This is a genomic window from Streptomyces sp. NPDC087859 (assembly GCF_044742595.1).
Taxonomy (GTDB): Bacteria; Actinomycetota; Actinomycetes; order Streptomycetales; family Streptomycetaceae; genus Streptomyces; species Streptomyces canus_F.
On record NZ_JBIUUU010000003.1, the window covers coordinates 501,184 to 558,428 of the forward strand.

48 protein-coding genes (1 of these 48 running past the window's edge) are annotated in these 57,245 nt (G+C 71.1%); 15 read left to right on the forward strand and 33 right to left on the reverse strand.

Features of this window, described 5'->3' with window-relative positions; all coding sequences use genetic code 11:
- The 3 genes in view from ACIOHP_RS09665 to ACIOHP_RS09675 are tightly spaced (at most 11 nt apart) and all read left to right on the forward strand, a layout consistent with a single transcriptional unit that may run on beyond the window.
- Window positions 1-878, forward strand: partial view of an ammonium transporter gene (locus ACIOHP_RS09665; protein ID WP_401885055.1) — the 3' portion only. The gene continues 445 nt to the left of window position 1, outside the view; 878 of the gene's 1,323 nt are visible here — the last part of the coding sequence; the start codon falls outside the window, past its left edge; its stop codon occupies window positions 876-878.
- Window positions 875-1,213, forward strand: a complete 339-nt coding sequence (locus tag ACIOHP_RS09670) for a P-II family nitrogen regulator (RefSeq protein ID WP_171146372.1) — start codon at window positions 875-877, stop codon at window positions 1,211-1,213. The genes ACIOHP_RS09665 and ACIOHP_RS09670 overlap by 4 nt, the downstream gene beginning before the upstream one ends.
- An 11-nt stretch (window positions 1,214-1,224) precedes the next feature.
- Complete coding sequence (locus ACIOHP_RS09675; protein ID WP_401885058.1) at window positions 1,225-1,590, forward strand: hypothetical protein; 366 nt, start codon at window positions 1,225-1,227, stop codon at window positions 1,588-1,590.
- Here ACIOHP_RS09675 and ACIOHP_RS09680 read toward each other — a convergent pair.
- The 8 genes from ACIOHP_RS09680 to ACIOHP_RS09715 form a co-directional block, all read right to left on the reverse strand.
- On the reverse strand, window positions 1,490-2,521 hold the full coding sequence (locus ACIOHP_RS09680) for a WxL protein peptidoglycan domain-containing protein (RefSeq protein WP_401885062.1): 1,032 nt from the start codon (window positions 2,519-2,521) through the stop codon (window positions 1,490-1,492). The genes ACIOHP_RS09675 and ACIOHP_RS09680 overlap by 101 nt on opposite strands.
- A 54-nt stretch (window positions 2,522-2,575) precedes the next feature.
- Complete coding sequence (locus ACIOHP_RS09685) at window positions 2,576-3,907, reverse strand: beta-xylosidase (protein WP_401885064.1); 1,332 nt, start codon at window positions 3,905-3,907, stop codon at window positions 2,576-2,578.
- Window positions 3,908-4,094: 187 nt separating this feature from the next.
- Window positions 4,095-4,568, reverse strand: a complete 474-nt coding sequence (locus tag ACIOHP_RS09690; RefSeq protein WP_401885068.1) for a hypothetical protein — start codon at window positions 4,566-4,568, stop codon at window positions 4,095-4,097.
- Window positions 4,569-4,941: 373 nt separating this feature from the next.
- Window positions 4,942-5,295 carry a cytidine deaminase gene (locus ACIOHP_RS09695; protein WP_361540617.1) on the reverse strand — a complete coding sequence of 118 codons (354 nt, stop codon included), beginning with the start codon at window positions 5,293-5,295 and terminating at the stop codon, window positions 4,942-4,944.
- A gap of 23 nt (window positions 5,296-5,318) precedes the next feature.
- Window positions 5,319-5,678, reverse strand: coding sequence for an MmcQ/YjbR family DNA-binding protein (locus tag ACIOHP_RS09700; RefSeq protein ID WP_401885071.1), 360 nt, complete (start codon window positions 5,676-5,678; stop codon window positions 5,319-5,321).
- Window positions 5,675-6,973, reverse strand: coding sequence for a hemolysin family protein (locus ACIOHP_RS09705; RefSeq protein WP_361540623.1), 1,299 nt, complete (start codon window positions 6,971-6,973; stop codon window positions 5,675-5,677). The genes ACIOHP_RS09700 and ACIOHP_RS09705 overlap by 4 nt, the downstream gene beginning before the upstream one ends.
- A complete protein-coding gene (ybeY, locus tag ACIOHP_RS09710) occupies window positions 6,970-7,467 on the reverse strand; it encodes an rRNA maturation RNase YbeY (protein WP_046262733.1) in 498 nt (165 codons plus the stop codon). The genes ACIOHP_RS09705 and ybeY overlap by 4 nt, the downstream gene beginning before the upstream one ends.
- Before the next feature lie 13 nt (window positions 7,468-7,480).
- Entirely contained in the window at window positions 7,481-8,539 is a 1,059-nt protein-coding gene (locus ACIOHP_RS09715) for a PhoH family protein (protein WP_401885076.1), read from the reverse strand.
- Between the two features lie 276 nt (window positions 8,540-8,815).
- On the opposite strand from ACIOHP_RS09715, the gene ACIOHP_RS09720 reads away from it, so the two are divergent.
- On the forward strand, window positions 8,816-9,529 hold the full coding sequence (locus ACIOHP_RS09720) for an FAD binding domain-containing protein (protein WP_401885079.1): 714 nt from the start codon (window positions 8,816-8,818) through the stop codon (window positions 9,527-9,529).
- A 17-nt stretch (window positions 9,530-9,546) separates the two neighbouring features.
- Here ACIOHP_RS09720 and ACIOHP_RS09725 read toward each other — a convergent pair whose 3' ends face one another.
- The 3 genes from ACIOHP_RS09725 to ACIOHP_RS09735 form a co-directional block, all read right to left on the reverse strand.
- Window positions 9,547-10,680, reverse strand: coding sequence for a carbohydrate kinase family protein (locus tag ACIOHP_RS09725; RefSeq protein ID WP_401885082.1), 1,134 nt, complete (start codon window positions 10,678-10,680; stop codon window positions 9,547-9,549).
- A gap of 247 nt (window positions 10,681-10,927) precedes the next feature.
- Window positions 10,928-12,217: a glucarate dehydratase family protein gene (locus ACIOHP_RS09730; protein WP_401885085.1), complete on the reverse strand. Its 1,290-nt coding sequence runs from the start codon at window positions 12,215-12,217 to the stop codon at window positions 10,928-10,930.
- Window positions 12,214-13,155, reverse strand: a complete 942-nt coding sequence (locus ACIOHP_RS09735) for a 5-dehydro-4-deoxyglucarate dehydratase (protein WP_401885089.1) — start codon at window positions 13,153-13,155, stop codon at window positions 12,214-12,216. Before ACIOHP_RS09735 ends, ACIOHP_RS09730 begins: the two co-directional genes overlap by 4 nt.
- A 104-nt stretch (window positions 13,156-13,259) precedes the next feature.
- Between ACIOHP_RS09735 and ACIOHP_RS09740 the strand changes: the two genes are divergently transcribed.
- A complete protein-coding gene (locus ACIOHP_RS09740; RefSeq protein ID WP_401885091.1) occupies window positions 13,260-14,045 on the forward strand; it encodes an IclR family transcriptional regulator in 786 nt (261 codons plus the stop codon).
- A 176-nt stretch (window positions 14,046-14,221) separates the two neighbouring features.
- The gene (locus tag ACIOHP_RS09745; protein WP_361540642.1) at window positions 14,222-15,433 is read left to right on the forward strand and encodes an MFS transporter; all 1,212 of its coding nucleotides are present in this window, start codon (window positions 14,222-14,224) and stop codon (window positions 15,431-15,433) included.
- Between the two features lie 17 nt (window positions 15,434-15,450).
- On the opposite strand, the gene ACIOHP_RS09750 is transcribed toward ACIOHP_RS09745, so the two are convergent.
- Genes ACIOHP_RS09750 through ACIOHP_RS09770 form a run of 5 tightly spaced genes read right to left on the reverse strand, consistent with a single transcriptional unit; the run spans window position 15,451 to window position 21,509 of the window.
- Complete coding sequence (locus ACIOHP_RS09750) at window positions 15,451-16,443, reverse strand: adenosine deaminase (RefSeq protein ID WP_361540645.1); 993 nt, start codon at window positions 16,441-16,443, stop codon at window positions 15,451-15,453.
- Between the two features lie 20 nt (window positions 16,444-16,463).
- Window positions 16,464-17,369, reverse strand: coding sequence for a ribonuclease Z (locus tag ACIOHP_RS09755; RefSeq protein WP_401885096.1), 906 nt, complete (start codon window positions 17,367-17,369; stop codon window positions 16,464-16,466).
- A gap of 6 nt (window positions 17,370-17,375) precedes the next feature.
- Window positions 17,376-17,729: a histidine triad nucleotide-binding protein gene (locus ACIOHP_RS09760; protein WP_401885098.1), complete on the reverse strand. Its 354-nt coding sequence runs from the start codon at window positions 17,727-17,729 to the stop codon at window positions 17,376-17,378.
- Between the two features lie 47 nt (window positions 17,730-17,776).
- Window positions 17,777-20,974: a S41 family peptidase gene (locus ACIOHP_RS09765; protein ID WP_401885100.1), complete on the reverse strand. Its 3,198-nt coding sequence runs from the start codon at window positions 20,972-20,974 to the stop codon at window positions 17,777-17,779.
- A 46-nt stretch (window positions 20,975-21,020) separates the two neighbouring features.
- Complete coding sequence (locus tag ACIOHP_RS09770; protein WP_266892546.1) at window positions 21,021-21,509, reverse strand: hypothetical protein; 489 nt, start codon at window positions 21,507-21,509, stop codon at window positions 21,021-21,023.
- 147 nt (window positions 21,510-21,656) lie between these two features.
- Here ACIOHP_RS09770 and ACIOHP_RS09775 point away from each other — a divergent pair, with 147 nt between their 5' ends.
- Window positions 21,657-23,285: a hypothetical protein gene (locus tag ACIOHP_RS09775; protein WP_401885104.1), complete on the forward strand. Its 1,629-nt coding sequence runs from the start codon at window positions 21,657-21,659 to the stop codon at window positions 23,283-23,285.
- 9 nt (window positions 23,286-23,294) lie between these two features.
- On the forward strand, window positions 23,295-23,717 hold the full coding sequence (locus tag ACIOHP_RS09780; protein WP_401885108.1) for a hypothetical protein: 423 nt from the start codon (window positions 23,295-23,297) through the stop codon (window positions 23,715-23,717).
- Here ACIOHP_RS09780 and ACIOHP_RS09785 read toward each other — a convergent pair.
- The 5 genes from ACIOHP_RS09785 to hrcA all read right to left on the reverse strand — a co-directional run bounded on the left by ACIOHP_RS09785 (window position 23,659) and on the right by hrcA (window position 28,200).
- The gene (locus tag ACIOHP_RS09785) at window positions 23,659-24,051 is read right to left on the reverse strand and encodes a VOC family protein (protein WP_361478168.1); all 393 of its coding nucleotides are present in this window, start codon (window positions 24,049-24,051) and stop codon (window positions 23,659-23,661) included. The two genes, ACIOHP_RS09780 and ACIOHP_RS09785, sit on opposite strands and share 59 nt — an antisense overlap.
- Window positions 24,052-24,068: 17 nt before the next feature.
- Entirely contained in the window at window positions 24,069-24,809 is a 741-nt protein-coding gene (locus tag ACIOHP_RS09790; protein WP_401885114.1) for a 16S rRNA (uracil(1498)-N(3))-methyltransferase, read from the reverse strand.
- Window positions 24,806-25,891 carry a nitronate monooxygenase gene (locus ACIOHP_RS09795; RefSeq protein ID WP_401885118.1) on the reverse strand — a complete coding sequence of 362 codons (1,086 nt, stop codon included), beginning with the start codon at window positions 25,889-25,891 and terminating at the stop codon, window positions 24,806-24,808. The genes ACIOHP_RS09790 and ACIOHP_RS09795 overlap by 4 nt, the downstream gene beginning before the upstream one ends.
- Before the next feature lie 155 nt (window positions 25,892-26,046).
- Window positions 26,047-27,183: a molecular chaperone DnaJ gene (dnaJ, locus tag ACIOHP_RS09800; RefSeq protein ID WP_046262750.1), complete on the reverse strand. Its 1,137-nt coding sequence runs from the start codon at window positions 27,181-27,183 to the stop codon at window positions 26,047-26,049.
- Window positions 27,184-28,200: a heat-inducible transcriptional repressor HrcA gene (hrcA, locus tag ACIOHP_RS09805; protein ID WP_266892532.1), complete on the reverse strand. Its 1,017-nt coding sequence runs from the start codon at window positions 28,198-28,200 to the stop codon at window positions 27,184-27,186.
- A 150-nt stretch (window positions 28,201-28,350) separates the two neighbouring features.
- Between hrcA and ACIOHP_RS09810 the strand changes: the two genes are divergently transcribed.
- Entirely contained in the window at window positions 28,351-29,082 is a 732-nt protein-coding gene (locus ACIOHP_RS09810) for an MBL fold metallo-hydrolase (protein WP_401885126.1), read from the forward strand.
- 31 nt (window positions 29,083-29,113) lie between these two features.
- On the forward strand, window positions 29,114-29,917 hold the full coding sequence (locus ACIOHP_RS09815) for a DUF3097 domain-containing protein (protein ID WP_401885132.1): 804 nt from the start codon (window positions 29,114-29,116) through the stop codon (window positions 29,915-29,917).
- A 105-nt stretch (window positions 29,918-30,022) separates the two neighbouring features.
- Here ACIOHP_RS09815 and hemW read toward each other — a convergent pair whose 3' ends face one another.
- Window positions 30,023-31,255, reverse strand: coding sequence for a radical SAM family heme chaperone HemW (gene hemW / locus ACIOHP_RS09820; protein WP_401885137.1), 1,233 nt, complete (start codon window positions 31,253-31,255; stop codon window positions 30,023-30,025).
- 36 nt (window positions 31,256-31,291) lie between these two features.
- The gene (locus ACIOHP_RS09825; protein ID WP_401885141.1) at window positions 31,292-33,220 is read right to left on the reverse strand and encodes a SpoIIE family protein phosphatase; all 1,929 of its coding nucleotides are present in this window, start codon (window positions 33,218-33,220) and stop codon (window positions 31,292-31,294) included.
- A gap of 102 nt (window positions 33,221-33,322) precedes the next feature.
- Here ACIOHP_RS09825 and ACIOHP_RS09830 point away from each other — a divergent pair, with 102 nt between their 5' ends.
- Both ACIOHP_RS09830 and ACIOHP_RS09835 read left to right on the forward strand, forming a co-directional pair.
- Window positions 33,323-37,498 (forward strand): HAMP domain-containing protein, encoded by a 4,176-nt coding sequence (locus ACIOHP_RS09830; RefSeq protein WP_401885147.1) that lies wholly within the window; start codon window positions 33,323-33,325, stop codon window positions 37,496-37,498.
- A gap of 12 nt (window positions 37,499-37,510) precedes the next feature.
- On the forward strand, window positions 37,511-38,074 hold the full coding sequence (locus ACIOHP_RS09835) for a response regulator (RefSeq protein WP_361540685.1): 564 nt from the start codon (window positions 37,511-37,513) through the stop codon (window positions 38,072-38,074).
- Between the two features lie 5 nt (window positions 38,075-38,079).
- Here ACIOHP_RS09835 and ACIOHP_RS09840 read toward each other — a convergent pair whose 3' ends face one another.
- Together ACIOHP_RS09840 and lepA are read right to left on the reverse strand one after the other, a co-directional pair.
- Window positions 38,080-39,954: an AMP-dependent synthetase/ligase gene (locus tag ACIOHP_RS09840; protein ID WP_401885154.1), complete on the reverse strand. Its 1,875-nt coding sequence runs from the start codon at window positions 39,952-39,954 to the stop codon at window positions 38,080-38,082.
- A 231-nt stretch (window positions 39,955-40,185) separates the two neighbouring features.
- Complete coding sequence (gene lepA / locus ACIOHP_RS09845) at window positions 40,186-42,054, reverse strand: translation elongation factor 4 (protein WP_046262757.1); 1,869 nt, start codon at window positions 42,052-42,054, stop codon at window positions 40,186-40,188.
- A gap of 222 nt (window positions 42,055-42,276) precedes the next feature.
- Here lepA and rpsT point away from each other — a divergent pair, with 222 nt between their 5' ends.
- Complete coding sequence (gene rpsT / locus ACIOHP_RS09850) at window positions 42,277-42,543, forward strand: 30S ribosomal protein S20 (RefSeq protein WP_093909403.1); 267 nt, start codon at window positions 42,277-42,279, stop codon at window positions 42,541-42,543.
- Between the two features lie 407 nt (window positions 42,544-42,950).
- On the opposite strand, the gene holA is transcribed toward rpsT, so the two are convergent.
- The 8 genes from holA to leuS all read right to left on the reverse strand — a co-directional run bounded on the left by holA (window position 42,951) and on the right by leuS (window position 53,822).
- Entirely contained in the window at window positions 42,951-43,940 is a 990-nt protein-coding gene (gene holA / locus ACIOHP_RS09855; protein ID WP_361540693.1) for a DNA polymerase III subunit delta, read from the reverse strand.
- Window positions 43,941-44,013: 73 nt separating this feature from the next.
- A complete protein-coding gene (locus ACIOHP_RS09860) occupies window positions 44,014-44,259 on the reverse strand; it encodes a hypothetical protein (protein WP_351679045.1) in 246 nt (81 codons plus the stop codon).
- A gap of 88 nt (window positions 44,260-44,347) precedes the next feature.
- Entirely contained in the window at window positions 44,348-45,178 is an 831-nt protein-coding gene (locus ACIOHP_RS09865) for an arylamine N-acetyltransferase (protein ID WP_401885164.1), read from the reverse strand.
- A 4-nt stretch (window positions 45,179-45,182) separates the two neighbouring features.
- Window positions 45,183-47,954: a ComEC/Rec2 family competence protein gene (locus tag ACIOHP_RS09870; protein WP_401885167.1), complete on the reverse strand. Its 2,772-nt coding sequence runs from the start codon at window positions 47,952-47,954 to the stop codon at window positions 45,183-45,185.
- Window positions 47,951-49,006, reverse strand: coding sequence for a helix-hairpin-helix domain-containing protein (locus ACIOHP_RS09875; protein WP_401885170.1), 1,056 nt, complete (start codon window positions 49,004-49,006; stop codon window positions 47,951-47,953). The genes ACIOHP_RS09870 and ACIOHP_RS09875 overlap by 4 nt, the downstream gene beginning before the upstream one ends.
- Window positions 49,007-49,160: 154 nt before the next feature.
- A complete protein-coding gene (locus tag ACIOHP_RS09880; protein WP_307030749.1) occupies window positions 49,161-50,006 on the reverse strand; it encodes a DegV family protein in 846 nt (281 codons plus the stop codon).
- Between the two features lie 72 nt (window positions 50,007-50,078).
- Window positions 50,079-50,810, reverse strand: coding sequence for a hypothetical protein (locus tag ACIOHP_RS09885; RefSeq protein WP_401885173.1), 732 nt, complete (start codon window positions 50,808-50,810; stop codon window positions 50,079-50,081).
- A gap of 138 nt (window positions 50,811-50,948) precedes the next feature.
- A complete protein-coding gene (gene leuS / locus ACIOHP_RS09890; RefSeq protein WP_401885175.1) occupies window positions 50,949-53,822 on the reverse strand; it encodes a leucine--tRNA ligase in 2,874 nt (957 codons plus the stop codon).
- 449 nt (window positions 53,823-54,271) lie between these two features.
- Here leuS and ACIOHP_RS09895 point away from each other — a divergent pair, with 449 nt between their 5' ends.
- Window positions 54,272-55,558, forward strand: coding sequence for a cytochrome b/b6 domain-containing protein (locus tag ACIOHP_RS09895; RefSeq protein WP_401885178.1), 1,287 nt, complete (start codon window positions 54,272-54,274; stop codon window positions 55,556-55,558).
- Window positions 55,555-57,168, forward strand: coding sequence for an NADH-ubiquinone oxidoreductase-F iron-sulfur binding region domain-containing protein (locus ACIOHP_RS09900; protein ID WP_401885180.1), 1,614 nt, complete (start codon window positions 55,555-55,557; stop codon window positions 57,166-57,168). The genes ACIOHP_RS09895 and ACIOHP_RS09900 overlap by 4 nt, the downstream gene beginning before the upstream one ends.
- Window positions 57,169-57,245 lie beyond the last annotated feature (77 nt).

The window sequence follows — 57,245 nt, forward strand, 5'->3', positions numbered from 1 at the left end:
TTCCCGTCGCCCACTGGGTCTGGGGCCCGGGCGGCTGGATCCTCGACAGGCTCGGCGCCCTCGACTTCGCGGGCGGTCTCCCCGTCGAGATCACCTCCGGTGCCTCCGGTCTGGCCCTGTGCCTGGTCCTGGGCCCGCGTCTCGGCTTCAAGAAGGACGCGATGCGTCCGCACAACCTGCCCATGGTCATGCTGGGCGCGGGTCTCCTCTGGTTCGGCTGGTTCGGCTTCAACGCCGGCTCGGCGCTGGGCGCCAACGGACTGGCCGCGGCCGCCTTCCTCAACACGCTCGCGGCGGGCTGCACGGGCCTGCTGGGCTGGCTGTTCGTGGAGCAGAAGCGCGACGGCCACCCCACCACCCTGGGCTCGGCCTCCGGCGCGGTCGCCGGTCTCGTCGCGATCACCCCGTCCTGCGGCTCGGTCTCCCTGCTCGGCGCGCTGGTCATCGGCCTGGCGGCCGGTGTCGTCTGCTCGTACGCCGTGGGCTGGAAGTTCAGGCTGAACTACGACGACTCCCTCGACGTCGTCGGCGTCCACCTGGTCGGCGGCGTCATCGGCACCCTTCTCATCGGCGTCTTCGCCGTCGAGTCGATGACCGGCGGCACCGAGGGCCTCCTCTACGGCGGCGGCCTCGCCCAGCTCGGCAAGCAGCTGGTGGCCGTGGTCGCCGTGGGGACGTACGCCTTCGTGGTGACGTACGGCATCGCCAAGCTGATCGACAGGACGCTGGGCCTGCGGGCGGGCGAGGAGCAGGAGCACACCGGTCTCGACCTTACGGTGCACGCCGAGACGGCATACGATCACGGCGTCCTGGGCCATGGTGCCCCGGTCAGCGCCTCCGTCGTTCCCTCCGCTCAGAAGGTCAAGCCCCAGGCATGAAGCTCATCACCGCGATCGTCAAGCCGTACCGCCTCGACGAGGTCAAGACGGCGCTCCAGGAGCTCGGCGTGCACGGGCTGACCGTGACCGAGGCCAGTGGTTACGGCCGTCAGCGCGGCCACACCGAGGTGTACCGCGGCGCCGAGTACCAGGTCGACCTGGTGCCCAAGGTCCGTATCGAGGTCGTCGTCGACGACGCCGACTCCGAGGCCGTGATCGACGCGATCGTGAAGGCCGCGCACACCGGCAAGATCGGCGACGGCAAGGTGTGGGCCCTGCCGGTCGACACCGTCGTACGGGTGCGGACGGGCGAGCGCGGCCCGGACGCGCTCTGAGCCAGGGCGTCGTGGAAGGCGAGTGGTACGTCCTCGTCGAGACCGATTACGGCGTCACCGATCACGCGTGGACCCTGAAGGAGAAGATCCACGTGGGCGGGCACGAGCAGGCTGTGGCCCATGCGCGGGAGGTCTGCCTGTCCTACCGGCACCGCGAAGGGTACGGCCGCAACGTGTTCCGGCTCTCGGAGACGAGCTGGATGGTGGACGTCACCTTCTCCACCTGGAGCACGGACCCGGAGGGGCCCCGGGCCCTCTCGATCGAGCACTTCCGGGTCACCGTCGCGGAGCTGGTGACGACACGCGAACCGGTTCCCGCCGAACCGCCCGATCCCCCGCAGAAGGGCCGCCTGCGCCGCGCCCTCGGCGGCGGCTAGTCCCGGTCCGTGCCCGTCGCGCCCTGACCAGCAGGACGACGCCCACGGCCACGACCACCAGCAGCACCACCGCCACCAGCCACGGCAGCGCGAAGAAGGAGGCACCCGCCGACTCGCGGGTGTCCTTGGCGCTCGCCGTCAGTGTCACGTCACCCCAGTCCAGCTGCGGCGCGCCCTTCCACGGCTCGCTCAGCCGTACCCGCTGGCCGGGCAGCAGCTCGGAGGGGATCCTCGTCAGGTCGCGGGCGAGCAGCGTACGGCCGAAAAGGCCCGTCGCCCGCAGCTCCACCTTCGGGTTCAGGGTGAGATTGCCGGTGTTGTGGAGGGTGTACGAGACCGTCGCCGCGCTGTCGCCGAAGCCGGGCACGAGCGGCTGGTGGTGGGTGACGCGGACGTCCTCGACGGAGATCGCGGGCAGGGTGGGCCCGCCGACCCGGAGGTAGAGGCGGGCGGCGACGGCCCGCTGCACACCGAGCGCGACGGAACCCTCCCCGCGGTCGACGCGCTCGTCGAGTGCCACGATCGCGCCGGGATGGTCGCCGGGTTCGGCGCCGTCGGGCACCTTCAGCGTGAAGGGGACGGTGACCTTGCCGTGCCCCGGGACCTTGATCCGGGACTTCGCGGGCTTCGCCCACACACCCACGCCGCGCATCTTCTCTTTCATGGTGCGTACGGCGAACCCGCCGTCGCGCGCGGTGTTGTAGGCGTCGGCGGAGTACAGCCGGAACGTCATGGGCTCGGCCGTCTTGTTGACGACGACCACCTTGTCCTCGATGGTCTGCCCGGGATCGGCGGAGAGGTAGAAGTACGGCCGCTCGGCCACCGACCCGGACACGGGGTAGACGGACCAGCTCCCATTGTCGGCGGCGTGCGAGGGCGTGGCGAGGGCGGTGAGCAGCAGGCTCAGGAGCAGGACGTACAGCTTGCGCATGGGTGCGGACCCCCACGGGACGAGGTGGACGGGCGGGTGCGGACGCCCGTACGGTCAGCTGAGCGTGAGGGTGAGAACGCCGGAGTACGAGCCCGGAGGCGTGAACGCCGGTACGTTCAGGGAGAGTTCGGCGTTGGCGGTGAACTCGCCGCCGGTCGCGGTGTCGGCGGGCGCCGACGCGAGGGTCGCTCCGGACGAGCCGACCTTGCCCGCCGAACCAGCCTGGCAGGTGCTGGGGCTGCCCGCCTTGGTGTCGCAGGCGGGGGTCCAGTTCAGCTGGTCGGCACCGATGGTGACACCGGGGCCGGTGAAGGCGGTGACCTTGCCGGTCAGGGACCAGCCCGCGGTACCGCCGCGGAAGTCCTTGACGGTCACGGCGTTGAGGGCACCGGTGGAGGCGCCGCCCGCGCCGTACTCGACCGCCGACAGCGAGACGGTGTCCCCGGCCTGGGTCATGGACAGGACTCCGCCGCGCACCGTGGTGGTGAGTTTCTGGGCGTTGTCCGGGACGGGTGTGTCGTCGATGACGGTGTAGGCGACCGGTCCGGCGCCCAGGGCGGAGTCCCAGCTGCTCCCTTCGTAGGCCACGATGCCGGTCGTGGTCTTGTCGTTGACGACCAGCGAGCCGCTGATGGCACCGCTCGCGTCCGCCGTCACGGTCGCCGTGTCCCCGGTCTGGCTGGAACCGGCGCGTCCGGCGAGGGTGACGGTGGCGCCCGGGGTGAAGTGGCTGCCGGTGACGGTGACACCGGCACCGGGGTTGCCGGAGCTCGAACCGAGCGCGATGGCCCGGGTGTTGGGTCCGGGGGCATCGCTCGCGGTGAGGGTCACGGAGCCCGGGGCGGGCGGGGTGATGACGGTGCAGGGGGTGTCCAGCTCCAGCAGATAGCTGGTGTGGATGTTGTAGTCACCGGGCGAGAGCGTGATGGTGCCCGTGGCGGTGACCGTGAAGCTGCCGGTCATGCTGAACGACGGGAACGCGGCGTTGCCCGGTACCGGATTGTTCTTCTTCGGTCCGGCGACCGTCACGTTCCCGCTCTGCGCCCCGCTCAGGACGGCCTTGCCGGACGGCGTCATGATGTCGGCCGGCAGGTCGATGGCGGTGGGGTTGCTCGCGGCGGGCTTGACCACCGTGTACGTCACGTCGACGGTGTCGCCGACGTAGGGGGTGGTGTCGCTCACCGTGATGATCGCGGTGGTGGTGCCCTCGATCGGCGGGAGTCCCGAGATGGCGGGCGGGACGCAGCGGGTGGCGAAGTCGACGTTGTCGGCGGCCTGGGCCGGACCGGCCAGCGCGCCGCCCGTGGTGACCGCGAGGGCGGTGGCGCCGAGCAGCGCGGCGAGACGGCGTCTTCGACTTCTGGGTCTGGGCGCTTGGGATCTCATGTCTGGTTGCCCCCTCTGAGGGATGCGGGCGCGGCGGCTCTTCTGCGCCGACAGGGGGCATTGATGTGTGGATCGCGTGAGAAGTCAATGGATATGAGCCGGTGAACTGATGGAGCGTCAGTTCACCGTGTCGCGAGGTGAACTGACGCTCCACACAAGCAGGTTGGGCCGGTTCGGTTGCAGATTCTCAGTCGAACACGAACGGTCCGGGCGACTGGGGCCCGGTCGCCGTGCAGGTGACGGTGATCCCGAGGACGACGATCTGCAGCGAACCGCCGTACGCCTCCAGACTGTCGCCCGAGGCCACAGTGCCATTGAGCGGACCGACGGTGACGGCATCACCGGCGGCGAGCGCGGGGTTCTCCGTGCCGCTGAAGGTGGCGGTGCCGCCACTCGCGTTCACCAGGGTGAGGGTGGAGGTGATGGAGTCCTCGGCCAGCGCGATCGGCGCGGTGATCGCGGAGGTGACGGTGATGGTTGCGGACGTGCCGTCCTGGGTGGCGGCGAGCGTGGCCTCGCCACTGCCGAAGGCGCCGCAGTCGGCGGTGATCGTGGCCGTGTCCGGGGTCACGGCCACGGCGGTGGGCGCGAACGCGAGCCCGGTGACCGCGAGGGCCCCGACGGCCAGTGCCGCACCCGTACTGAATCGTTTGCCTCTCATGGGGTTCCGACTCCCTTCCCATATAGGGAAATTGCCATGTGGGGATGGATGGGAGAACAACCCGAACGGCCCGCCTGCGGCGCGTGGTGCGGAACGCTCCGCGTGGGGGGTGGCGGGATCCAGATCTGACGGACCGTCGGAACTACAGATTCCATTGATGCGCGAGAGACTGAAAACAGCAAGGTTCAATTTCAGCCGACACCCCAGGCTTCCCAGCCCGCCCGTGTCTTTCAGCCCGTCCGGCGTGTGAGGACGAGGCCCTTCGGGCCGATGGGGGTCCAGGGGGCGGAGCCCCCTGGGGGCGGGGTCGAAGGGGCGGCAGCCCCTGGAGGACGGGACGGGTGGGGGCGGCGGGGGCGAAACCCTCTGGGCCTCAGCCCGCCGACACTGTCAGCCGCACGACCCCATCCGGCCCCGCCAGCAGCACCGGCGTCCCCGGCCCACCCAGATCCCGTACGGCGGCCAGATCCTCCGCCAGAACGCCGTCGGCATCCGTCACCACCGCCGCCGCCTCCAACGACTTCGCCCCGGACGCCACAGCCATCGCCACCGCGGTCCGCAACGCACTCAACCGCAACGAGTCGAGCCCCACCGTCCCCGCCACATACGTACGCCCCGTCTCGTCCCGTACAGCCGCCCCCTCGGGCACACCGTTACGCGCCCGCGCGGAACGGGCCAGGGTGACGATCTTGCGGTCCTCGGGGTCGAGCGCGCTGCTGTCAGTCATGGAGCGAGCATAAACATCACGGATCAGCCCCGGTCCAGGCGGAGCCGCTCCGCCCGCGGCAGCCCGGCCACCACCAGGTCGTACGAGTCCTCGATGAGCTCCCGCACCAGCCGGTCCGGCAGCTCCCCGTCGACCCGCACCGTGTTCCAGTGCCGCTTGTTCATGTGGTACCCGGGCGCGATCAACCCCTCGTGCTCACCCCGGAGACGGATCGCGTCCTCCGGGTCGCACTTGAGGTTGACCTTCAGAGGACTGGCGCCGATCCAGCTCAGCGCGAACATCTTGCCCAGCACCTTGAAGACCGAGATCTCCGGCGCGAAGGGGAAGTCCTCCACAGCCGCGTTGAAGGAGAGACAGAAGGTACGCAGCTCCTGTGGGGTCACTCCGACTCGTCCTCCTCCTTCGGCGGCTCCACCGGCTCCACCAGCACGGTCACGATCTTGTTCCGCCGCCCGGCCGCCGCCTCCGCCGTCAACCGCAGCGCCCGCCCGTCCGGCAGCTCCACCACGGAGGACGCCCCGGCGATCGGCACCCGCCCCAGCGCCTTCGCCAGCAGCCCGCCGACGGTCTCCACGTCCTCGTCGTCGTACTCGTCGAGGTCGTACAGCTCCCCCAGATCGGTGATGTCCAGGCGCGCGGTGACCCGGTAGCGGTCCTCGCCCAGCTCCTCCACCGGTGGGAGTTCACGGTCGTACTCGTCGGTGATCTCGCCGACGATCTCCTCGAGGATGTCCTCGATCGTGACGATGCCGGCCGTGCCGCCGTACTCGTCGATGACGACGGCGACGTGGTTGCGGTCCCGCTGCATCTCACGGAGCAGGTCACCGGCGTTCTTGGTGTCGGGCACGAAGGCGGCGGGCCGCATGGCGGTCGACACCAGCTCGCTCTCCGCGTCCCGGCTGATGTGCGTCTTGCGGACCAGGTCCTTCAGATACACGATCCCGACGATGTCGTCCTCGCTCTCACCGCTGACCGGTATCCGCGAGAAACCGGACCGCAGCGCGAGGGTGAGGGCCTGACGGATCGTCTTGTACCGCTCGATCACCACGAGATCGGTCCGCGGCACCATCACCTCCCGCACGAGCGTGTCGCCGAGCTCGAAGACCGAGTGCACCATCCGGCGCTCGTCGTCCTCGATCAGCGACTCCGCCTCCGCGAGGTCGACCAGCGCGCGCAGCTCCGCCTCGGAGGCGAAGGGACCGCGCCGGAAGCCCTTGCCGGGAGTGAGCGCGTTGCCGATGAGGATCAGCAGGCTCGGGATCGGACCCATGATCCGGGCGAGCGGCAGCAGGACGTACGCCGCCGCCGTGGACGTGTTCAGCGGGTGCTGACGGCCGATGGTGCGCGGGGAGACACCGACGGCGACGTACGACACCAGGACCATCACCCCGATGGCCACCAGCAGGGCCTCGGTCGTGCCGCCGAACTCCTGGAGGCAGGCGTACGTGACCAGGGCGGCCGCCGCCATCTCGCAGGCGACCCGGACCAGCAGCGCCACGTTGAGATAGCGGGTCGGATCCGCGGCGACCTGGGCGAGCTTGGCGCTGCCGCGGCGGCCGGAGCGTACGGCCTCCTCGGCACGGAAGCTGGACATGCGCGCGATGCCCGCCTCCGCGCAGGCGGCGAGCCACGCGACGACGACCAGGGCGATCGCACCGGAGACGAGGGGAAGGCTCATGACACGGTCGGGGCCGGGGACGGGCCGGTGTGGCCCTTCTCCGCGCGCCAGCCGTCCACAATGGCGGCCTGGAGGCCGAACATCTCGGCCTTCTCGTCCGGCTCCTCGTGGTCGTAGCCGAGCAGGTGCAGCACCCCGTGGACGGTGAGGAGCTGGAGCTCCTCGTCCATGGAGTGCTGCGTCTCGGCTTCCTCGCCCTGCTTCTTGGCGACCTCGGGACACAGCACGATGTCGCCGAGGAGGCCCTGCGGGGGCTCGTCGTCGTCCTTCGACGGCGGACGGAGCTCGTCCATCGGGAAGGACATGACGTCCGTCGGCCCCGGCAGGTCCATCCACTGGATGTGCAACTGCTCCATGGCGTCGGCGTCCACGACGATCACCGAGAGCTCGGAGAGCGGGTGGATGCGCATCCGCGCGAGTGCGTAGCGGGCGATGTCGAGGATCGCCTGCTCGTCGACCTCGGTTCCGGACTCGTTGTTGACGTCGATCGACATGGTGCTGGGTCGTCTACTTCCGCTTGTTACGGCCGCCCTTGTGGGTGCCGTTCTCCGTACCGTTCTGGCTGTCGTACTTCTCGTACGCGTCGACGATACGGCCGACCAGCTTGTGCCGTACGACGTCCTGCGACGACAGGCGGGAGAAGTGGACGTCGTCGAGGCCCTCCAGGATGTCCTGGACCTGACGCAGACCCGACTTGGTGCCGTTGGGCAGGTCGACCTGGGTCACGTCACCCGTGATCACGATCTTCGACTCGAAGCCGAGACGGGTGAGGAACATCTTCATCTGCTCGGGCGAGGTGTTCTGGGCCTCGTCCAGGATGATGAAGGCGTCGTTGAGCGTACGACCACGCATGTAGGCCAGCGGCGCGACCTCGATGGTCCCGGCGGCCATGAGCCTCGGGATCGAGTCCGGGTCCAGCATGTCGTGCAGCGCGTCGTACAGCGGGCGCAGGTACGGGTCGATCTTCTCGTAGAGCGTGCCGGGCAGGAATCCCAGCCGCTCCCCCGCCTCCACCGCCGGGCGGGTCAGGATGATGCGGTTGACCTGCTTGGACTGCAGGGCCTGCACCGCCTTGGCCATGGCGAGGTAGGTCTTGCCGGTGCCGGCGGGGCCGATGCCGAAGACGATCGTGTGCTTGTCGATCGCGTCGACGTACCGCTTCTGGTTCAGGGTCTTGGGGCGGATCGTGCGGCCGCGCGAGGAGAGGATGTTCTGGGTGAGGACCTCGGCCGGGGTCTCCGGGCCGTCCCCCTCGCCGCTGTCACTGGCTCTGAGCATCGCGATAGAGCGTTCCACTGCGTCCTCCGTCATCGGCTGTCCGGTGCGGAGCACCAGCATCATCTCGTCGAACAGGCGCTGGATGAGGGCGACTTCGGCGGGGACGCCGACCGCGCTGACCTCATTGCCCCGGACATGGATGTCGGCCGCCGGGAAGGCCTTCTCGATCACACGCAGGAGGGAGTCGCCGGACCCCAGCACCGTCACCATGGGGTGCTGGGCGGGGACGGTGAACTGTGCTCTCGCCTGCCCCTGCGCGGGTGTGTGAGCTGTGGGTGTCTGAGTCATGGGCCGGCTCTGTAGGCCTTGCTCGTCCTCCTCGAAACGACTCGCCCGCCACATGGGCGGCCTGGCGATTTCAAGGGTACGCCGCTGGGCTGACAACCCCGTAGGCCTTTTCGGGCGCGGCCGCCTCCGCGGCACCGGCCGGTGAGAGCGCCCTGAGTGCAGCGGTGAGCCCTGCATGCTCCCCCCGCGTGGATGGGCAGAATCCGCCCCGTCCGTGCCACACGTGTTCGGGGCGGCGTCGATCATCGCCGTACGTCCGGGGAAAGCAGGTCGGCCGTGTTCTTGCGTCTGCCCACGTCCGTGTCCGAGGCACAGCGGTGTCTGTCCGAGGGAGCGATACCCGTCGGCGGTGCCACGCTCCAGTGGGCCGTCTGGCAACGGGACGGCTTCCCGGAGCAGGCGATGTCACTGCGCGAAGTACCGGAGGCCAATGTGCTCGGCACCGAGGAGCTGGGGGCGGCGGTGCTGCTGTCCCGGGTCGACGACCGGGTCCCGGAGGTGCTGCGCGGGGCTGCCTCGCGGGTGGGCACCGGGGCGGTGCGCCGGGCCGCGACGGTCGGCGGGAACATCGTCGGCAGCACCCTGCGCTGCCTTCTGCCCGCGGCGCTCGTCCTGGACGCCCGCGCCACGGTGCTGGACGCGGAGGGCGCCTACGAGACCGACCTGACCGAGCTCACCGCGAAGCGTCCGGTGCTGCTGAACCTGCGCTGGCGCACCCCGCTGGCCAGCAGTCACCGCAAGCTGCCCGACGAGCCGGGCGGCGCACCGCCGCTCGTCGTCGCGGTCGCGGTGACGGACGGGACGGAGGGACACGTCCTGCGGGTCGCCGTCCGGGACGGCTACGACGTGCTCTGCGAGAGCGTGGAGCACGGCACGGGAACCGGCCCGGCCCTCGACTCCCTGGCGCGCACACCCATCGGCGCACTGCCGACCGGCGCGTGGGACGTGGTCCGCGAAGAGGTGACCGCCGTCCTCGACCGCGTCGCCTGAAGGGCCCGCCCGGGGCGTCAGGCCGAGCGGCGGAAGCCGATGGTCGGCACCGCCCGCCGCAACGGCCACGGCCTGGTCTGCTCCGTCGGCACCAGGTCCGCCAGGAACCCGTAGCGCCGCAGGGCCGTCGGGTCCTGTCCCTCGACGGACTGGACCTTGCGCCACCAGGCCCCGATCTCGGACCACCCCGGCGCCGACAGCGACCCGCCGAACTCCTGCACCGACAGCGCGGCCGTGAGCCCCGCGAAGGCCAGCCGGTCGGCCAGCGGCCAGCCCGCCAGCGTGCCGGTGACGAAACCGGCCACGAAGACATCACCGGCACCGGTGGGGTCGAGGGCCTCCACGGCGATGGCGGGGACCTCGGCGGTCTCCCCCGTGCGCCGGTCCACCGCGTACGCGCCGTCCGCGCCGAGGGTCACCACGGCCAGCGGCACATGTGCGGTGAGAGCGTGGGCAGCCTCGCGGGGGCAGGAGGCGCCGGTGTACCGCATGGCCTCCTCCGCGTTCGGCAGGAACGCCTCGCAGTGCTCCAGGTCGGCCAGACCCGCCAGGTCCCACGCACCGGTCTCGTCCCAGCCGACGTCGGCGAAGATACGGGTGCCCTCGCTCGCGGCCTGGGTGATCCAGGGAGCCCGCTTGCCCGGCACCAGCGAGGCCACGGCCGCACGCGCGCGGGGCGGGCAGTCGGGGGCCGCTTCCTCGGGGGGCGGTTCGTGACCGTGGGAGACCATCGTGCGCTCGCCCTCGTACGCCATCGAGACGGTGACCGGGGAGTGCCAGCCGGTGACCGTGCGGGACGGTGAGAGGTCGATGCCCTCACCCTGCTCCAGGGCGTCCCAGCAGTACTCGCCGTAGTGATCGGAGCCGAAGGCGGCCGCAAGGGACGTTTTCAGCCCCAGCCGGGCCAGCGCGGTGGCCATGTTGGCGACACCGCCGGGGCTCGACCCCATCCCGCGCGCCCAGGACTCGGTCCCGCGCACCGGGGCGGAGTCGAGCCCGGTGAAGATGATGTCGAGGAAGACGGGGCCGGTCAGATACACGTCCCAGGGCGGATCGTCCGGTGCGCGCAGGGCGGCCAGCGGGTCGACCCGGGCCTGACAGTGGCCGGTCTCTCCGGTGTCGTACGACGGTCCCTTCCCGGACACGATCACGGTGCGCTCCCTGACGTGGTGCCGATCAGGCCAGTCTGCACCACACCACTGACAACCGGCCGCCGCTCACGCCCGACCCGCCCGTGAGTCGCCTCGGGGCGGGGGAGGCGTGGGGGAGTTCGAGGACGCGGCCCTTTCGGGGCCGACGGGAGTCCGGGGGCGGAGCCCCCAGGGACCGGGGTCGAAGGGGCAGCGCCCCTGGAGGATGGGACGGGTGAGGGCGGCGGGGGCGGGAAAAGGCCCGGCGCTACCAGCGAGGCACGCTCGGCGTCACCCACCCCGGCTCGGCGACCCGCATGGCCGCCGCGTCGTCCCGCTCCCGCAGCGCCCCGTCGTCGTCGAGCCACCGCTGATGCAGGAACTCCAGCCTCTCCCGGTCCAGTTCGACCCCGAGACCCGGCGCGTCCGAGACAGCGACCTTGCCGCCGTCGAAGGTCAGCCGCGAGGTGAGAACGTCCTCCGACTGCCAGGGATAGTGGGAGTCGCACGCGTGGTGGAGGTTGGGCACGGTGGCCGCCACATGCGTCATCGCCGCCAGCGAGATCCCCAGATGGGTGTTGGAGTGCATGGACACCCCGACCCCGAACGTCCGGCAGATCGCGGCGAGTCGCTGGGTGTTCCGCAAGCCGCCCCAGTAGTGGTGATCCGACAGCACCACCTGAACGGCATCGCGAGTGAACGCCTCCTTGATCTCCGCGAAAGTCGTCACGCACATGTTGGTGGCGAGCGGCACATCGGTCCCGGCGGACACCTCGGCCATGGCCGGCGTGCCGAGGGCCGGGTCCTCCAGGTACTCGAGGACGTCCCCGAGCTCCTCGGCGACCTTCAGTGACGTCTCCACGGACCAGGCCCCGTTGGGGTCGAGCCGCAGCGGATGCCCGGGAAAGGCCTCCGCCAGCGCCCGAACGGCCGCGATCTCCTCGTCCGGCGGAAAGACCCCGCCCTTCAGCTTGAACGACGTGAACCCGTACCGCTCCTTGAACAGCCGCGCCTGCTCCACGACCCCGGCCGGATCCACGGCCGCCCCCCAGTCGTCCTTCTCGCAGGCCACGCCCGAGGGATGGTCGGCCCACCGGTAGAACAGGTACGCGCTGTACTCGACCGCGTCCCGCACCTTCCCTCCGAGCAGCGCGTGCACCGGCAGCCCGAGCGCCTTGCCGAGCGCGTCGAGACAGGCGACCTCGAACCCGGAGACGACGGACAGCCGCAGCTTGTCGGCGGTCTGGACACCGCGCAGCCCGCCGACGTCGACCTGCCCGGAGACCCGGGAGGAGTCGACCGAGACTTCCTCGGCGACCGTGAACAGCCCGTTCAGGTCGGACACCTGCCGCCCCACCAGCTTCGCGGCGAAGGGCCGCGCCAGCTCCAGGTACTTGGTGTCGCCGTACGTCTCACCGATCCCGGTCACCCCGTCCGCGGTCTCCACCTCCACGATCAGCCGCGGGGTGTACGGCTGGTGCACGCCCTGCGTGTTGAGCAGCGGCGGGTCGGCGACGAGGATCGGCGTCAGCCGTACGTCCGTGATGGTGAGGTTCACAGAGCGGCTCCCACGAGGTCGAGGCCGGTGGCGAGGAGGGACGTGAGGTCGGCCAGGTCGGCGGCCGACGGATCGGTCAGGGGCGCGCGTACGGGGCCCACGGGAAGGCCCCGCAGCCGGGCCGCGGCCTTCACCAGGGATACGGCGTATCCGGGGACGCGGTCGCGGAGTTCGACGAGCGGGACGTAGAAGTCGCGCAGCAGCTTCTCCACCGTGCCCTCGTCTCCGGCCTTCAGTGCGCCGAAGAAGGCGTCGGCGATCTCCGGGGCGAAGGCGTGGACGGCGGAGGAGTAGGCGGGGACGCCGACGGTGGCGTAGGCGCGGGCCTGGATCTCGGCGGTGGCGGCGCCGTTGAAGAAGAGGAAGCCCTCGGGGGCGGCGAGGGTGAGGCGCTGCAGGCGGTCGAGGTCGCTGTGGCCGTCCTTGAGGCCGATGACGGTGGGGATGTCGGCCAGCCGCTTGAACGCCTCCACGCCGAACGTGACCTGTCCGCGCTGGTAGGCGATGAGGGGCAGCCGGGTCCGCGCGGCGATCTCCTCCACCTGCCGGACGAGCCCCTCCTGCGGGGCGGCGACCAGGTAGTGCGGGAGCACCAGCAGCGCGTCGGCGCCGGCTTCCTCGGCGATACGGGCGAAGCGGACGGCCTGCGCCCAGCCGTAGCCGATCCCGGCGACGACGGGCACCCGGCCGGCGGACTCCTGGACGGTCGCCGACACCACGGTCCGGTACTCGTCCTCGTCCAGCGAGAAGAACTCCCCGGTGCCGCAGGCGGGGAAGACGGCGCCGGGTGCGGTGGCGATCCGGTCGGCGACATGGGTGCGGAAGCCGTCCGGGTCGAGGGAGCCGTCGGCGTGGAAGCTGGTCAGTGGGAACGACAGGACGCCGCCCGCCATGCCCTCCCCCAGCCGCCGCACGACATCGCCCGTATCGAGACTCACCCTCACTCATCTCCCTATGTAGACGTCATCCACGTATGAAGATGGACATTAGATACGCGGACCGCGACCGTCAATGGCGCGAACACGCCGATTACGATCGGTGCATGTCGGAGACAGGGGGCGTGCGCGAGGTGAAGTCGGCCGCGCGGACGGTCGAACTGCTGGAAGTGCTGGCCGCGCGCGGGGACCGCCCGGCGCGGTTGCAGGAGCTGGCGGACAAGCTGGAGGTGCCGCGCAGCTCGATGTACGCGCTGTTGCAGACCCTGATCTCCCGTGGCTGGGTCCGCACCGACGTCACCGGTTCGCTCTACGGCATCGGCATCCACGCCCTGCTGACCGGCACGAGCTACCTCGACTCCGACCCGCGCGTCCGGGTCGTACGCCCGTATCTCGACGAGGCGTCCCAGGCGCTCGGCGAGACCATCCACATGGGCCGCCTCGACGGCCGGGACGTGGCGTACCTGGCGACCCGCGAGTCCCACGAGTACCTGCGCACGATCAGCCGTGTCGGCCGCCGCCTCCCCGCCCACGTCGGCGCCCTGGGCAAGGCCCTCCTGGCCGAACACCCCGACGACGAGCTGCCGGAGGGCCCGTACGAGGCCCTGACCCCCAACTCCCACACCACGCGCGACGCCCTGACGGCCGACCTCTGCGAGATCCGCTCCCGCGGCCACTCCGTCGACCGCGAGGAGGGCGTCCTCGGCATCATCGGCTTCGGCTTCGCCCTGCGCTACGACTCTCCGGCCCAGGACGCGATCAGCTGCTCGGTCCCGGTGGCCCGGCTGACCCCGGCGCACGAGGAGCAGATCATCGCGGTGATGCGGGAGATCAGGGCCAAGATCGAGGCGACGGTGCCGGCGGCGGGCGGGGCCGCTGTTCACTGGCGTTGAGGCGCTCGTTTACCCGGCATTCCCCACCCGAAACACAACGTGCCCCAGATCACACCCCCCACTCTTCTTCTGAAACCGCGTGCTTGATACAAATTGCCCGCGCGTTCCTGTCCGTCGACGGTCGTCGCCCCATCCCCTTTTTTGAGCCGCTTCTTTCGCATGCCCAGGGAACGCCCGTGTTCGCCCCCCGCACCATCGCCTGGCCCCTCGTCGCCCTTTTCACGGCCGGGTACCTCGCCCCGTACCTCCTCCCGACCACCGTCGGCAGACTGGACTCGGGTCTTCCGCTGACCGCCACTCAGGCGGGCGCCGTCGGCAGTGCGTTGCTGCTGAGTTCGGCGTCCGCGGGGTTCCTGCTGGCGTCGAAGGTGGACCGGATCGGCGCCCGGAGGCTGGCGCGGATCGGACTGGCCCTCGCGGTGGCCGGCTACGGCTGGGCCGCGCTCAGCGGCAGCGTCGCGGCCGTCGTCACCGGCGCGATGATCGGCGGGTTCGGATCCGGAACGGCCACCACGGTCGCCGCCACCGGGATCGCCGCCCAGCGCGATCCCCACCGCACGACCACACTCGGTCTGCTCGGCGTCTCCGCCCTGGCGGGCGCCGTCTACCTGACCGTCCCGCACCTGGGACCGGGCCACGGCCAGCCCCTGGCCGCGATCGCCCTCACCGCTCTCGCGGTCTGGCCCCTGACGAACCGTCTCCCGCTGGATACGGCCGCCACCCCGCAGACCCGCCGGACAAGGACCCCCCTCCCCCACTTCCGGGCCGGCCTGCTCCTCGCCGCCACCCTCCCCTGCTGGTCCCTGGCCCAGAACGCCCTCTGGGGCGTCAGCGGCCACATCGGCCTCACCCAGGCCCACCTGACGGAGGCCACGGTCGGCGCCGTCTTCGCCGTGGCGCTCGGCGCGGGCCTGCTCGGCGTCATCGGCGCGGGCACCCTCGGCCCCCGCCTCGGCCACGCCCTGCCCATCGGCGCGGGCACGGCCCTGATCGCCGCCTGCATCGCCCTCAGCGCCTCCGCGACCGACCTCGCGACCTTCGCGACGGGCGAGATCGCCTGGAACACGCTCTACCCGATCGTCCTGTCGTACGTCATAGGCCTCGCCGCCTCCCTGGACCCACGCGGCAGATGGGCGGTCCTGGTCGGCTCGGCGTCGTCGCTGGGCACGGCGGCGGGCCCCCTGGCCGGCAGCCTGCTGGCGGCCCAGGCGGGCTTCCCAGCCATGGGCCTGGTCCTGGCAGCAGGGCTGCTGCTGATCGCCGTACCGATGACGGCGACAGCGCTCAGGGCGGGCAACCGCACGATGCCGGTCGTCGAGATCACCGTCGACACCCCGACCGTCCCCACCCAACGCGCGTACGACACAGCAGCCGTAGCGCCCCGCTAGGAGCGGCCGGCAGACGGCTACGAGAACTCGTACGCCTCTACTTCTGCGAGATACCGCGCCCGCCGCTCCTCGTCATGCTCCAGGAAGGACGCGACAAAGGAGTTCCGGGCAAGCTCCCGCAACCGCTCCTCGCCAAGGCCCAGCGCCGAGCGCACCGCATCGAAGTTGTCCCCGGCGTACCCCCCGAAGTACGCCGGGTCATCGGAGTTCACCGTGCACAGCAACCCCGCGTCCAGCATCGCCGGAAGCGGATGATCCGCCAGCACGTCAACCGTCCGCAGCCGCACGTTCGACAACGGGCACAGCGTCAGCGGCACACGATCCCGTACCAACCGCGAGACCAGCTCGGGGTCCTCCATGCACCGCAGCCCGTGATCGATCCGCTCCACGCCGAGCACATCAAGGGCCTGCGTGATGTACTCCGGCGGCCCTTCCTCCCCCGCGTGGGCGACGCGCCGCAGACCGAGGGCCGCAGCCGCCTCGTACACCTCGCGGAACTTGACCGGCGGATGCCCGACCTCGGCGGAGTCGAGCCCGACACCGACGATCCGGTCGAGATACGGCTTCGCGGCGTGCAGCGTCTCCAGGGCCGACTCGGCGGACTCGTCCCGCAGGAAACACAGGATCAGCTGCGTGGAGACACCGTGGTTCGCCTCGCTGCTGCCGAGCGCCCGCCACAGTCCGTCGACGACCGTGCCCATGCCCACACCGCGTGCGATGTGCGCCTGCGGGTCGAAGAAGATCTCCGCGTGCCGCACCCCCTGCGCGGCGGCACGGGCGAGATACGCGTTCGCGAGGTCCTCGAAGTCCCGCTCGGTGCGCAGCACGGCCATGAGCTCGTAGTACAGGTTCAGGAAGGACTGGAGGTCCTCGAACTGGTACGCCTTGCGGAGCTCGTCCGTGTCCGCGTACGGCAGCTCGACGCCGTTGCGGGCGGCCAGCTCAAACGCCAGCTCGGGCTCCAGCGTGCCTTCGATGTGGAGGTGCAGTTCAGCTTTGGGGAGGGGCATCGAAGCATCGTACGGGTGGTTTACCGCCGTTTCGGAACCGGCACCCGTAGAAGATCGTGTGCGACCGTCAGCTCGCCCTCGAAGCCCGCCGCCCGCGCCTGCCGTTCGAACTCGTCGGGGTCGCCGTAGCGCTGGCTGAAGTGCGTGAGCACGAGATGCCGTACGCCGGCGTCCCGCGCCACCGTGGCCGCCTGCCCGGCGGTCAGGTGGCCGTGGTCGACCGCCAGGTCGATGTCCTCGTCCAGGAACGTCGACTCGATGACGAGCATGTCGCACCCCTCGGCCAGCGCGTACACGCCGTCGCACAGCCGGGTGTCCATGACGAACGCGAACCGCTGCCCGCGCCGCACCTCGCTGACGTCCTCGAGGAAGACCCCGCCGACCGAGCCCTCCCGCTGGATCCGGCCGACGTCCGGGCCCTTGATGCCGTGCGCGGCGAGGCGGTCGGGCAGCATGCGGCGGCCGTCGGGTTCGACGACGCGGTAGCCGTACGACTCGACGGGGTGGGAGAGCTTGCGGGTCTCCAGCTCGTAGGAAGAACCCGTGGCCAGCGGCCCGTCCGCACTCACCGGCGCCTCGGTGATCCCGACGGTCTCCCGGTACGCCGTGGAGTACCGAAGCCGGTCGAAGAAGCGCTGGCCGGACTTCGGGTAGTGGGCCGTGATGGGGTGCGGGACCTTGTCGAGGTTGATGCGCTGGATGACTCCGGCGAGCCCCAGCGAATGATCGCCGTGGAAGTGCGTGACGCAGATCCGGTTCAGGTCGTGCGCGGCGACACCGGCCCGCAGCATCTGGCGCTGGGTGCCCTCGCCCGGGTCGAAGAGGATGCCCTCGCCGTCCCAGCGCAGGAGGTAGCCGTTGTGGTTGCGGTGCCGGGTGGGAACCTGGCTGGCGGTGCCGAGGACCACCAATTCACGTACGGACACGGTGGTTTATCCGGGCGGCCACTGGAGGCCGCGACCGCCCAGGACGTGCGCGTGGGCGTGGAAGACGGTCTGGCCGGCACCGGCACCGGTGTTGAAGACGATGCGGTAGCTCTCCAGCTTGTCCTCGTCGGCGACGGACTGCGCTTCGCCGAGGAGGTCGGCGGCGATGGCCGGTTCGGCGGCGGCGAGGGTCGCGGCGTTCTCGTAGTGCACCTTGGGGATCACCAGGACGTGCGTGGGGGCCTGGGGGTTGATGTCCCGGAAGGCGACGGTGGTGTCCGTCTCACGGACGATCGTCGCCGGGATGTGCCCTGCGACGATCTTGCAGAACAGGCAGTCGTCCTGCGGTTCCCCTGGCATGTGGTGTCCCTTCGGGTCGCGGGTGTGGGGGCATCGTATCGATCAGGTCAGGGAAGCGACGGAGGCACCTTGGCCGGAGTCCGTTCCAGGGCCTCCAGCGCGATGCGTACCGCCTCGTCCAGCTGTACGTCCTTGCCCGCGCCGTGGTCCTGCGGGCGCTGGACCACCTCGACGTCCGGGTCCACGCCGTGGTTCTCCACGCCCCACTCGTAACCCTCCAGCCAGAACGCGTACTTGGGCTGGGTGATCAGGGTGCCGTCGACGAGCCGGTACCGGCTGTCGATCCCGATGACGCCGCCCCAGGTCCGCGTGCCGACCACCGGACCGATCCCGAGCGCCTTGATCGCCGCGTTGACGATGTCGCCGTCGGAGCCCGAGAACTCGTTCGCCACGGCGACCACCGGACCCCTCGGCGCGTCCTGGGGATAGCTGTACGGCCGCAGTCCGCGCGGCAGGGCCCAGCCGACGATCCGCCGGGCCAGCTTCTCGACGACGAGCTGGGAGGTGTGACCGCCGCGGTTCTCCCGGACGTCGACGACCAGCCCCTCGCGGGCCACCTCGACCCGCAGGTCACGGTGGATCTGCGCCCAGCCGGGAGCCTGCATGTCGGGGACGTGGAGGTAGCCGAGCCGGCCGCCGGACCGCTCGTGGACGTACGCCCGCCGGTCCGCGACCCACGCGTGGTAGCGCAGCGGTTCCTCGTCCGCGATCGGTACGACGACGGCGTGCCGCACGTCACCGCCGCCGGACGGCGAGACGGTCAGCTCGACCGGCTTGCCCGCCGTGCCGACGAGGAGCGGGCCCGGACCGGTGACCGGGTCGACCGGACGCCCGCCGACCGCGACGACCGCGTCACCCGCGCGCACCGCGACACCGGGCGCGGCGAGCGGGGAGCGGGCGTCGGGGTCGGAGGTCTCGGTCGGCAGGATGCGGTCGATACGCCAGCTGCCGTCCTGGTGACGGGAGATGTCGGCGCCGAGGAGCCCTTGGCGGGGGCCGCCGCCGTAGCCGCCGCGCGGCATGACGTAGGCGTGCGAGGTGCCGAGCTCGCCCTGCACCTCCCAGAGGAGGTCGACGAGGTCGTCATGGGTGGCGACCCGGTCCACCACCGGGCGGTAGCGGTCCAGGACGCCGGACCAGTCGACACCGCTCATGTCGGGGCGCCAGAAGTGGTCCCGCATGATGCGGCCGGTCTCCTCGTACATCTGCCGCCACTCGGCCGACGGGTCGACGGTCTGCCGGATCCGGGCGAGGTCGACGGTGATGTTGGTGTCGCTGTCCTCGTCGCCCGAGGCCCGCCGGTCGCTCGGGACGACCTTCAGCCGCCCGTCGGTCCACAGCAGGACCCGCTTGCCGTCCCCGCTGACGGCGAAGTGGTCGGCGTCGGCCGCGAGATGCTCCAGGCGCTGCTGGGCGAGGTCGTAGCGCTCCAGCTCGGTCTTGGGGTCGGGGTCCTCCGGGGTGGCCCGGGAGGAGCCGAGGACGCCCTGCACCGGGTGGCGCAGCCACAGCACGCCGTCCTTCGCCGCGCGCAGGTGGGAGTAGCGGGCGGCCTCGACCGGGAACGGCACGATCCGGTCGGCGAGGCCTTCGAGGTCGATGCGGGTGGCCGGGGTGCCCTCGCTGTCGGGTGTCTCGTCCTTGTCCGGGGCCTCGAAGGGGCGGCCGTGCCGCTGCGGGCCGAACGGCGAGGGTGTGGTCGCGGCGAGCGTGATCAGGTGCGGGCGGTCGCCGACCACGAAGGCGAGGTCGAAGACGTGCTCGTCGTAGACCGGGTCGAAGGAGCGGGTGGAGAGGAAGGCGAGGTGCTTGCCGTCCAGGGTGAAGGTGGGCGCGTAGTCCTGGAAGCGGAGCGGGGTCGCCTCGGTGACGGAGAGGTCGGTGGTGTTGGCGAGGCGGAGCTGGCGGAGCGGGCGCGGGCCGGGGTGGGACCAGGCGAGCCAGGCCGAGTCGGGCGAGAAGACCAGCCCGGAGACGTCGCCGTCCGCGCTCCGGTCCACCTCGCGGACCTCGCCGGTCTCCCGCTCGACGAGCAGGACGCGGCCGTCGTGCGCGGCGACCGCGGCCCGGCTGCCGTCGGGGGCCATGGCGAGCCCGAGGACCCGGCCGAGCTGTCCGGCGGCGAGGCGGCGCGGGGTGGCTCCGGGGGCGAGGCCGGTGGCGGGCGCGAACTCCAGGGCGTCGTCGCCCTCCGCGTCGGTCACCCACACCACCCACTCCTCGCCCTCCGTGCGGAAGGTGCGGGGCAGCCGGGCCCGTACGCCGGGTTCGGCGGCCAGTGCCCGGGTCGGGCCGGAGCGGTGGGTGACCCAGTGCACGGCACCCCGGACGGCGACCGCGCTGCCGCGCGCGGTGTGGTCGGGGGCGGCGGAGCCGAACCAGCGCGAGGCGTTCACCGCGAACGGCTGCCGGTCGACGCGCTGCCCACCGAGCCGCACCTCCAGGCGGCGCGGCTCGGCCCCGTCCAGGTCGTCCAGGACCCACAGTTCACCGGCACAGGTGTGGACGACGCGGGTGCCGTCACCGGCGGCGTGCCGGGCATAGAACCCGTCGAGGGGTGTGTGGCGCCGCAGATCGGACCCGTCGGCGAGGGAGGAGTACAGCGCGCCGACCCCTTCGTGGTCGGAGAGGAAGGCGATCCGCTCCCCCGCCCACACCGGGAACTCGATGTTCCCGTCGAGGTCTTCGTGCAGCCGTACGAACTCGCCGTCGCCCTCGTGGTCGATCCACAGCTTGCCCGCCGTGCCGCCCCGGTACCGCTTCCACCAGGCGGCCTCCCGCCCCATCGGCGCGGACAGCAGCACGGTGGACGGTCCGTGCGCGACACCGCCCACGGGCCCGTACGGCAGGAGGGTCGACGGTCCCCCGTCGAGCGGGACGGCGTGCGCCCAGGAGCGGCGCAGGCTGGCCTGGCCGTGGGTGGTGATCGCGAGGACCTGGCCGTCCGGGGTCCAGCCGCGCACCTGGGTGCGCCAACTCCCCCAGTGGGTCAGCCGCTTGGCGGGACCGCCGTCGACCGGGGCGATGTGCACCTCGGGGGCGCCGTCACAGGTGGAGGTCCAGGCGACGGTGGTGCCGTCGGGCGAGATGCGCGGTGTGGAGACGGGCACGTTGTCGGCGCTGACCCGCCAGGCCCGGCCGCCGTCGAGGGGGGCGATCCATACGTCGTCCTCGGCGGTGAAGGCCGCCAAGTCGCCGTGCAGGTGCGGAAACCGGAGATACGAGGGCGTCGCGGGCTGGGTCACGACTCAACCCTATGCAGGGCCGACGACCCACGGACAGGGCTTTGGATCACTTGCCCTGGACGGGCCTGCAGTCCGGGTACTTGTCGCACCAGATGGTCTCGGTGACCGTCACGGTGACGGTGTCCCCCGGCTGCCCGTTGCCGCCCGGGTTGTTCGGCTCGGGCGAGGCGTTGCAGTTGCCCAGTCCGTTGACCTGGAACCACTGCTTGCCGTCGATCTTCGCGGTCAGTTCACCCCGCACGCACTGCCCGTTGACCACACGGGTGATCTTGCCGTCGACGTCGATGTCCTGGTTGCTGGTGGTCTCCCCGGTGCAGTGGACCTCGGCGACGGCATTGTCGGTCGCCGTCGGCGTGGGCCGGTTCCCGTAGGAGGCCTGGCAGGTCAGCCACTGCACGTTGGCCTTCTGCCGCTCCAGCTCCTTGGTGACCGTCTGATCGGTCGTGTACGCCACGGACGCGGAGTTCAGCCCCGCCGGATCACAGGCGGTGAGCCCGCCGGCGACCACGACCGCGAGCACGGACACGGCTGCCACCCGCTGGACCCGGTGTCCTCGCGGGCGGCCCCAAAATCTGCGCAATACCCCCATGGAGGGCAGCTTCCCACTGTCACGGCCGCCGCGGTAGAGCGCATACGGACACTCGCCCCACAATCGAGTGACACTCGATCATCTGGAGGACCGTTGCCCAGCTCGCCGCTCCGTCGGCGCGTTCTGCCCGCGCCGCGCCCCTCGGACGACACCGCGCAGTCCGTGGAAACGGCGGCCGACCCGACGGCGGGACCGCCCGCTCCGCCGCGTCGGCGTCGGGTGCGGATGCTGGTCGACGTGGTCGACCAGGCGGATGAAGTGGCCTATGTGACGGGCCTGTTCGAGGAGCGGGGCTGGACCGTACGTCCGGCCGGGGCCGGGGATTCCGCCCCCGCCGCGCCGCACCGGACCTCGCTCGTCGTCGAGATCCGGCTGCACGGAGCCCGTCTGGGAGCGCTGCGCACGGCCACCGCGGAGGTCGAACGGCTCGCCCGCCAGGCGGAGTTGGGTGCATGGGTGCGGGACGCGGCGTTGGTGGAGCACCCCCGGCCCACGACGACGACGTACAACATGCATCGTGTACTGCCCTCCTGGGGCGGCCTGTTGACCTGGCTGGGGTTCGCGGACGAGCAGCGGGCGGTGACGGTGCCGGCGGGGCCGGAGTCCCAGGAGGCCGCGCGCACCGAGCTGGCCGCCCGGGCCCTGGGCGGGCGGGTTTTCGACCCCGTCACGCACGGGCTGCGGGTGCCGGGGCATTCGGACGCGCATCCGCCGCTGGACGAGACCCCGCACGCACGCCGGGTCCGTTGGGCCTGGGTGACGGCGGGCGCGGCCGGGATCGTGCTGGCGGCCGTCTGCGGGATGTACGTGGTGTGGGCGGACGGCTGGTGGAAGCTGCTGCCCGCGCTGCTCAGCACGGCAGGGGCGCTGCCGCTGGGCCGGATGGCGAAGGAGACCCGGGACCGGGGGCGGCCCGTGCAGTGGGCGGCGGGGGTGGCGGGGACCTCGGCGATGGCGGGGTTCGGGGCGCTGGTGGGCACGGACACCAAGCCGCGGGTGCTGTGGGCGGTCGTGCTGCTGATGGCGGTGGTCGCGTTCACCGGGACCGGGACGGTGCTCGCCCTGCGCCGGACGATCTTCACGCGGCATGCGGCCTGGCTGCTGCCGTTGTCGGTGCCGGTGGTGTGGTCGATGGTCAACTGGCTGGGCGGCCAGATGCATTCGTCGTACCTGGACCGCTTCGACATCCGCGCGGACGCCGTGCCCACACCCCGTCTCGGCACCTATCTGGCGGCGGGCGAACCCATGGGCCTCGCCCTGGGCAGCATGCTGTTCTTCCTGGCGGTGGTGGGCTGGCTGCGCCACTTCCACCTGGGCCGGGACAGCGGCAACCGCTTCTTCGCCGCGGTCCTGGCGAGCCTGCTGATCGTCTCCTACGTGCTGGGCGCGATCCTCCTGGGCACCTCACAGGCGGCCAGGACCGCCGGCCGGGACGCCGAGAACGCCGCACGCGACAACTACAAACCGGTCGAATACTTCGGCATCTACGGCCACTTCATGTGTCTGAGCCCGGTGGACCCGGATCAGCCGCTCGCCGTCGAGAACGGCCCGGCTCCGACCGACCACCCCGTCCTGTCCTTCGGCACCTCGGGCGACTGGATCTGGCTCTGGGACCCGAAGCGCGGTAACGGCGACGTCCAGGAGTCCTTCGCGGTCCGCCGCGAGGACATCCGGCTGATCCCCGCGGAAAACCCGAAGACCAGGCGCTGCCCGCCCGTCTAGCGTGACGGCATGCGCAACGACCGCCGCCTTCGCCGTCTCGTCGTGGACGAGCGCACGGCCTACCTGTGGAACTTCCGCCAGAAGAAGGGCCCTGACGGCGTCTGGCGGGACATCGTCACCCTGCACCGGGACGGCGACCGCACCCGGATCGTCTTCCGGGCGGGCGGCCCCGGCTCGGGGCGATACGTCTCCGAGGGCGACCTCTGGTTCCAGGGCTGCGCGGCCGACGGCCAGGGTGAGGCGATCATCCTCCGCGAGCCCGGCGTCGTGCGCGCCCTGCTCGACGAAGCCGCCCGGCGCGGACTGCTGCGGTCCGGTGACCGGGAGCTGGACGGCTGGGAGCTGTTCTACGCCGTCGCCGAAGCCGTCGACCTCAAGCGCGCAGCAGCAGCCACTCCTGCAGCTCCACGAGGTTGCCCTCCGGGTCCTTGAGGTGGGCGACCCGCATCCGGTCGGTCATGGGGGCGGGCCCGTGCAGCAGCACGGCGCCCCGCTCGGCGATCTGCTCGCAGTAGGTGTCGAGATCGTCGACGCGCAGCACGACCAGTGACCGGTGCCCGCTCGCCTCGTCGCCCAACTCGCCCAGTATCCCGGCCATCATGGACCGGTCCTGGAGGGCGATACCGGCGGAGCCGGTGGCGGGACTGAACTTCTCGTACGGTCCCTGCGTCGCCCCCGACTGCGCCTTGAGGCCGAGGACTTCGGCGTAGAAGCGGTAGCAGACGGGGAAGTCGGAGACGAGCAGCCGGACTTGGGCGAGTTCCAAGGCGTTCCCTCTGGTTCTCAGGACCAGCGGCCGGTGCGCGCGAGGAGCACGGCGGTCGCGGCGGTCCCGGCGGTCGATGTACGCAGCACGGTACGCCCGAGGACGTACGGCTTGCCGCCCGCCTCCTCGAACAGCGCCAACTCCTCGGGGGAGACGCCCCCTTCGGGCCCGACGACGAGCACGATGTCGCCCTCGGCGGGGAGTTCGACGGTGGCCAGCGGTTCGTCACCGCTCTCGTGGAGTACGGCGGCGAAGTCGGCCTCGGCGAGCAGCGCCGCGACCTGCTTGGAGGTGGCCAGGTCCGCGACCTCGGGGAAGCGGAACCGCCGGGACTGCTTGCCGGCCTCGCGGGCGGTGGACCGCCACTTGCCGAGGGCCTTCAGTCCGCGGTCGCCCTTCCACTGGGTGATGCAGCGGGAGGCCTGCCAGGGCACGATCGCGTCGACGCCGGTCTCGGTCATGGTCTCGACGGCCAGCTCCCCGCGGTCGCCCTTGGGGAGGGCCTGGACGACGGTGATCCGGGGGGACTCCGCGGGTTCCTCGGACACCGAGGTCATGTGGACGATCAGCCGGTCCTTGCCTTCGGTGCCGATCACGTCGCACACCGCGTAGCGGCCCGCGCCGTCGGTGAGGACGACCTCCTCGCCGGGCTGGAGCCGCTTCACGGAGACCGCGTGCCGTCCCTCGGGCCCCTCCAGGACGTAGCGTCCGCCGGCCCCGGCGTCGAAGTGCTCGACCACGAACACGGGAGCCGTCATCGGAGGTCGTCGCCCTTCGGGAAGACCGACAACGCTGTCCGGGCGTCGGCGAGTTCGGCGACCAGCACCTCCATCAGCCGCCCGGCGGGCAGCTCACGCGCCATGCGGTGGCCCTGGCCGGCCCACAGGGCCATGCCCTGCGCGTCCTTGGCCTTGGCGGCGGCCTTCCGCAGCGGGGAGGTGAGGTGGTGGATCTCCGGGTAGGCCGCGGGGGCGTACCGGCCGTGCTCGCGCAGGAAGCGGTTGACGAGCCCGCGGGCGGGGCGGCCGGAGAAGGCACGGGTCAACTCGGTGCGCACGAAGAGGGGGTTGGTGAGCGCCTGCTTGTGGACGGGCGCGGCGCCGGACTCCGTGGTGGCGAGGAAGGCGGTGCCGAGCTGGGCGGCGGCGGCACCGGCCGCGAGGACGGCGGCGATCTGGCTGCCGCGCATGATGCCGCCGGCGGCGACGACGGGGATGGCGACGGTCTCGCGGATCTGCCCGACGAGCGACAGCAGCCCTATCCCGGTCCCGTCGTTCTCCGGGATGTCACGGTGGGTCCCCTGATGCCCGCCGGCCTCCACGCCCTGCGCGATGACCGCGTCCGCCCCGGCCCGCTGCACGGCGAGGGCCTCCTCGGCGGTCGTCGCGGTGACGAGGGTGAAGGTTCCCGCGCGCCGCAGGGACTCCAGCACCTCGCCGCTGGGCACGCCGAAGTGGAAGGACACCACCGGCACCGGGTTGTCGAGCAGTACGGCGAGCTTGGCGTCGTATCCGTCGTCACGTCCGCTGTCGGGGTCCCCGAGCTCGGTCTCGTACCAGGAGGCCTCGCCGGACAGCTGGTGCGCGTACACCTCGACGGCGGCCGGGTCGGCATACTCCGGCTGCGGCATGAACAGGTTGACCCCGAAAGGCCGCCCGGTCAGCCCCCGCAACTGCTTGATCTCCTGATACAGCCCGTCCGCGGTCTTGTACCCGGCGGCAAGAAACCCGAGCCCCCCGGCATCGGACACGGCGGCGGCGAGCTGCGGCACGGAGACGCCGCCCGCCATGGGGGCCTGCACGATCGGATGGGGGAAAAGATCGGTCAGCGCGGAGGACATGAGCGCATGTTGTCACGTCCTCCGAACAAGTCCGAATCCGGCCTTCCACTGGCATAGGACAGCGGAATGGGCGCGGGGTGAGGGCCTTGACCGCTCGTCGCGGACCGGCGAAAACCAGCCCGTCCGGCGCTTGAGGACGAGCCCCTCGCCCCCGCTCACCGACCGTTGAACGCGTCCTTCAACCGCGAGAACAAGCCCTGCTGCCCCGGCTGGAACTGCCCCGTGGGCCGCTCCTCGCCCCGCAGCTTCGCCAGCTCCCGCAGCAGCCGCTCCTGCTCCGGATCCAGCTTGTTCGGCGTCTGCACCTCGACATGGACGATGAGGTCACCCCGCCCTCCGCCGCGCAGATGCGTGACACCACGCCCGTGCAGCGGAATCGACTGACCGGACTGCGTGCCCGGCCGGATGTCGACCTCCTCCAGCCCGTCCAGCGTCTCCAGCGGCACCTTGGTGCCGAGAGACGCCGCGGTCATCGGGAGCGTGACCGTGCAGTGCAGATCGTCACCACGCCGCTGGAACTGCGAGTGCGGCAATTCGTGGATCTCGACGTAGAGGTCACCGGCGGGACCCCCACCGGGCCCGACCTCACCCTCACCGGCGAGCTGGATCCGCGTGCCGTTGTCGACACCGGCCGGAATCTTGACCGTGAGGGTGCGACGGGACCGTACGCGACCGTCGCCCGCGCACTCGGGGCACGGCGTCGGAACGACCGTCCCGAACCCCTGGCACTGCGGACACGGCCGGGACGTCATGACCTGCCCCAGGAACGACCGCGTCACCTGCGACACCTCACCGCGCCCGCGGCACATGTCACACGTCTGGGCGGAGGTCCCCGGCGCCGCGCCCTCACCACTACAGGTGGTGCACACGATCGCCGTGTCGACCTGGATGTCCTTCGTCGTGCCGAAGGCCGCCTCGTCGAGCTCGATCTCCAGCCGGATCATCGCGTCCTGGCCGCGCCGCGTACGCGACCGCGGGCCCCGCTGCGACGCCGTACCGAAGAACGCGTCCATGATGTCCGAGAAGTTCCCGAACCCACCGGCCCCGAAGCCGCCCGCGCCACCGCCGCCCGCCTGGGACAGAGGGTCGCCGCCGAGGTCGTAGACCTGCTTCTTCTGCGGGTCCGAGAGCACCTCGTAAGCGGCGTTGATCTCCTTGAACCGCTCCTGGGTCTTCGGATCAGGGTTGACATCCGGGTGCAGCTCGCGAGCGAGCCGACGGAAGGCCTTCTTGATCTCTTCCTGCGACGCGTCGCGGCGCACGCCGAGAACGGCGTAGTAGTCCGTGGCCACTTACGACTCCGCCAGGATCTGTCCGACGTACCGTGCCACTGCGCGTACCGCTCCCATCGTTCCCGGGTAATCCATGCGGGTCGGTCCGACCACGCCGAGCTTGGCTACTGCCTCGCCGCCCGAACCGTAGCCGACCGACACGACAGACGTGGAGTTGAGTCCCTCATAGGCGTTCTCATGACCGATGCGTACGGTCATGCCCGAATCCCCGGCCTCACCAAGCAACTTGAGGAGCACGACCTGCTCCTCGAGGGCTTCGAGCACCGGACGGATAGTGAGGGGGAAGTCATGCCCGAAGCGGGTGAGATTGGCGGTTCCGCCGATCATCAACCGCTCCTCGTTCTCCTCGACGAGTGTCTCCAGAAGGGTGGAGAGCACGGTCGAGACGGTGCCGCGGTCCTCCAGGTCGAAGCCCTCGGGGAGGTCCTCGACGAGCATCGGCACATCGCTGAAGCGCCGACCCGCGACCTTGCTGTTGAGCCGCGCCCGCAGATCGGCGAGGGACGTCTCGCCGAAGGGCGCCGGGCAGTCGATCATCCGCTGCTCGACCCGCCCGGTGTCCGTGATCAGCACGAGCATCAGGCGTGCGGGTGCGAGCGCGAGCAGTTCGACATGGCGCACGGTGGACCGGGTGAGCGAGGGGTACTGCACCACCGCGACCTGCCGTGTGAGCTGCGCGAGCAGCCGTACGGTCCGCGCCACCACGTCGTCGAGATCGACGGCGCCGTCGAGGAAGTTCTGGATGGCGCGCCGCTCGGGCGCGGTCATCGGCTTGACGCCCGCGAGCTTGTCGACGAACAGCCGGTAGCCCTTGTCCGTGGGGATCCGCCCGGCGCTGGTGTGCGGCTGGGCGATGAACCCCTCGTCCTCCAGGGCCGCCATGTCGTTGCGGATCGTCGCCGGGGAGACGCCGAGGCTGTGCCGCTCGGTGAGGGCCTTGGAACCGACCGGCTCCTCGGTGCCCACGTAGTCCTGGACGATGGCGCGCAGCACCTGAAGCCTGCGTTCACTCAGCATCGCGCACACCTCCAGAAGTCGTTCCCGCTGCGCTTGCCTGGCACTCTGTCCGTCCGAGTGCCAGCATCCCCCGGCCCAGTGTACGGCGGTGGGGTACCGCCCGGGCAAGGTCGGTCCTGCCGCGACCGCTCGTACGGCTAGCGTCGCCGTATGACGGTGACTTGGGAAGAGCTGGGATGGGAGCGGGTGGCGACCGGGGTCGGGCGGTGCCGGCTGCCGGGCTGGGACTGCACAGCGGGGCTGGTCGTCGGTTCGGGGACCGCCCTGCTGATCGACGCCGGATCGAGCCTCGGCGAGGGCGCGCGGCTGCGGGCGCAGGCCGAATCGCTCGCCGGGCATCGTGTGACCCATCTCGCGCTGACCCATCCCCACTTCGACCATGTCTTCGGGGCGGCGGCGTTCGCGGGGGCGGAGGTGTACGGGCCGGTGGGCATGGACGCGCTGTTCGACCAGCACCAGGCCCGCGAGGCGCTGCGCGCGGACGCGATCGGCAACGGCCTGGACCCGGCGCTGGCCGACGAGGCGGTCGACGCCCTGCCCCGCCCCCGCCATCATGTCTCCGGCGAGTGGACCCTCGATCTCGGCGGCGGCCGCCAGGTCCTGCTGGCGAACGTCGGCCCCGGCCATACCGGCCACGACCTCGTGGTCCTGGTGCCGGGCTCCCCCGAGGTGGTCTTCTGCGGCGACCTGGTCGAGGAGTCCGGCGAACCGCAGGCGGGCCCCGACGCCGTACCGTCGCACTGGCCGGCGGCGCTGGACCGACTGCTGGACCTGGGCGGCGAGGACGCTTTGTACGTACCCGGTCACGGAGCGGTGGTGGACGCGGCGTTCGTACGACGGCAGCGCGACGCCCTGGCGGCCCGCTTCGGCGTGTCGCGTTAGGTGACGGCGGGCTTCTCCTATCGTCATCCGAATGCGCCAGTACTCCGCCGACCTGACCCCTCCCTGGAAGAAGCCGAAGCCCGTCCCCGAGGTCCCGGCGGAGCCCGGCCTGGTGGTCGAGGAACCCGGTACCGGTTTCTGCGGTGCGGTGATCCGCTGCGAGGCGGGCACGGTGACCCTGGAGGACCGCTTCGGCAAGCACCGGGTGTTCCCGATGGAGCCGAGGGGCTTCCTGCTGGAGGGCCGGGTGGTGACGCTCGTACGTCCCACCGGTCAGGCGCCGCTGCGTCCCACCCGTACGGCATCCGGCTCGGTGGCCGTCCCCGGCGCCCGCGCCCGGGTGGCCCGCGCCGGCCGTATCTACGTCGAGGGCCGGCACGACGCGGAACTGGTGGAGAAGGTCTGGGGCGACGACCTGCGCATCGAGGGCGTGGTCGTGGAGTACCTGGAGGGCGTCGACGACCTCCCCTCGATCGTCGAGGAGTTCGCGCCGGGCCCGGACGCCCGGCTGGGCGTCCTGGTGGACCACTTGGTGCCGGGCACCAAGGAGTGGCGCATCGCACAGTCGGTGACCAGCGAACACGCCCTCGTCGTCGGCCACCCGTACATCGACATCTGGGAGGCGGTGAAACCGTCGTCCCTGGGCATCGCCGGCTGGCCCCGGGTGCCGCACGGCCAGGACTGGAAGACGGGCGTGTGCCAGGCCCTGGGCTGGCCCTCGGAGAACACGGGCGCGGTCTGGCAGGCGATCCTGAAGCGGGTGGGGTCCTACAAGGACCTGGAGCCGGAGCTGCTGGGACGGGTGGAGGAACTGATCGACTTCGTAACGGCGTAAAAAGGCGAACCGCACCCACCTAAGGGGCGCGGGGCTGTATCGATTTGCGGCTCCGCCGCGTGGGCGCGACCAGCCACGACGAACCCGCAGCCGCCCGACGACCCCTCAGTCCACCAGGTCCCGCACCACCGCGTCCGCCAGCAGCCGCCCCCGCAGGGTGAGCACCGCGCGCCCCGCGCCATACGGCTCCTCCTGGAGAAGTCCGTCCGACAACGCCCGGCGGGAGGCCCGCAGCCCCGCCTCCCGCAGCAGCGACAACGGCACCCCCTCCAGAAGCCGCAGCTCCAGCAGGATCCGCTCGACCCGTCGGTCCTCCTCGGACAGGAGCTCACGGCCCGCCCCCGGCGACCGGCCCGCCGCCAGCGCCCCGGCGTAGGCCCCCGGATGCTTCACGTTCCACCAGCGCACCCCGCCCACGTGGGAGTGCGCGCCGGGGCCCGCGCCCCACCAGTCGGCGCCGCGCCAGTACAGCTCGTTGTGGAGGCAGCGGCCCGCCTCCGAGGTGGCCCAGTTGGAGACCTCGTACCAGTCGTAGCCCGCCTCGGAGAGCACCGACTCCGCGATGAGATAGCGGTCCGCGTGGACGTCGTCGTCGGTCATCGGGACCTCGCCGCGCCGGATACGGCGGGCCAGCTGGGTGCCCTCCTCGACGATCAGCGCGTACGCGCTGACGTGGTCCGGGCCCGCGCCGATCGCCGCCTCCAGGGAGGCCCGCCAGTCGTCGTCCGACTCACCGGGGGTGCCGTAGATCAGGTCCAGGTTGACGTGCGAGAACCCGGCCGCCCGGGCCTCCGCCACGCACGCCTCGGGGCGGCCCGGGGTGTGGGTGCGGTCGAGCACCTTCAGCACGTGCTGCCGGGCGCTCTGCATGCCGAAGGAGATCCGGTTGAAGCCGCCCTGCCGCAGGGTGGCCAGATATGCCGGGTCCACGGACTCCGGGTTCGCCTCCGTCGTGATCTCCGCGTCCGGCGCCAGCCCGAACTCGTCACGGATCGCCGCCAGCATCCGGACGAGGTCGTCCGCGGCCAGCAGGGTCGGCGTACCGCCGCCGACGAACACCGTGCGGACCTGGCGCGGGTCGTCGCCGAGGACCTTGCGGGCCAGCCGGATCTCGTCGATCAGGGTGTCGGCGTAGTTGTCGCGGGAGGCCAGCACACCGCCCGTGCCGCGCAGCTCGGTCGCCGTGTAGGTGTTGAAGTCGCAGTAGCCGCAGCGGGTCGCGCAGTACGGAACGTGCAGGTAGAACCCGAGGGGGCGGGCGTCGGCCCCGGCGAGTGCGGACGCGGGGAGCGCGCCGTCGTCGGGGACGGGCTCGCCGTCGGGGAGTGCGGAAGGCATGTCCTCCATTGTCCAGGACCGTGGCGACTGCTCCGGCTACTCCGCCTGAAGCACCAGCAGCGCGAGATCGTCCTCCGGCGGCCCTACGCCGAACTCGTGCACCAGCCGTCTGACGCGCTCCGCGATGAGCGGGGCGGTGAGCCCGGCACAGCCGGCGAGCGCCGTCGCGAGGCCGTCGCCGTCGTCGAACTGGCGGGGGCCGCAGCGCCGCTCCGTCACCCCGTCCGTGACGGCGAGCAGGGTGTCGCCGGGCCGCAGCTCGAAGGTCTCGCTGGTGTACGTCTCGTCCTCGACGACCCCGAGCAGGGTCTGCGGCCGGGCCACGGTGCGGACCTCGCCGCCCGCGCCGAGGAGCAGCGGCAGTGGATGCCCGGCGGAGGCGAGGGTGCAGCGCACACCGCCGTCGAAGGGGGCCAGCTCGCCGTAGAGGAGGGAGAGGAAGCGGGTCTGGGGGCCGTCGCCGGTCAGGGACCGGCCGCCCGCGGCGATCAGTGCGCGGGCGGCGGCGTCGGCGGCCTCCGTGGCGTCGTCGAGGAGCAGCTGGTTGAGGCGGTCCAGGACGTCGGCGACGCGGTAGCCCTCGCGGGCGAGGAGCCGCAGCCAGGGGCGGGCCAGGCCGATCACCACGGCGGCCTCGGGGCCCTTGCCCTGGACGTCGCCGACCGCGAAGCACCAGCGGCCGTCGCCGGCCGGGAAGAGGTCGTAGAAGTCGCCGCTGGGGCCGCCCTTGTCGCACGGCTCGTACACCAGCGCGCTGCGCATCCCGGGGATCTCCGCGACCGCGCCGGGCAGCAGCCCGCGCTGGAGGATGGCGCTGATGGTGGCCTGGCGGGCGTACTGGCGGGCCGCGCCGATGGCGAGGGCGACCCGGCGGCCGAGGTCCTCGACCAGGCCGGTGATCTCGTCGGGGAAGCGGAGCAGTCCGGACCGTCCGATGACGAGCGTGCCGAGCGGCCGCCCGCCCGCGATCAGCCGGTACGCCAGTGCCGTGCCGTGCTCCCCGCGCGCGCCCAGCGCGTCGCCGGGCCAGGGGAACGGCACGGGGCCGGAGCGCGGCGGGTCCACCGGTCTGGGCGGGTCCTTCTCCAGGGCCCGGCGCAGTTCCTCGATCCGGCTCTCGTGGCCGTGCCAGACGCGGGCGAGCCGTGGGCCCACCCCGCCGGTCCCGTCGCCGCCCCAGACGCCGCCGCGCCCCATGTGCTCGTCCTCCAGCCACACCGCGCACCAGTCGGCGAGCCGCGGCACGATCAGCTGTCCGGCGAGGGCGGCGACCAGGTCCTCGTCGAGCTGTCCGGCGAGCAGGTCGGAGGCCTCGGCCAGAAAGGACAGCGCGCCGCGGTTGAGCCACTCCCGGTCGCGTTCGGTGCGGCGGGGCTCGGGGGCGAGGACCCCGGCGATCTCCAGGCCGTGCACCCCCGCGTACGTCCCGTCCTGCCCCTCGTACGCCCCGCTCTGCCCGACGGTCGCGCTGTCCTCCTCGGTCAGCCGCGCCCACACGGTCTTGGTGCCCTTGCGGTAGGTGATGCCCCAGGACTCGGCGAGGGTGGCGACGAGGCGCAGTCCGCGGCCGTACTCGGGTGTCTCGTACGACGGTTCGCCCGTGCCGTCGCGCGGTGCGCGCGAGGGGTGCTGGTCGGCGACCTCGACGACGAGGGCACCGGTCTCCGTCTCCAGCCGGCACTCCAGATCGACGTCGGTGCCGGCGTGCACGACCGCGTTGGTGACGAGTTCGCTGACGACCACGACGGCGTCGTCGGCCAGCCGGTCGGTGAGCGGTGCCGTGCCGGGCAGGCCCAGTTCGGCCCACTCGGAGAGGGCGGCGCGCAGAAGGGCGCGGGCGGCGCCCGGCGCGACGGAGCTGCCCGCGAGAGTGGCGTGCGCCCGGGCGCACGGAAGCACACTCCTGCGCACGGGGGCATCACCAGCACCGGGATCGGTCTCCCGTTGCGCCGGAATGGCCCCCATGTCCCGCTCCCCGAGCAGTTCGGACGAATACACCTCGGTCAGTGCGGACAGAGTGACAGACTGGCCCCGCCCATATGCGCCGAGTTACCGAAGTGGGCCGCCATGAGTGAGAACAGTGCTACGCGTGTGCTCGAAGACGGACCGAAAGATGACCAGATTCGAGCATCGGACCTGCGTCCGCTGCTCGCCGCGATGACGGCCGCCCGGGACGGGCACTTCGCGAAGGTGCCGGAGACCGGCGCCTGTGGCGTCACGGGCGAACTGACCGCGATCTTCAATCAGCTGGTCGACCGCAACGTCCACTTCACCACCGAGGTCCAGCGTGTGAAAAGGGAGCTGGTGCGGCACGGCCGGCTCGACGAGCGGCTCTCGCCGAGCCCCGGCGCGGGCGCCTGGGCGTCCCGGGTCAGTGATGTGAACCAGCTGCTCGACGCCCTGGTGGCCCCGGCGGCGAACGCGACCCGGGTCCTGGACGCGGTGGCCGGCGGCGATCTGACCCAGCGGGTCGACCTGCACGACGGCAACCGGCAGTTGCGCGGCGATCTGCGGCGGCTGGGGCGGGCCGTGAACAAGATGGTCGACCAGTTGTCGTTGTTCACCGGCGAGGTGACCCGGGTGGCGCGCGAGGTCGGCACCGAAGGGCGGCTGGGCGGCCGGGCCAAGGTGCAGGGGCTGTCGGGAAGTTGGCGTGATGTGACCGAGGCGGTCAACACCATGGCGTCCCGGCTGACGGCCCAGGTGCGGGACATCGCCCTGGTGACCACGTCCGTGGCGCGCGGCGACCTGACCCGTTCCGTCACCGTCGAGGCGACCGGTGAACTGCTCGAACTGAAGCTGACCGTGAACACGATGGTCGACCAGCTCTCCGCCTTCGCCGACGAGGTCACCCGCGTCGCCCGCGAGGTCGGCACCGAGGGGCAGTTGGGCGGCCGCGCCCAGGTGCGGGGCGTGTCGGGGGTGTGGAAGGACCTCACCGACAACGTCAACTTCATGGCGTCGAACCTGACCTCGCAGGTCCGCAACATCGCCCAGGTGACGACCGCCGTCGCCAACGGCGACCTGAGTCAGAAGATCACCGTCGCCGCGCAGGGCGAGATCCTGGAGCTGAAGTCCACCATCAACACGATGGTGGACCAGCTCTCCGCCTTCGCCGACGAGGTGACCCGCGTCGCCCGCGAGGTCGGCACCGAGGGCAACCTCGGCGGGCGCGCTCAGGTGCGGGGTGTGAGCGGTGTCTGGAAGGACCTCACCGACAACGTCAACTTCATGGCGGACAACCTCACTTCGCAGGTGCGGAACATCGCCCTGGTCTCCACCGCCGTGGCCCAGGGCGACCTCGGCAAGAAGATCACCGTGGACGCGCGCGGCGAGATCCTGGAGCTCAAGTCCACCATCAACACGATGGTCGACCAGCTCTCCGCCTTCGCCGACGAGGTCACCCGCGTCGCCCGCGAGGTCGGCACCGAGGGCAACCTCGGCGGCCAGGCGCAGGTGCGCGGTGTGTCGGGCGTCTGGAAGGACCTCACCGACAACGTCAACTTCATGGCCCTGAACCTGACTTCGCAGGTCCGCAACATCGCCCAGGTGACGACCGCCGTCGCCAACGGCGACCTCTCCAAGAAGATCACCGTGGACGCGCGCGGCGAGATCCTCGAACTCAAGGACACCGTCAACACGATGGTGGAGCAGCTGCGCGCCTTCGCCGACGAGGTCACCCGCGTCGCCCGCGAGGTCGGCACCGACGGCCGGCTCGGCGGCCGCGCCCAGGTGCTGGGGGTGTCCGGGGTGTGGCGGGACCTGACGGACAACGTCAACTACATGGCGGACAACCTCACTTCGCAGGTCCGCAACATCGCCCAGGTGACCACGGCCGTCGCCAACGGCGACCTCTCCAAGAAGATCGACGTGGACGCCCGGGGCGAGATCCTGGAGCTGAAGACCGCCATCAACACCATGGTCGACACGCTGTCCTCCTTCTCCTCCGAGGTCACCCGCGTGGCCCGCGAGGTCGGCTCCGAGGGCCAGCTCGGCGGCCAGGCCAGGGTCGAGGGCGTGTACGGCACCTGGAAGCGCCTGACGACGAACGTGAACGAGCTCGCCCTGAACCTGACCACCCAGGTCCGCGCGATCGCCGAGGTCGCCTCCGCGGTGGCCCAGGGCGACATGTCCCGCTCGATCACCGTGGAGACACAGGGCGAGGTCACCGAACTCAAGGACAACATCAACCTGATGGTGGCCAACCTCCGCGAGACCACCCGCGCCAAGGACTGGCTGGAGTCCAACCTGGCCCGCCTGGCCGCGCTGATGCAGGGCCACCGGGACCTGATGGAGGTCGCCGACCTGCTGCTGCGCGAGCTGACCCCGCTGGTGAACGCCCAGTACGGCGCGTTCTTCCTGGCCGACCCCGACGAGGACAGCGCCGCTCTGCGCACAACCGTTCCCGCGAAAGGACTCGCGTTCATCGCCGGCTACGGCTCGGCACAGGGCGCGACCATGGAGACCGGGGGCCTCCCGGTGCACGGCCTGGTCAGGCAGGCCGCCCGCGAGAAGAAGCGGATCCTCGTCGAGGAGGCCCCGCCGGACTACATCAAGATCAACAGCGGGCTCGGTGAGGCGGCGCCCACCAGCGTGGTCATCATCCCGATCCTCTTCGAGGACAAGCTCCTCGGCGTGATCGAGCTGGCGTCGTTCTCCCGCTTCTCCGACGTCCACCTCGCCTTCTTCGACCAGTTCGTGAACACCATCGCCGTCGCGATCAACACGATCATCGCCAACTCCCGTACGGAGTCCCTGCTCGGCGAGTCCCAGCGCCTGGCCCGCCAGCTCCAGGAGCGCTCCGACGAACTGCAGAAACAGCAGGCGGAGTTGCAGCGCTCGAATGCCGAACTGGAGGAGAAGGCGGCTTTGTTGGCGACCAGCTCCCAGTACAAGTCGGAGTTCCTGGCGAACATGTCGCACGAGCTGCGCACCCCGCTCAACTCCCTGCTGATCCTGGCCCGGCTGCTCTCCGACAACCCCGACGGCCATCTCTCCGACCAGGAGGTGCAGTTCGCGACGACGATCCACCGCTCGGGCTCGGACCTCCTCCAGCTGATCAACGACATCCTCGACCTGTCGAAGATCGAGGCCGGCCGGATGGACGTACGCCCGAAGAAGCTGCCGCTGATCAAGCTGCTCGACTACGTCCACGCCACCTTCCGCCCGCTCACCCTCGACCGGGGGCTCGCCTTCGAGGTGGCGGTCGGCGAGGACGTGCCGCGCGAGATGTACTCGGACGAGCAGCGGCTCCAGCAGATCCTGCGCAACCTGCTCTCCAACGCGATCAAGTTCACCGCGTCGGGCCGGGTCGAGCTGCGCGTCAACCGGGTCACGGACACCGAGCTCCACTACGTCCGCGACAGCGGCCAGGTGATCGCCTTCTCCGTCAGCGACACCGGCATCGGCATCGCGCGGGAGAAGCTGCCGGTGATCTTCGAGGCGTTCCAGCAGGCCGACGGCACCACCAACCGCAAGTACGGCGGCACCGGACTCGGTCTGTCGATCAGCCGTGAGATCGCCGGGCTGCTCGGTGGCCGGATCGTCGCCGAGAGCGAGCCCGGCAAGGGCTCCACGTTCACGCTGTACGTCCCCGTGGTCAGCCCCGGCCACTCGGCGACCGGCCCCACCCCCGAGGAACACACCCTGCCGGTACCGGAACAGCTGTCGACCGAGCCCTTCACCTCCGCCGAGGTGGACGACTCCTGGCCGACGCCCACCAAGCTGGAGGCGTGGAAGAGGGGCCGGGCGGGACAGGTGCTGCCCGGGCGGCGGGTGCTGATCGTCGACGACGACATCCGCAACGTCTTCGCACTGACCCATGTCCTGGGCCGGGTCGGCATGCCCGTCCTCTACGCCGAGAACGGCCGGGAGGGCATCGAGACGCTGGAGCGCAACCCGGACGTCGAACTCGTCCTGATGGACATCATGATGCCGGAGATGGACGGTTACGAGACGATCGCCGCCATCCGCCGCACCCCGCGCTGGACGGGCCTGCCGATCGTCGCGCTGACCGCGAAGGCGATGCCGGGAGACCGGGAGAAGTCGATCGCGCGGGGCGCCAACGACTACGTACCCAAGCCGGTCGACGTGGACCAGCTGCTGACCGTCGTGTGCGCGCTCCTCGACCCGGAGGGCCCGCAGGGCGACGATGGCACCCAGGGGCCCGCGGCCGACGCGGTGACCGACGCAGCGGAACCGGGCATGACAGGGGAAGTGCCGGTCCCGCCGACGACCGAATGAGGCACAGTCACCATGAGCGCTGAGGCAACGACCGAAGAGCGCGCCAGCATCCTCCTCGTCGACGACATGGAGGACAACCTGGTCGCCCTGGAGGCCGTCCTGGGGTCCCTCAACGAGCCGCTCGTCCGCGCGCGTTCGGGCGAGGAAGCCATGAAGGCACTGCTGCGGCAGCAGTTCGCCCTCGTCCTGCTCGACGTCCGCATGCCGGGCATGGACGGCTTCGAGACCGCCGCGAACATCAAACGGCTCGATCAGACCAAGGACGTCCCGATCATCTTCCTGACCGGCGCGGAGGACGACTCCGGCTACGCCTTCCGCGGCTACGCGACCGGCGCCGCGGACTATCTGACCAAGCCCTTCGACCCCTGGGTGCTCAGGGCGAAGGTCACCGTCTTCCTGGACCTGCACCGCAAGAACCAGCAACTGGAGCGGCTGCTGGCCCATGACCAGGGCGAGGTGAACACCCGACTGGCCGACCTGGAGAACCAACTCTCCGGGGAGAACCCCCCGGACCTGGCGGCACTGCGCACACAGGTCCGGGAGCTACGTCAACTGGTCAGCAGAGGGCGCCTCTAACGCCCTTAGGCCTCGCGGGCCCCGGCGTACATCTCGTCGATGAGGTGCTTGTACTCCCGCTCCACCACCGGCCGCTTCAGCTTCAGGCTCGGTGTGATCTCGCCGTGCTCGACGTCGAGGTCACGCGGCAGCAGCCGGAACTTCTTGATGGTCTGCCAGCGCTGGAGACCCTCGTTGAGTTCCTTGATGTGGCCCTCGATCATCTCGACGGTGGCCGGCGCGGCCACGACCTCGGCGTACGACTTGCCCTCCAGGCCGTTCTCCTTCGCCCAGCCGAGGATCGACACCTCGTCGAGGGCGATGAGCGCGGTGCAGAAGTTCCGGTCGGCGCCGTGCACCAGGATGTTGGAGACGTACGGGCACACCGACTTGAACTGTCCCTCGACCTCGGTGGGCGCGATGTACTTGCCGCCGGAGGTCTTGAAGAGGTCCTTCTTGCGGTCGGTGATGCGGAGGTAGCCGTCGGGCGACAGCTCGCCGATGTCACCGGTGTGGAACCAGCCGTCGGCCTCAAGGACCTCGGCGGTCTTCTCCGACAGCCCGTGGTAGCCCTCCATGATGCCGGGCCCGCGCAGCAGGATCTCGCCGTCCTCCGCGATCCGCACCTCCGTGCCGGGCAGCGGCTTGCCCACCGTGCCGGTGCGGTACGCCTCGCCCGGGTTCACGAAGGAGGCGGCCGAGGACTCGGTCAGGCCGTAGCCCTCGAGGATGTGGATGCCGGCGCCGGAGAAGAAGAACCCGATCTCGGGGGCGAGGGCCACGGAGCCGGAGACACAGGCGCGCAGATTGCCGCCGAAGGCCTCGCGGATCTTGGCGTACACCAGCTTGTCGGCGACCGCGTGCTTGGCGGCGAGGCCGAAGGGGGCGCTCGCCGTGCCGGTGCGGCGGAAGTTGTCCTGGGTGACCTTGGCGTACTCGCGGGCGACCTCGGCGGCCCAGCGGAAGATCTTGTACTTGGCGCCGCCGCCCGCACGGGCCTTGTTGGCGATGCCGTTGTAGACCTTCTCGAAGATGCGCGGGACGGCCGCCATGTACGTCGGCTGCACGATCGGCAGATTCTCGATGATCTTGTCGACACGGCCGTCGACGGCGGTGACGTGACCGACCTCGATCTGCCCCGAAGTGAGCACCTTGCCGAAGACGTGGGCGAGCGGCAGCCACAGGTACTGCACGTCCTCGACGCTCACCAGGCCGGTCGCGGCGATCGCCTTCGCCATGTACGCCCAGTTGTCGTGCGGCAGGCGGACACCCTTGGGGCGGCCGGTGGTGCCGGAGGTGTAGATGAGGGTGGCGAGCTGGTCCTTGGTGATCGCGCCGACCCGCTCCTTGATCAGGTCGGGGTCCTTCTCCAGGCGGGCCGCGCCACGGGCCTCCAACTCGGCGAGGGTCAGCACCCAGTCGCCGGTCTCCACGCCCTCGGCGTCGATGACCACGACATGGGTCAGGTCGGGCAGCTCGGCGCGCTTGTCCTGCGCCTTGGCCAGCTGCTCGGCGTTCTCCGCGAACAGCACGCGGCTGTCGGAGTCGGCGACGATGAACGCGGACTCGTCGGCGTTGGTCTGCGGATACACCGTGGTCGTGGCGGCACCGGCGCACAGGATGCCGAGGTCCGCGAGGATCCACTCGATCCGGGTCGCGGAGGACAGGGCGACCCGCTGCTCGGGCTGCACCCCGAGCTCGATCAGGCCGGCGGCGATGGCGTAGACCCGCTCGGCGGTCTGCCCCCAGGTCAGCGACTTCCAGTCGTCGGGACCCTCGCCGGAGGCCGAGGGCACGGGGTAGCGGTACGCCTCGGCGTCCGGTGTGGCCGAAACGCGCTCCAGGAAGAGGGTCGCCACGCTCGGCGGACGGTTCTCGATCAGGGTCTGTGTGTCGCTCACGACATCCTCCGGGGCCCGCGACAGTGCGGCGGCTGGCTCGGTGCGGCTGGTGACTCGATGGGGTGTTGTTTAACTCACGAGTAACTATCGAGTGGAGATCAGAGTAGAGCGCGACCGACGCCGATGTAAGGGGCGGCGGCCTGTCACTTTCTACAGAGCGCGACGTTACGCACGCGTAGGGGCCCGTCGCTCTCACCCGCGACAGGCCCCTATTCTCACGGGAAAACGGCGCTACTTCTTGCCCTTGCCGGAACCCGCGTTGTCGTCGCTGCTCAGCACGGCGATGAAGGCCTCCTGCGGAACCTCCACAGAGCCCACCATCTTCATCCGCTTCTTGCCCTCCTTCTGCTTCTCCAGCAGCTTCCGCTTACGGGAGATGTCACCGCCGTAGCACTTGGCGAGGACGTCCTTGCGGATGGCGCGGATGGTCTCGCGGGCGATGACCCGGGAGCCGATGGCGGCCTGGATCGGCACCTCGAAGGCCTGCCGCGGGATGAGCTCGCGCAGCTTGGCGACGAGCCGCACGCCGTACGCGTACGCCGCGTCCTTGTGCGTGACCGCCGAGAAGGCGTCCACCTTGTCGCCGTGCAGCAGGATGTCGACCTTGACCAGGCTGGAGGCCTGCTCGCCGGTGGGCTCGTAGTCGAGGGACGCGTAGCCGCGCGTCTTGGACTTCAGCTGGTCGAAGAAGTCGAAGACGATCTCCGCGAGCGGGAGGGTGTAGCGGATCTCGACCCGGTCCTCGGAGAGGTAGTCCATGCCGAGCAGGGTGCCGCGCCGGGTCTGGCACAGCTCCATGATCGAGCCGATGAACTCGGAGGGCGCGAGGATCGTGGCGCGTACGACGGGCTCGTACACGTCGTCGATCTTCCCCTCGGGGAACTCGCTCGGGTTGGTGACGGTGTGCTCGGAACCGTCCTCCATGACGACGCGGTAGACCACGTTCGGCGCGGTGGCGATGAGGTCGAGCCCGAACTCGCGCTCCAGCCGCTCGCGGATCACGTCGAGGTGCAGCAGGCCCAGGAAGCCGACGCGGAAACCGAAGCCGAGGGCGGCGGAGGTCTCCGGCTCGTACACCAGCGCGGCGTCGTTGAGCTGGAGCTTGTCGAGGGCGTCGCGCAGCTCGGGGTAGTCGGAGCCGTCCAGCGGATACAGACCCGAGAAGACCATCGGCTTCGGGTCCTTGTAACCGCCGAGCGCCTCGGTGGCCCCCTTGTGCAGGGTGGTGATCGTGTCACCGACCTTGGACTGGCGGACGTCCTTCACACCGGTGATCAGATAGCCGACCTCGCCGACACCGAGGCCGTCGGCCGACTTCATCTCGGGGGCCGAGACGCCGATCTCCAGCAGCTCGTGGGTCGCGCCGGTGGACATCATGCGGATCCGCTCACGCTTGTTGAGCTGACCGTCGATGACACGGACGTACGTCACGACACCGCGGTAGGAGTCGTAGACGGAGTCGAAGATCATGGCGCGGGCGGGTGCGTCCTGGATGCCGACCGGCGCGGGGACGTCGGCGACCACCCGGTCAAGGAGCGCCTCGACGCCCAGGCCCGTCTTGGCGGAGACCTTGAGGACGTCGTCGGGGTCGCAGCCGATGAGGTTGGCGAGCTCCTCGGAGAACTTCTCCGGCTGGGCGGCCGGCAGGTCGATCTTGTTCAGTACGGGGATGATCTTGAGGTCGTTCTCCATCGCCAGGTACAGGTTGGCGAGAGTCTGGGCCTCGATGCCCTGGGCGGCGTCGACCAGGAGGACGGTGCCCTCACAGGCGGCCAGCGACCGGGACACCTCGTACGTGAAGTCCACGTGCCCCGGGGTGTCGATCATGTTGAGGATGTGGGTCTTGCCCGGGTCCTCGGTCGGGGCCCAGGGCAGTCGGACCGCCTGGGACTTGATCGTGATGCCACGCTCACGCTCGATGTCCATGCGGTCGAGGTACTGAGCACGCATCTGGCGCTGATCGACCACTCCGGTCAGCTGGAGCATGCGGTCGGCGAGCGTGGACTTGCCGTGGTCGATGTGCGCGATGATGCAGAAATTGCGGATCAGAGCCGGGTCGGTACGGCTCGGCTCGGGCACATTGTTAGGGGTCGCGGGCACGCAGGGTCCTGTCTCTTGAGGCGCCTTGTGCCTCGGGTCGGATCGATACGTAGGCTCCATGGTCCCATGGGCGGCGACCGGAGGCCGTTTTGGGCCGTCGGTCGGCCCACTGGTACTGTGGGTCGCTGTGTCTCCTGCCCTCTCAGCACGAGGCACACCCCAAGAAATCACCTGGCCCGGGTCCCTTGTGGTCCCGTGCCTGAACCTGAAAAGGCTCAATCAGTGGCGAACATCAAGTCCCAGATCAAGCGGATCAAGACCAACGAGAAGGCTCGGCTGCGCAACAAGGCCGTCAAGTCCTCTCTGAAGACCGCCATCCGCAAGGCCCGTGAGGCCGCTGCCGCGGGTGACACCGAGAAGGCCACCGAGTACCAGCGCGCTGCCGCGCGTCAGCTCGACAAGGCCGTCGCCAAGGGCGTCATCCACAAGAACCAGGCCGCCAACAAGAAGTCGGCGCTTGCTTCGAAGGTCGCTTCCCTCAAGGGCTGACACCTCTATCTGATCTGATCTTTTTGATCTGACTGCCGGAAGGACCCAGAGCGGGCCCTCTCTCATCCGCTCCCACCCGGCACCCAGAGCTCGTACGCGGCCTGCGTTCGCCACGCGGGTATGAGCTCGAAAGCTTGGTCCGAAGGCCCCGGAGCCCACCCTTCCCCAGGGCGGAAGCCGGGGCCTTCGGCATGCGCTGTCACGACTGGGCGATCTCAGCCCGTCCGGTCTTCAGCCCGCCCGGCGTTTGAGGACGAGGCCGCTTCGGGGCCGAAACAGGGGGTCCGGGGGCGCAACCCACCAGGACCGGGGTCGAAGGGGCAGCGCCCCCCGGAGGACGGGACGGGTAGGGGCGACGGGGGCGAAAACAGCCAACGCCTGCCACGGACGCCCCTCAGCGAGACCCGCTACGCCCGCCCTCGCGACCGCGCCGCCCGAGCGATCACCACGACCGCCTTCTCCAGGGCGTACTCAGGATCGTCCCCCCCGCCCTTCACCCCCGCATCCGCCTCGGCAACGGCCCGCAGCGCCACAGAGACCCCATCCGGCGTCCACCCCCGCATCTGCTGCCGCACCCGATCGATCTTCCACGGCGGCATCCCCAGCTCCCGCGCGAGATCCGCCGGCCGCCCACCCCGAGCCGACGACAGCTTCCCGATCGCCCGCACCCCCTGAGCCAGCGCACTCGTGATCATCACCGGCGCCACCCCCGTGGCCAACGACCACCGCAACGCCTCCAGCGCCTCCGCCGCCCGCCCCTCCACCGCCCGGTCGGCGACGGTGAAGCTCGACGCCTCGGCCCGCCCGGTGTAGTACCGCCCCACGACCGCCTCGTCGATCGTCCCCTCGACATCGGCGACCAGCTGCGACACGGCCGAGGCCAGCTCCCGCAGATCACTCCCGATCGCATCGACAAGCACCTGACAGGCCTCGGGTGTGGCCGACCGCCCGGTCGCCCGGAACTCCTGCCGCACGAAGGCCAGCCGATCCGCCGGCTTGGTCATCTTCGGACAGGCGATCTCCCGCGCTCCCACCTTCCGCGCGGCGTCGAGCAACCCCTTGCCCTTCGCCCCGCCGGCATGCAGCAGCACGAGCGTGATCTCCTCGGCGGGGGCCGAGAGATACGCCTTCACGTCCTTCACGGTGTCGGCCGACAGATCCTGCGCGTTGCGTACGACCACGACCTTGCGCTCCGCGAAGAGCGAGGGACTGGTCAACTCGGCGAGCGTGCCGGGCTGCAGCTGTTCCGGGTTCAGATCCCGTACGTCCGTGTCGGCGTCAGCCGCCTTCGCGGCGGCCACCACCTCCCGCACGGCACGGTCGAGCAGCAGGTCCTCCTGCCCCACGGCCAGCGTCACCGGGGCAAGGGGGTCGTCGTTCGCACTCTTCTTTGCCATCGCCGACAAGCATGGCACGGGCCACTGACAACCAGCCCCGCCCACGGCACGAGCCCGGCGGGCGCCCCCACCCCTACGGCTCCTCCCGCCATCCGTCCCACTCCCCCGCGAACTCGTCCAGCGCCCCGGGATCCAGCCGCCCGTCCTCGTCCCGCAGCACAACGAGCCACTGCGCGTCCTCGGCGTCGTCCTCCCCCGCCAGCGCGTCGCGGACGATGCGCGGCTCCTCAGCCACCCCGAACCGCTCCCTGAGCGCCTCCGCCACCTCCTCCGCGGCATCCCGGTCAGGCAGCACCAGCACATGTCTCACATCGCTCACCCGGCTATTGTCCGGCACCCGGGAAGCCCCGAACCCCAGCTCAGCCCATGACCACCAGGACCTCGTCCGCTGCCGCGGCCCACCCCCCTCACCCCGTCTTCCGCGCCACCGGCACCCGATCGAGCTCCACCCCGAACCGCTCCCGGTACACCCCCAGCACCTCCTCGTCCGTCCCCAGCTCCCGCACCTCTCGGGTCCCGTCCGGCCCCGTCACCGTGAAGCTCCGCCCGCTGAGCGTGATCCTCCCGCCGTCCTCCGTGACCCGCGAACACACCGGCGACCGTGTGAAGTGCGAGGCCGGCGAGGTGCTGTGCCACCAGGCGCCCGCCACGAAGTCCCCGAGCACCCGGGGCCGTACCTCCAGGCGGTACTGGGGCTTGCCGCCCATGAGGACGTCCAGGTCGGCCGCCTCCGCCGCCGTGTGCCCGCCTCGCACCCCGGCCGCGTCCGCCCCGGCCTCGACGACCCGGAACGTGCCCCCGGGATCCTCCTGTTCCCCCCGCGCCTGCATCGCCAGGGGATGGTGGCTGTGCGCCCCGAAGCCGACGTCGGCCAGCCAGTCGCCCCCGTCCACCGTCCGCACCCGCAGGGCGAGGTGGTCGTAGGGGATGCCGAGCCGGCCCTCCTCCCCGTACACCCGGGCCGCGAGCAGTGTCACCTCGAAGCCCAGCGCGGCGAGCAACGCCCCGAAGCAACCGTTGAGTTCGTAGCAGAACCCGCCCCTTCGCGCCCCCACCACCTTGTCCAGCAGCCGCTTCTCCTCCAGCACGATCTCCTCGCCGAGATGGATCGACAGGTTCTCGAAGGGCACGGTCTGCAGATGGCGCAGTTGCAGCTCGCGCAGGACGTCCACAGTGGGCCAGGCCGGGTGCTCGGCACCGAGGCGGCGGAGATAGGCATCAACCTGTGCGGAATTCATGCCCTCAGTCTCCCGCCACCCGCATCGACTCACCCGTTCCCAGGACCGCCAGCGCCCCGTCCTCGTCCGTCCGCAGCACCATCGCCCCCTGGCCCCGCAGCGCCGCGACCGTGCCGGGGGCCGGATGCCCGTACGTGTTGTCCCTCCCCACCGAGATGAGCGCCAGCCGTGGAGCCGCTCTGCGTATCAGTTCCGGATCCTGGTAGGCCGAGCCGTGGTGGGCGACCTTGAGGACGTCCACGCCGCCCAGCAGCGGGCCCGCCGGGGATCTCAACAGGGCGCGCTGGGCCGGGGGTTCGAGGTCGCCGAGGAGGAGGAACCGCAGTCCGCCCGACCGCACGAGGAGGGCGACGCTGGCGTCGTTCGGCCCTTCCGGTTCCGTCGTGAAGGCCGGCGCTCCCGGAGCTCCCCCGACCGGCGGCGGCCACACCACCTCCCAGGCCAGCGCCCCGGTGCGCCGTCGCTCCCCCGCCACGGCACGGGTGAGCGGAATCCGCTGCCGCGCCGCCTGCCGCCGTACGAACTCCACCTGGTCCACCGGCTCCTCGAAGCCGGTCGTCTCGATCGCCCCCACGCTCCGCCCGCGCAGCACGCCGGGCAGCCCCGCCACATGGTCGGCGTGGAAGTGGGTCAGCACGACCAGCGGGATCCTGGTGACGCCGAGGGTGCGCAGACACCGGTCGACGAGCGTCGGATCGGGCCCCGCGTCCACCACCACACCGGTACCGTCGCCCGCCGCGAGCACGGTCGCGTCCCCCTGCCCCACATCGCACATCACCAACCGCCAGCCGGGCGGCGGCCACCCGGTGATCACGCGGGCCAGCGGCGGCGGCTGCACCACCACCAGCAGGAGCAGTGCTCCGCAGACCCCGCACCACGCGGGATGCCGCAACAGCCGCCGCCCGGCCGTCACCACGGCCACCGTGACCAGGGCGAGCAGGAACGCCCCGGTCCAGCTGCCGGGCCAGTCGATCCCGGCGCCGGGCAGGGACGCCCCGGTACGGGCGACGTCCGCGATCCATCCCGCGGGCCAACTCGCGCACCAGGCCAGCGCCTTGGCGACCGGCATCACCAGGGGTGCCGTCGCCAGGGCGGCGAAGCCCAGCACGGTGGCCGGCGCCACGGCGAACTCCACGAGCAGGTTGCACGGCACCGCCACCAGGCTGACCCGCGCCGACAGCACCGCGACGACCGGCGCGCACAGCGCTTGCGCGGCACCCGCGGCGGCCAGTGCCTCGGCCAGCCGCGGTGGCACCCGCCGCGCTCGCAGGGCCGCGCTCCAGCGGGGCGCGAGCGTGAGCAGGGCCCCGGTGGCCAGCACGGACAGCAGGAATCCGTAACTCCGGGCCAGCCAGGGGTCGTACAGCACCAGTAGCAGGACGGCCGTCGCCAGCGCCGGGATCAGCGACCTGCGGCGTCCGGTCGCCAGGGCGAGCAGGACCACGGTTCCGCAGGCCGCGGCCCGCAGCACGCTCGGGTCCGGCCGGCACACGACGACGAAGGCGAGCGTGAGCGCCCCGCCGAGCAGCGCGGTCGTCCGCAGGGGGATGCCGAGCCGGGGTGCGAGCCCCCGGCGCTCGACGCGCTGGGCGAGTCCGGGCGGCCCGATGAGCAGGGCCAGGATGATCGTGAGGTTGCTCCCGGAGACGGCGAGCGTGTGCGCGAGGTCGGTCTCCTTGAACGCCTCGTCCAGGTCCGGGGTGATCCGCGAGGTGTCCCCGACGACGAGCCCCGGCAGCAGCGCCCGCGCATCCCCCGGCAGCCCGTCGGTGGCCTCCCGCAGCCCGCCCCGCAAACGCCCGGCGAACCGCTGCACCCCCGACGGCCCCGCCACGACCTCCGGCGCTCCCTGCCCCCGCACCCGCACCACGGCCGCGACCCTGTCCCCACCCACCATCACCGGCGCCAGCCGCGCCGCGACACGGAACCGCGTGGAGGGCAGCAACCGCAGCCAGGGCGAGGAATCCGGCCCGCCGACCAAGGAGCCGCCACCACCCGCCGCCCGGTCGGCGAAGGGACGCCCACCTGTCGCTCCGTCGGCGAAGCCACCCCCACCTGTCGCCCCGGGGCCGGATCCGTCCCCGCCCATCGCCCCGCCGGAAGGACCCACGCCTCCCTCTCCGCCCCGGGCAACGGCACTCGGATTCCCCCGACCGTCCGAACCCGCGGTCGGCGCCCCGGCCCCTGCGTCCGTACTCCTTGCGGACCCCGTCACGTCGACCATCACCAGCACCGGTGTCCGCGTGTCCACCACCGTCCCGCCCGCCTTCTCCACCCGCCGCACCTCGCCCTTGATCAGCACGGAGGTCGGCGCCGGACGGTCCCCCTGGACCCTCGGCCGGGTGAGCCGGGGATCGGAGGTGACCTCGATCTCGGCGGTCACGGTCGCGTACTCCCGCGCCAGCCCGGGCACGGGCCCACGGCGCAGATCGGCTCCGTGCAGTCCGGCCGAGGCGGCGGCCGCGGCGACGCAGAGCAGCACGGCGGCGACCGGGACCCGCGGCCCCGCACGTCCCCGCGTCAGCAGCAGCACGCCCGCTGCGATCAGACACAGAACGGCCACCCCGGTGATCCACTCGGGCGCGGCGTCCAGCGTCAGCGCCGCCGTCGCCCAGGCGGCCAGCGCGGGTGGGACGAGTCGTAGATCGGCCGGCCCTTCCTGGCGGGGGTTGGCGTCCCCGAGCCGTGTGCCGGAGGCGGCGTGCACGGCTCGGCGGGGCCGGGGCGTCGGCGGTGGGGAGGGGGAGGAGGGCGGACCCTCGGGTACGTGACTCATGGCCGTACGAGATTCCGCAGATCGGCGAAGCGGCGTTCTCCGATGCCGTTGACCTCGCGCAGTTCGTCCACCGAGCGGAAGCCGCCGTGCTGGGTGCGGTAGTCGACGATGTGCTGGGCCAGGACCGGGCCGACCCCCGGCAGGGTGTCCAGCTGGTCCACGGTGGCCGTGTTGAGGGAGACCGGTGCCGCGGGTCCCGCTCCCGGCACCGATCCGGCGGAACTGACCGGTCCGCCGCCCGCCGTGCCGCCCTGGCCGGCCCCGGGCGCGGCAGGGCCGCCGACCACGACCTGCTCGCCGTCCACGAGGAAGCGCGCACGATTGAGCCCCTCGGTGTCCGTACCGGACCGCACCCCACCGGCCGCGCGCAGCGCGTCGGCGACGCGCGAACCCGCGGGGAGCCGGTGGACGCCGGGCTCACGGACCTTGCCGCTGACGTCCACCACGATCTCGGCGACGGGCGAGCCCACCGCGTTCGGCGCACCGGCCGAAGCACCGGGACCGGGCTGCGCACTCGGCTCCGCGAAGGGGGCGGCCACGACTTCGGGTGCCCGCACGGCCTGCGTCCGCCCCGCCCAGAAGTGCTGCGCGGCGAAACCCGCGGCGACGACGAGCACCACCGCCAGCGCGACCACGCTCCGCCGCTCCAAGCCGCACCTGGCCTGCAACCACACCGGCATCCGCTCCCGAAGAGCCAGCCCGGCCCGCACCCGCCGATCCCCCGTCGCAGGAGGAACATCAGCCCAGCCCACCGGTGCCGGCCCGGCATCAGGGCCGAAGCCCGCGTCCGCGCCGATCCCGTCGGCCTCCGCACCGGGCACACCACCCCCGTCGACGCCCGGGGGCCCCGTCCCCGCCTCGCCTCGCTCCCCGACGCGATCGGCGAACATGACCTCCGCACGCCGCCGGAGTTCCTCGGCCGAGGCATACCGGTGCCGGCCCCGTGGCGGCCGGTGGTGGCGTTGGTGGTGGCGGGTACGGACGTCGGAGGCAGGCCCACGGCCCGGCCCACTGGTCGGAGTCGCTGTGTGTGAACGTGATCGAAGTGCCATGCGACGAGGATCGGACACCCGGCGCTCTCGCGATGATCTTGCTCAATTCCCGGGGACGACACACAGGTTGTGGACAACTCCGCCACCCACACGAGTGAGAGCCGACCATCCACAGCCCTCGACGACGGCGTCACCGCGCCTGCGCGTCACCGTCTCACCGCGGCGAGACCACAGTCCCCAACAACCCGGGCCCCGTATGTGCCCCGATCACCGCACCGACCTCACTGACATGCAGATCCGCCAGCCCCGGCACCCGCGCCCGCAGCCGGTCCGCCAGTGCCGACGCCCGGTCGGGGGCGGCGAGATGATGGACAGCGATGTCGACCTGCGCGCTGCCCGCCCGGTCGGCCACGATCTCCTCGAGGCGGGCGATCGCCTTCGACGCGGTGCGCACCTTCTCCAGCGGTTCGATCCGGCCGCCCTGCAACTGGAGCAGCGGCTTGACCGCGAGCGCGGAGCCGAGGAGTGCCTGTGCTGCGCCGATCCGGCCGCCCCGGCGCAGATAGTCGAGAGTGTCGACGTAGAAGAAGGCGGATGTCCCGGCGGCCCGCTTCTCCGCGGCGGTGACGGCCTCGTCCACCGTGCCGCCCGCCTCGGCCACCTCCGCCGCCGCGAGGGCGCAGAAACCGAGGGCCATCGCGATCATCCCGGTGTCCACGACCCGTACCGGCACCGGCGCCTCACGCGCCGCGAGGACCGCCGCGTCGTATGTGCCGGAGAGCTCGGCGGACAGGTGCAGGGAGACGATGCCGGTCGCGCCGGACTCCGCTACCCGCCGGTAGGTCTCCGCGAAGAGCTGGGGGCTGGGGCGCGAGGTGGTGACAGGACGTCGCTTCTGCAGTGCCTGTGCCAGCGATCGGGTCGAGATCTCGGTGCCCTCTTCGAGGGCCTGGTCGCCGAGGACGACGGTCAGGGGCACCGCGGTGATGCCGTGGCGCTCCATCGTCCGCTGCGGCAGGTAGGCCGTTGAATCGGTGACGATCGCGACATGGCGGGACATGAGCTGGAGGTTACCTGCCGTAGCGCCAGGGCGGCAGCCCGACCCCTGTCACCTGGGACAGCCTTGACCGGATCAAGTCGTGCTCTCGGGACGGGGCTTCTTCTGCCAGGGGTACGCGGGGCGCTGTGCCGGCGGGGTGATGGCGGGCCGGGTCGGTTCGTCGGCGGTGCGTGACTTCGGTGTCTCCGGCCAGGTCTGCTGGGCCGTGGTGGCGTCGGCGACGGGTGCCTCGGGCCACGGGGGCGGGGACTGCGCGGGCTCGGTCGGCTCCGCTGTCGTCCAGTGCCGCAGCGCGCCGGCCTCCATGTCGATCTGGGAGCTCAGCGAGTCCAGGTCGTCGTCCGCGAAGCGGCGGGCGCGGTCCCGGGCCGCCCAGCGCAGCGAGTCCGCGGAGTGCGTGATCTGCTCGGTCCGCTCGCGCAGCCCCGGCAGGCGCTCGGCGAGCGTCGCCCGGTCCGGTTCGGACTCCAGGCGCCTGAGTTCGCCGTCCAGCTCGTGTCCGTGCGCGCTGAGCCGCTGGAAGAGGGCGAGGGACTCCTTGAGGGACTCGTCCTCGGCGGCGCCCGCGTGCAGGGCGTCCTGGGTGGCGCGCATGGAGGTGCGCAGCTTCAGCCGCAGTTGGGCCAGCTCGCCCGCCGCGCCGGGCTGGGCGAAGGACTTGGCCCGCAGTGTGTGGTCCTCGACCGTGCGGCGGGCCTGGGTGATGGTGCGGTCCACACCGCGCTTGGCGGCGCCGACCACCTTCACCGTGGCGTAGACACCGAGCACCAGGAAGAGCACGAAAAGCAGAGCGACTATCGCCATCAGTGCCTCCACGATGCTCCTCCTCCGACCGGGCGCGATGTTCCGCGCCGCTCTTCAACGGTAAACGCAAGGGGCAGGCGCGGAGTTCCGGAAGAACCCCGAACCTGCCCGTACGGAACCCCTAGGGGGCGCCGTGTCTCACGACGGAACGATGTTGACCAGCTTCGGCGCCCGCACGATCACCTTGCGGATCCCCGCCCCGTCCAGCGCCGCCACGACCTTGTCGTCGGCCAGCGCCACCTTCTCCAGCTCCTCGTCGGAGATGGCCGGGGAGACCTCCAGACGGGCCTTGACCTTGCCCTTGATCTGCACGACGCAGGTCACGGTCTCGTCCACGACGTACGCCGGGTCGGCGACCGGGAAGTCCTGGTGGACGACCGAGTCGGTGTGGCCCAGCTTGCGCCACAGTTCCTCGGCGATGTGCGGGGCCAGCGGCGCGACCAGCAGCACCAGCGACTCGGCGACCGAGCGGGGCACCGGGCCGCCCGCCTTGGTCAGGTGGTTGTTCAGCTCGGTGACCTTGGCGATGGCGGTGTTGAAGCGCATGCCCTCCAGGTCCTGCCGAACGCCGTCGATGGCCTTGTGCAGGGCGCGCAGGGTGTCCTCGTCGGGCTCGGCGTCGGTCACCACCAGCGAGCCGGTCGCCTCGTCGACGACGTTGCGCCACAGCCGCTGCAGCAGCCGGAACTGGCCGACCACCGCGCGCGTGTCCCACGGCCGGGAGACGTCCAGCGGGCCCATGGCCATCTCGTACAGGCGCAGGGTGTCGGCGCCGTACTCCTCGCAGATCTCGTCCGGGGTGACGGCGTTCTTCAGGGACTTGCCCATCTTGCCCAGCAGCCGGGAGACCTTCTCGCCCTGGTAGTAGTACGCGCCGTCGCGCTCCTCCACCTCGGCGGCCGGCACCGCGATGCCACGGCTGTCGCGGTAGACGAAGGCCTGGATCATGCCCTGGTTGAACAGCTTGTGGAACGGCTCCACGGAGGAGACGTGCCCCAGGTCGAACAGCACCTTGGACCAGAAGCGCGCGTACAGCAGGTGCAGCACGGCGTGCTCGGCGCCGCCGACGTACAGGTCGACACCGCCGTGCGGCTGGCCCTCGCGCGGGCCCATCCAGTACTGCTCGACCTCCGGGTCGACCAGCTGCTCGCTGTTGTGCGGGTCCAGGTAGCGCAGTTCGTACCAGCAGGAACCGGCCCAGTTGGGCATGGTGTTGGTCTCACGGCGGTACTTGCGCGGGCCACGCCCGTCGCCCAGGTCCAGGGTGACGTTCACCCAGTCCGCGTTGCGCGACAGCGGCGTCTCGGGGGAGGTGTCGGCGTCGTCCGGGTCGAAGGTGCGCGGCGAGTAGTCCTCGACCTCGGGCAGCTCCAGCGGCAGCATCGACTCGGGCAGCGAATGGGCGATGCCGTCCTCGTCGTAGACGATCGGGAAGGGCTCGCCCCAGTAGCGCTGCCGGCTGAACAGCCAGTCGCGCAGCCGGAAGTTGACGGTGCCCTCACCGACACCGGAGCGCTCCAGCCACTCGGTGATGCGCGCCTTGGCCTCGACGACGCCCAGGCCGTCCAGGGAGACACCCTCACCGCTGGAGTTGATGATCTTCGCGTCGTAGGACGCGAAGGCGTTCTCCCACGTGGAGGTGTCGGTGCCCCGGCCGTCCGTCGGCTCGACGATGCAGTGGATCGGCAGCTCGAAGGCGCGCGCGAACTCGAAGTCGCGCTGGTCGCCCGCCGGGACGGCCATGATCGCGCCGGTGCCGTAGCCCATCAGGACGTAGTCGGCGATGAAGACCGGGATCCGGTCGCCGTTGACCGGGTTGGTGGCGTACGAGCCGATGAAGACGCCGGTCTTGTCCTTGGCCTCGGCCTGTCGCTCCACGTCGGACTTGGAGGCGGCCTGCGCGCGGTACGCGGCGACGGCCTCGGCGGGGGTCGCGTGACCGCCGGTCCACACGTCGTGGGTGCCCTCGGGCCATTCCGGCGGCGTGAACTTCTCGACCAGCGGGTGCTCGGGCGCCAGCACCATGTAGGTGGCGCCGAACAGGGTGTCCGGGCGTGTGGTGAAGACGGTGATGTTCTCGCCGTCGATGGGGAAGTCGACGCGGGCGCCCTCGGAGCGGCCGATCCAGTTGCGCTGCTGCAGCTTGATGGCCTCGGGCCAGTCCAGCGCGTCCAGGTCGTCCAGCAGCCGGTCGGCGTAGGCGGTGATGCGCATGTTCCACTGGCGCAGCTTGGCCTTGAAGACGGGGAAGTTGCCGCGCTCGGAGCGGCCGTCGGCGGTGACTTCCTCGTTGGCCAGCACGGTGCCCAGCCCGGGGCACCAGTTGACCGGGGCGTCGGAGGCGTAGGCCAGGCGGAACTCGCCCAGGACGTCGGCCCGCTCGGCGGCGCTCAGCTCGTTCCACGCGCGCGTGTGTCCCGGTACGGCGCGCTCACCGGTCTCGAACTGGGCGATCAGCGAGGAGATCGGGCGGGCCTTGTTCGCCTCGTCGTCGTACCAGGAGTTGAAGATCTGCAGGAAGATCCACTGGGTCCACTTGTAGTACTCGGGGTCGATCGTGGCGAACGACCGGCGCTTGTCGTGGCCCAGGCCCAGCCGGCGCAGCTGGACCTTCATGTTCTCGATGTTGGCCTCGGTGGAGACACGCGGGTGCGTGCCGGTCTGCACGGCGTACTGCTCGGCGGGCAGGCCGAAGGCGTCGAAGCCCAGGGTGTGCAGGACGTTGTGGCCGGTCATCCGCTGGAACCGGGCGTAGACGTCGGTCGCGATGTAGCCCAGGGGGTGGCCGACGTGCAGACCCGCACCGGAGGGGTACGGGAACATGTCCATGATGAACTTCTTGGGCTTGGCGACCAGCTCCGGGTCACCGGCCAGGTCACCCTTGGGGTTCGGCGCGGCATACGTGCCCTCGACGTCCCAGAAGTCCTGCCAGCGTGCCTCGATCTCGGCCGCCACGGCGGCCGTGTAGCGGTGCGGCGCGGCCACCTCGGCAGCGGGGTTCGTCTCGCTCATGATCCTTAAGCTCCATCGATCGTCTCTGCCAGCGGCTGTGTCGTTCAGGAAACGAAAAATCCCCTCGCACAGGAGGGGACGCCGCGCCGATTCCGACCCAGCCGGTTCGCCCGGCGGTCGGGACTGATCAGCGCGGCCCGCTAAGCAGAAGGCGTACGGCACGCATGGCGTCAGAGTACCGCAGCCGTTGAGCAAGCCGCGACGCGCTTACGTATGCCTCTTCGGCACCGGGTGCCGTTCGCTCCAACCCCGCAGAGCACTCCAACATCACCCGACTAGAACTGAACCTGAGTCAAAAGTTACTTCGCGTAACAACTAGTAAGGGACATCACTACAACCGCATAGTCCTTTGGTAACAACGCAATAACTCAAACCTCGTACCGATCGGTATGGCTCCACTTAGAGTGCGGCAGCGGGACCGCTTTCCCGAACTGCTCGGAGTTGCCCCCATGAACGCTCGTCGTAGTAACAGCTCGCTCCCCAGGACAGGCCGCTCGGCCTATGGCGTGGTGTCGGCTGTCGTCCTGCTCTTCATCCCCTTGTTCGTGCTGGTCGGAGGTGAAAGGGTCCGTGACTTCCTGAACTTCGGCGCGGGCGTGCTGTCCCTCGTCTCACTCAGCTGCTCGGTGATCTGGGGCCTGGTCGCCCAGGACCGGATCTTCCTCAATCCGCAACAGCGGATCATCGGCCAGGCGGTGCACCGGACGACAGCGGTCGGCTCGATCGGGTTCCTGCTGCTGCACATCACCACGAAGGTCGCCCTCGACCACACGTCGCTGATCTCGGCGATCATCCCGTTCTCACTCGGCGTCACCGGCAGCGCCGGCCTGATCGGCCTGGGATCACTGGCCGGTCTGCTGATGATCTTCGTGGGCATCACTGGCGCCCTGCGCAGCCAGTTCGCCTCCCCCGCCCCGGTCGCCGCCCGCTGGCGCGCCATGCACATGCTGGCCTACCCGGCCTGGTGCTTCGCCCTGATCCACGGCCTGTACTCGGGCCGCGAGGCCAAGCCGATCTTCGTGATCCTCTACAGCCTCTCGCTGGCCGGCGTCATCGGCGCACTCGCCCTGCGTGCGGCGCCCCGCCCGATCAAGCGCAAGGTCGCCGACCGGATCCAGGCCGTCCTGGGCACCGGGGAGCGCTCCGGCCGCGAGGAGCTCGACGCGAGCCGCGCCAGGAACGCGGAGACCGCGTCCGCCCTGCCGGGCTACGAGAACAAGCGCGCGGGACAGTCGCGTACGACACCGTCCTACGAGGCCCCCGCGCCGCCCGCCCCCGAGCCCACGAACGGCTTCGCGGCCGCCTACCGCGCCGTCACACCGACCCCGCGCATCCCGCAGCAACCGTCCTACGGCGCCGACCAGACCGCCCGCATGGACCTGCCGATGGACATGCAGCCCACGGAGGCGGTCCCCCGCTACGACACCGGCGGCAGCACCTCGGGCAGCTGGCCGATCCCGTCGCCCCCGCCGGTCGGCGAGGCACCCCCGTCGGCCTACGACCCGCTCCAGGACACCGGATACAACATCCCGACCTACCGCAATACGGACACATCCGGATACGGCACGAGTGATGTGTACGACACCGGTGAGACGAACAACCTGTCCGGCGCGTATTACCCGAACGACACGTACAACAGCGGTCCCGCCACTGATCCATCGCCCGGTGATTCGTACGACTTCGACCCGCCGGGCTCGGGCGAACCTTGGAACATGCCTTCCGGAGGCTATAGGTGAACGAGGCCCTGCCCGACGTCCCAGAAGTCCGCGTGGTCGGCCTTCCTCAGCTCACGTCGGGCTTCGACCTTGTCGAAAGACTTGACCTGCCCATGCACCTGAAGGTGCACGGGCCGCTCGAACCCCTGGGCGGCGAACAACTCGCGAAGCTCGCCGAGAACATCAACCTGAAGGGCCGCGGGGGCGCGGGCTTCCCCTTCCACAAGAAACTGCGCTCGGTCGCCGAGGCGGCCATCAAGCGCGGTGTGCGCCCGGTCGTCGTCGTCAACGGCAGCGAGGACGAACCGGCCTGCCGCAAGGACACGGTGCTCATCAACCGTGCCCCGCACCTCATCCTGGACGGCGCCCTGCTGGTCGCCGAGGCCCTGGGTGCCCGCACGCTCGTGGTGGGGGTCACCCGGGAGTCGACCCAGCGGTCCATGGAGGCCGCGCTCGCCGAACGCGGCCTCAGCAACGGCCGCCGGTCGGCGCTCCGCGCGCGCGTGCAGCGCAATCCCGTCCGTATGGTCACCGGAGCAGCGGCCTCGCTGATCCGCTCCATCGACGGCGGCCCGGCGATCCCGCCCGGCCGCAAGGTCAGCGCCTCGCAGAACGGCGTCGGCGGCGCGCCCACCCTGCTGTCGAACGCGGAGACGTTCGCGCAGCTGGCGATCGCCGCCCGCATCGGCCCGGAGCGCTACGGCAACACCGGCCTGTACGACGAGCCGGGCACCGTCATGCTCACGGTCTCCGGCGCGGTCGCCCGCCCCATGGTGATCGAGGCCCCCACCGGCGTGCCGCTGCGCTACATCCTCCAGCTCGCCGGCGCCCCGCCGGTCCCGCAGGGCGTGCTGACCGGCGGCTACCACGGCAAGTGGATCGACGCCGCAACGGTCAACGAGGCGGTCGTCTCGCGCAACTCGCTGGACGCGGTGGGCGGTGCGCTCGGCGCGGGCGCGATCCTGCCGATCAGTCAGGACACCTGCCCGCTGGGCGAGTCGCTGATGGTGGCGAAGTGGCTAGCCGAGGAGAGCGCGGGCCAGTGCGGTCCCTGCTACCTCGGTCTGCCGGCCGCCGCGCGCGGCTTGGAGGACATCCTCAACGGCGGCGGCCCGGCCGCCCTGGAGGCGCTCAAGCAGGTCGCCAAGAACGTGAAGCGGCGCGGCGCGTGCTCGCACCCGGACGGCTCCGCGATGTTCCTGGAGTCGACCATCAAGGCGTTCACCGACGACCTCGCCGCGCATGTCCTCGGCAACGGCTGCGGACGGCCCGTGGAGGGCGTTCTGCCGCTCTTCGAGGGCGGCATAACGCCCGCGGGCCTCCCGGGTGGCGCCGCCGCCGAGGAGAACGGCCCCAGCCGCCAGAAGATCTACGTCGACTGGACGCTGTGCCGCGGCCACGGCCTGTGCGCCGACATCCTCCCGGAGGTCTTCGAACTCGGCGCCGACGGCTTCCCCACCGTCGCCCAGGCCCAGGTGCCGCGTTACGCCGAGGCGAAGGCGCTCCGCGCGGTCCGCCGCTGCCCCGCCCTCGCCCTGCGCCTCGAGGAGGCGGCACCGCGCGACAACAGCGCGTCCCGCAACCTCCCGGTCCTCTCCCAGGGCCGCGGCCGCCGCGCACTGGGGCGCTGAGCCGACATCACGAAGGGGGCCGCCCGGATCGGGCGGCCCCCTTCGTCGTCAGCGGGCGCGCGGGACAACTGCCCCTG

What these genes read in the sequence shown, in the direction of transcription:
- hrcA (WP_266892532.1), bottom strand. Translation starts at nt 28,200, where the DNA reads ATGCTGAGTGAACGCAGGCTTCAGGTGCTGCGCGCCATCGTCCAGGAC.
- ACIOHP_RS09705 (WP_361540623.1), bottom strand. Translation starts at nt 6,973, where the DNA reads ATGAGCCTTCCCCTCGTCTCCGGTGCGATCGCCCTGGTCGTCGTCGCG.
- ACIOHP_RS09880 (WP_307030749.1), bottom strand. Translation starts at nt 50,006, where the DNA reads ATGTCCCGCCATGTCGCGATCGTCACCGATTCAACGGCCTACCTGCCG.
- hemW (WP_401885137.1), bottom strand. Translation starts at nt 31,255, where the DNA reads ATGCCTTCCGCACTCCCCGACGGCGAGCCCGTCCCCGACGACGGCGCG.
- ACIOHP_RS09760 (WP_401885098.1), bottom strand. Translation starts at nt 17,729, where the DNA reads ATGCCAGGGGAACCGCAGGACGACTGCCTGTTCTGCAAGATCGTCGCA.
- ACIOHP_RS09815 (WP_401885132.1), top strand. Translation starts at nt 29,114, where the DNA reads ATGCGCCAGTACTCCGCCGACCTGACCCCTCCCTGGAAGAAGCCGAAG.
- ACIOHP_RS09790 (WP_401885114.1), bottom strand. Translation starts at nt 24,809, where the DNA reads ATGACGGCTCCCGTGTTCGTGGTCGAGCACTTCGACGCCGGGGCCGGC.
- ACIOHP_RS09865 (WP_401885164.1), bottom strand. Translation starts at nt 45,178, where the DNA reads ATGAATTCCGCACAGGTTGATGCCTATCTCCGCCGCCTCGGTGCCGAG.
- ACIOHP_RS09695 (WP_361540617.1), bottom strand. Translation starts at nt 5,295, where the DNA reads ATGACTGACAGCAGCGCGCTCGACCCCGAGGACCGCAAGATCGTCACC.
- ACIOHP_RS09780 (WP_401885108.1), top strand. Translation starts at nt 23,295, where the DNA reads ATGCGCAACGACCGCCGCCTTCGCCGTCTCGTCGTGGACGAGCGCACG.
- ACIOHP_RS09830 (WP_401885147.1), top strand. Translation starts at nt 33,323, where the DNA reads ATGAGTGAGAACAGTGCTACGCGTGTGCTCGAAGACGGACCGAAAGAT.
- ACIOHP_RS09885 (WP_401885173.1), bottom strand. Translation starts at nt 50,810, where the DNA reads ATGGCGATAGTCGCTCTGCTTTTCGTGCTCTTCCTGGTGCTCGGTGTC.
- ACIOHP_RS09875 (WP_401885170.1), bottom strand. Translation starts at nt 49,006, where the DNA reads ATGGCACTTCGATCACGTTCACACACAGCGACTCCGACCAGTGGGCCG.
- ACIOHP_RS09740 (WP_401885091.1), top strand. Translation starts at nt 13,260, where the DNA reads ATGTCGGAGACAGGGGGCGTGCGCGAGGTGAAGTCGGCCGCGCGGACG.
- ACIOHP_RS09685 (WP_401885064.1), bottom strand. Translation starts at nt 3,907, where the DNA reads ATGAGATCCCAAGCGCCCAGACCCAGAAGTCGAAGACGCCGTCTCGCC.
- ACIOHP_RS09750 (WP_361540645.1), bottom strand. Translation starts at nt 16,443, where the DNA reads ATGCCCCTCCCCAAAGCTGAACTGCACCTCCACATCGAAGGCACGCTG.
- ACIOHP_RS09895 (WP_401885178.1), top strand. Translation starts at nt 54,272, where the DNA reads ATGAACGCTCGTCGTAGTAACAGCTCGCTCCCCAGGACAGGCCGCTCG.
- ACIOHP_RS09715 (WP_401885076.1), bottom strand. Translation starts at nt 8,539, where the DNA reads ATGACTCAGACACCCACAGCTCACACACCCGCGCAGGGGCAGGCGAGA.
- ACIOHP_RS09670 (WP_171146372.1), top strand. Translation starts at nt 875, where the DNA reads ATGAAGCTCATCACCGCGATCGTCAAGCCGTACCGCCTCGACGAGGTC.
- ACIOHP_RS09810 (WP_401885126.1), top strand. Translation starts at nt 28,351, where the DNA reads ATGACGGTGACTTGGGAAGAGCTGGGATGGGAGCGGGTGGCGACCGGG.
- ACIOHP_RS09825 (WP_401885141.1), bottom strand. Translation starts at nt 33,220, where the DNA reads ATGGGGGCCATTCCGGCGCAACGGGAGACCGATCCCGGTGCTGGTGAT.
- ACIOHP_RS09870 (WP_401885167.1), bottom strand. Translation starts at nt 47,954, where the DNA reads ATGAGTCACGTACCCGAGGGTCCGCCCTCCTCCCCCTCCCCACCGCCG.
- ACIOHP_RS09680 (WP_401885062.1), bottom strand. Translation starts at nt 2,521, where the DNA reads ATGCGCAAGCTGTACGTCCTGCTCCTGAGCCTGCTGCTCACCGCCCTC.
- ybeY (WP_046262733.1), bottom strand. Translation starts at nt 7,467, where the DNA reads ATGTCGATCGACGTCAACAACGAGTCCGGAACCGAGGTCGACGAGCAG.
- ACIOHP_RS09690 (WP_401885068.1), bottom strand. Translation starts at nt 4,568, where the DNA reads ATGAGAGGCAAACGATTCAGTACGGGTGCGGCACTGGCCGTCGGGGCC.
- holA (WP_361540693.1), bottom strand. Translation starts at nt 43,940, where the DNA reads ATGGCAAAGAAGAGTGCGAACGACGACCCCCTTGCCCCGGTGACGCTG.
- ACIOHP_RS09835 (WP_361540685.1), top strand. Translation starts at nt 37,511, where the DNA reads ATGAGCGCTGAGGCAACGACCGAAGAGCGCGCCAGCATCCTCCTCGTC.
- ACIOHP_RS09795 (WP_401885118.1), bottom strand. Translation starts at nt 25,891, where the DNA reads ATGTCCTCCGCGCTGACCGATCTTTTCCCCCATCCGATCGTGCAGGCC.
- leuS (WP_401885175.1), bottom strand. Translation starts at nt 53,822, where the DNA reads ATGAGCGAGACGAACCCCGCTGCCGAGGTGGCCGCGCCGCACCGCTAC.